The sequence below is a fragment of the Bradyrhizobium sp. Rc3b genome (genome assembly GCF_900114915.1).
GTDB lineage: Bacteria > Pseudomonadota > Alphaproteobacteria > Rhizobiales > Xanthobacteraceae > Bradyrhizobium.
In genome coordinates, this window is sequence record NZ_FOUS01000005.1 from 464,971 (window position 1) to 517,806 (window position 52,836).

The 52,836-nt window shown below is 64.8% G+C and carries 51 protein-coding genes (1 of these 51 only partly in view); 21 read left to right on the top strand and 30 right to left on the bottom strand.

Going from position 1 to position 52,836, the window contains the following annotated elements:
* Positions 1–750, top strand: the end of a protein-coding gene (locus BM190_RS14835; protein ID WP_018316335.1) for an MFS transporter. It extends 876 nt beyond the left edge of the window; the window shows 750 of its 1,626 coding nt (coding positions 877–1,626); its start codon lies off the left edge, out of view; the stop codon is at positions 748–750.
* 76 nt (positions 751–826) lie between these two features.
* On the opposite strand, the gene BM190_RS14840 is transcribed toward BM190_RS14835, so the two are convergent.
* Together BM190_RS14840 and BM190_RS14845 are read right to left on the bottom strand one after the other, a co-directional pair.
* Complete coding sequence (locus tag BM190_RS14840; RefSeq protein WP_092255810.1) at positions 827–1,300, bottom strand: secondary thiamine-phosphate synthase enzyme YjbQ; 474 nt, start codon at positions 1,298–1,300, stop codon at positions 827–829.
* 160 nt (positions 1,301–1,460) lie between these two features.
* Positions 1,461–1,982, bottom strand: a complete 522-nt coding sequence (locus tag BM190_RS14845; protein WP_092255995.1) for a hypothetical protein — start codon at positions 1,980–1,982, stop codon at positions 1,461–1,463.
* 359 nt (positions 1,983–2,341) lie between these two features.
* On the opposite strand from BM190_RS14845, the gene BM190_RS14855 reads away from it, so the two are divergent.
* From BM190_RS14855 to BM190_RS14875, 5 genes are all read left to right on the top strand, one after another.
* Positions 2,342–2,716, top strand: a complete 375-nt coding sequence (locus BM190_RS14855) for an AtpZ/AtpI family protein (RefSeq protein ID WP_018316338.1) — start codon at positions 2,342–2,344, stop codon at positions 2,714–2,716.
* 112 nt (positions 2,717–2,828) lie between these two features.
* Positions 2,829–3,578 carry a F0F1 ATP synthase subunit A gene (locus tag BM190_RS14860; RefSeq protein ID WP_018316339.1) on the top strand — a complete coding sequence of 250 codons (750 nt, stop codon included), beginning with the start codon at positions 2,829–2,831 and terminating at the stop codon, positions 3,576–3,578.
* Positions 3,579–3,631: 53 nt separating this feature from the next.
* Complete coding sequence (locus tag BM190_RS14865) at positions 3,632–3,862, top strand: F0F1 ATP synthase subunit C (protein ID WP_007599451.1); 231 nt, start codon at positions 3,632–3,634, stop codon at positions 3,860–3,862.
* Positions 3,863–3,927: 65 nt separating this feature from the next.
* Positions 3,928–4,494, top strand: coding sequence for a F0F1 ATP synthase subunit B family protein (locus BM190_RS14870; protein WP_018316340.1), 567 nt, complete (start codon positions 3,928–3,930; stop codon positions 4,492–4,494).
* Positions 4,495–4,499: 5 nt separating this feature from the next.
* Positions 4,500–4,985 (top strand): F0F1 ATP synthase subunit B family protein, encoded by a 486-nt coding sequence (locus tag BM190_RS14875; RefSeq protein ID WP_018316341.1) that lies wholly within the window; start codon positions 4,500–4,502, stop codon positions 4,983–4,985.
* Between the two features lie 208 nt (positions 4,986–5,193).
* On the opposite strand, the gene BM190_RS14880 is transcribed toward BM190_RS14875, so the two are convergent.
* The 5 genes from BM190_RS14880 to BM190_RS14900 form a co-directional block, all read right to left on the bottom strand.
* Positions 5,194–5,844, bottom strand: a complete 651-nt coding sequence (locus tag BM190_RS14880) for a hypothetical protein (protein ID WP_018316342.1) — start codon at positions 5,842–5,844, stop codon at positions 5,194–5,196.
* A 160-nt stretch (positions 5,845–6,004) separates the two neighbouring features.
* Positions 6,005–6,592 carry a GNAT family N-acetyltransferase gene (locus tag BM190_RS14885; protein ID WP_018316343.1) on the bottom strand — a complete coding sequence of 196 codons (588 nt, stop codon included), beginning with the start codon at positions 6,590–6,592 and terminating at the stop codon, positions 6,005–6,007.
* Between the two features lie 39 nt (positions 6,593–6,631).
* A complete protein-coding gene (locus tag BM190_RS14890) occupies positions 6,632–7,921 on the bottom strand; it encodes a M16 family metallopeptidase (RefSeq protein WP_092255813.1) in 1,290 nt (429 codons plus the stop codon).
* A complete protein-coding gene (gene thrC, locus BM190_RS14895; protein WP_177237080.1) occupies positions 7,918–9,336 on the bottom strand; it encodes a threonine synthase in 1,419 nt (472 codons plus the stop codon). The genes BM190_RS14890 and thrC overlap by 4 nt, the downstream gene beginning before the upstream one ends.
* A 552-nt stretch (positions 9,337–9,888) precedes the next feature.
* Positions 9,889–10,533, bottom strand: coding sequence for a response regulator transcription factor (locus BM190_RS14900; RefSeq protein ID WP_018316346.1), 645 nt, complete (start codon positions 10,531–10,533; stop codon positions 9,889–9,891).
* 86 nt (positions 10,534–10,619) lie between these two features.
* Here BM190_RS14900 and BM190_RS14905 point away from each other — a divergent pair, with 86 nt between their 5' ends.
* The gene (locus BM190_RS14905; protein WP_092255818.1) at positions 10,620–11,966 is read left to right on the top strand and encodes a histidine kinase; all 1,347 of its coding nucleotides are present in this window, start codon (positions 10,620–10,622) and stop codon (positions 11,964–11,966) included.
* A gap of 66 nt (positions 11,967–12,032) precedes the next feature.
* Here BM190_RS14905 and BM190_RS14910 read toward each other — a convergent pair whose 3' ends face one another.
* The 9 genes from BM190_RS14910 to coxB form a co-directional block, all read right to left on the bottom strand.
* Positions 12,033–12,398, bottom strand: a complete 366-nt coding sequence (locus BM190_RS14910) for a nuclear transport factor 2 family protein (RefSeq protein WP_092255821.1) — start codon at positions 12,396–12,398, stop codon at positions 12,033–12,035.
* 118 nt (positions 12,399–12,516) lie between these two features.
* Positions 12,517–13,269 carry an SURF1 family protein gene (locus BM190_RS14915; RefSeq protein WP_092255823.1) on the bottom strand — a complete coding sequence of 251 codons (753 nt, stop codon included), beginning with the start codon at positions 13,267–13,269 and terminating at the stop codon, positions 12,517–12,519.
* Positions 13,266–13,667 (bottom strand): DUF983 domain-containing protein, encoded by a 402-nt coding sequence (locus BM190_RS14920; RefSeq protein ID WP_018316350.1) that lies wholly within the window; start codon positions 13,665–13,667, stop codon positions 13,266–13,268. Before BM190_RS14920 ends, BM190_RS14915 begins: the two co-directional genes overlap by 4 nt.
* 99 nt (positions 13,668–13,766) lie before the next feature.
* The gene (locus tag BM190_RS14925) at positions 13,767–14,663 is read right to left on the bottom strand and encodes a cytochrome c oxidase subunit 3 (protein ID WP_092255826.1); all 897 of its coding nucleotides are present in this window, start codon (positions 14,661–14,663) and stop codon (positions 13,767–13,769) included.
* Between the two features lie 78 nt (positions 14,664–14,741).
* Complete coding sequence (locus tag BM190_RS14930) at positions 14,742–15,395, bottom strand: cytochrome c oxidase assembly protein (protein WP_018316352.1); 654 nt, start codon at positions 15,393–15,395, stop codon at positions 14,742–14,744.
* Positions 15,396–15,400: 5 nt separating this feature from the next.
* Complete coding sequence (locus BM190_RS14935; RefSeq protein WP_018316353.1) at positions 15,401–15,577, bottom strand: cytochrome c oxidase system small membrane protein; 177 nt, start codon at positions 15,575–15,577, stop codon at positions 15,401–15,403.
* Positions 15,574–16,518, bottom strand: coding sequence for a heme o synthase (locus BM190_RS14940; protein WP_092255829.1), 945 nt, complete (start codon positions 16,516–16,518; stop codon positions 15,574–15,576). The genes BM190_RS14935 and BM190_RS14940 overlap by 4 nt, the downstream gene beginning before the upstream one ends.
* Before the next feature lie 61 nt (positions 16,519–16,579).
* The gene (ctaD, locus tag BM190_RS14945; protein WP_018316355.1) at positions 16,580–18,199 is read right to left on the bottom strand and encodes a cytochrome c oxidase subunit I; all 1,620 of its coding nucleotides are present in this window, start codon (positions 18,197–18,199) and stop codon (positions 16,580–16,582) included.
* An 87-nt stretch (positions 18,200–18,286) separates the two neighbouring features.
* Positions 18,287–19,126: a cytochrome c oxidase subunit II gene (coxB, locus tag BM190_RS14950; protein ID WP_018316356.1), complete on the bottom strand. Its 840-nt coding sequence runs from the start codon at positions 19,124–19,126 to the stop codon at positions 18,287–18,289.
* A 480-nt stretch (positions 19,127–19,606) separates the two neighbouring features.
* On the opposite strand from coxB, the gene BM190_RS14955 reads away from it, so the two are divergent.
* On the top strand, positions 19,607–20,149 hold the full coding sequence (locus tag BM190_RS14955; protein ID WP_502686991.1) for an invasion associated locus B family protein: 543 nt from the start codon (positions 19,607–19,609) through the stop codon (positions 20,147–20,149).
* 2 nt (positions 20,150–20,151) lie between these two features.
* Here the strand turns inward: BM190_RS14955 and BM190_RS14960 are convergent, their stop codons facing one another.
* Entirely contained in the window at positions 20,152–20,439 is a 288-nt protein-coding gene (locus BM190_RS14960) for a hypothetical protein (RefSeq protein WP_244550647.1), read from the bottom strand.
* Between the two features lie 169 nt (positions 20,440–20,608).
* On the opposite strand from BM190_RS14960, the gene tldD reads away from it, so the two are divergent.
* From tldD to BM190_RS14975, 3 genes are read left to right on the top strand one after another with little or no spacing between them, the layout of a single operon-like run.
* Complete coding sequence (tldD, locus tag BM190_RS14965) at positions 20,609–22,036, top strand: metalloprotease TldD (RefSeq protein ID WP_026201654.1); 1,428 nt, start codon at positions 20,609–20,611, stop codon at positions 22,034–22,036.
* Entirely contained in the window at positions 22,033–22,812 is a 780-nt protein-coding gene (gene lepB, locus BM190_RS14970; protein WP_018316360.1) for a signal peptidase I, read from the top strand. The genes tldD and lepB overlap by 4 nt, the downstream gene beginning before the upstream one ends.
* Positions 22,813–22,828: 16 nt before the next feature.
* Positions 22,829–23,395, top strand: coding sequence for a nucleotidyltransferase family protein (locus tag BM190_RS14975; RefSeq protein ID WP_092255837.1), 567 nt, complete (start codon positions 22,829–22,831; stop codon positions 23,393–23,395).
* 114 nt (positions 23,396–23,509) lie between these two features.
* Here BM190_RS14975 and BM190_RS14980 read toward each other — a convergent pair whose 3' ends face one another.
* From BM190_RS14980 to BM190_RS14990, 3 genes are all read right to left on the bottom strand, one after another.
* Positions 23,510–24,100, bottom strand: coding sequence for a PAN domain-containing protein (locus BM190_RS14980; protein ID WP_018316361.1), 591 nt, complete (start codon positions 24,098–24,100; stop codon positions 23,510–23,512).
* A 102-nt stretch (positions 24,101–24,202) separates the two neighbouring features.
* Positions 24,203–25,573: a glutamate--cysteine ligase gene (locus tag BM190_RS14985; RefSeq protein WP_028139831.1), complete on the bottom strand. Its 1,371-nt coding sequence runs from the start codon at positions 25,571–25,573 to the stop codon at positions 24,203–24,205.
* A gap of 99 nt (positions 25,574–25,672) precedes the next feature.
* Positions 25,673–26,170 carry a MarR family winged helix-turn-helix transcriptional regulator gene (locus tag BM190_RS14990; RefSeq protein WP_018316363.1) on the bottom strand — a complete coding sequence of 166 codons (498 nt, stop codon included), beginning with the start codon at positions 26,168–26,170 and terminating at the stop codon, positions 25,673–25,675.
* 126 nt (positions 26,171–26,296) lie between these two features.
* Between BM190_RS14990 and gstA the strand changes: the two genes are divergently transcribed.
* Together gstA and BM190_RS15000 are read left to right on the top strand one after the other, a co-directional pair.
* Positions 26,297–26,911 (top strand): glutathione transferase GstA, encoded by a 615-nt coding sequence (gene gstA, locus BM190_RS14995; protein WP_092255839.1) that lies wholly within the window; start codon positions 26,297–26,299, stop codon positions 26,909–26,911.
* A 239-nt stretch (positions 26,912–27,150) separates the two neighbouring features.
* A complete protein-coding gene (locus BM190_RS15000) occupies positions 27,151–27,459 on the top strand; it encodes a hypothetical protein (RefSeq protein WP_143109044.1) in 309 nt (102 codons plus the stop codon).
* Positions 27,460–27,860: 401 nt separating this feature from the next.
* Here the strand turns inward: BM190_RS15000 and BM190_RS15005 are convergent, their stop codons facing one another.
* The 4 genes from BM190_RS15005 to BM190_RS15025 all read right to left on the bottom strand — a co-directional run bounded on the left by BM190_RS15005 (position 27,861) and on the right by BM190_RS15025 (position 33,771).
* Positions 27,861–30,074 carry an FAD-dependent oxidoreductase gene (locus BM190_RS15005; protein WP_092255845.1) on the bottom strand — a complete coding sequence of 738 codons (2,214 nt, stop codon included), beginning with the start codon at positions 30,072–30,074 and terminating at the stop codon, positions 27,861–27,863.
* Positions 30,075–30,227: 153 nt separating this feature from the next.
* On the bottom strand, positions 30,228–31,436 hold the full coding sequence (locus BM190_RS15015) for an acetyl-CoA C-acetyltransferase (protein WP_092255847.1): 1,209 nt from the start codon (positions 31,434–31,436) through the stop codon (positions 30,228–30,230).
* Between the two features lie 55 nt (positions 31,437–31,491).
* The gene (locus BM190_RS15020; RefSeq protein ID WP_092255850.1) at positions 31,492–33,282 is read right to left on the bottom strand and encodes an acyl-CoA dehydrogenase C-terminal domain-containing protein; all 1,791 of its coding nucleotides are present in this window, start codon (positions 33,280–33,282) and stop codon (positions 31,492–31,494) included.
* A 105-nt stretch (positions 33,283–33,387) separates the two neighbouring features.
* Positions 33,388–33,771: a nuclear transport factor 2 family protein gene (locus tag BM190_RS15025; RefSeq protein ID WP_091959955.1), complete on the bottom strand. Its 384-nt coding sequence runs from the start codon at positions 33,769–33,771 to the stop codon at positions 33,388–33,390.
* A gap of 200 nt (positions 33,772–33,971) precedes the next feature.
* On the opposite strand from BM190_RS15025, the gene BM190_RS15030 reads away from it, so the two are divergent.
* The 4 genes from BM190_RS15030 (at position 33,972) to BM190_RS15045 (ending at position 40,518) form a co-directional block, all read left to right on the top strand.
* Positions 33,972–34,562, top strand: a complete 591-nt coding sequence (locus BM190_RS15030; protein ID WP_092255855.1) for a PadR family transcriptional regulator — start codon at positions 33,972–33,974, stop codon at positions 34,560–34,562.
* Between the two features lie 389 nt (positions 34,563–34,951).
* Positions 34,952–38,482 (top strand): tetratricopeptide repeat protein, encoded by a 3,531-nt coding sequence (locus BM190_RS15035; RefSeq protein WP_092255859.1) that lies wholly within the window; start codon positions 34,952–34,954, stop codon positions 38,480–38,482.
* Between the two features lie 351 nt (positions 38,483–38,833).
* Positions 38,834–39,751, top strand: coding sequence for a sulfite exporter TauE/SafE family protein (locus tag BM190_RS15040; protein WP_026201657.1), 918 nt, complete (start codon positions 38,834–38,836; stop codon positions 39,749–39,751).
* Positions 39,748–40,518, top strand: coding sequence for a TIGR02186 family protein (locus tag BM190_RS15045; protein ID WP_092255861.1), 771 nt, complete (start codon positions 39,748–39,750; stop codon positions 40,516–40,518). Before BM190_RS15040 ends, BM190_RS15045 begins: the two co-directional genes overlap by 4 nt.
* Positions 40,519–40,686: 168 nt before the next feature.
* Here the strand turns inward: BM190_RS15045 and BM190_RS15050 are convergent, their stop codons facing one another.
* Together BM190_RS15050 and BM190_RS15055 are read right to left on the bottom strand one after the other, a co-directional pair.
* On the bottom strand, positions 40,687–41,460 hold the full coding sequence (locus tag BM190_RS15050; RefSeq protein WP_092255864.1) for an MBL fold metallo-hydrolase: 774 nt from the start codon (positions 41,458–41,460) through the stop codon (positions 40,687–40,689).
* A gap of 15 nt (positions 41,461–41,475) precedes the next feature.
* Positions 41,476–42,387 (bottom strand): DMT family transporter, encoded by a 912-nt coding sequence (locus tag BM190_RS15055; protein WP_092255866.1) that lies wholly within the window; start codon positions 42,385–42,387, stop codon positions 41,476–41,478.
* Positions 42,388–42,484: 97 nt separating this feature from the next.
* Between BM190_RS15055 and BM190_RS15060 the strand changes: the two genes are divergently transcribed.
* On the top strand, positions 42,485–43,348 hold the full coding sequence (locus tag BM190_RS15060; RefSeq protein WP_177237081.1) for a LysR family transcriptional regulator: 864 nt from the start codon (positions 42,485–42,487) through the stop codon (positions 43,346–43,348).
* A gap of 24 nt (positions 43,349–43,372) precedes the next feature.
* On the opposite strand, the gene BM190_RS15065 is transcribed toward BM190_RS15060, so the two are convergent.
* Positions 43,373–43,618 carry a hypothetical protein gene (locus BM190_RS15065; protein WP_177237082.1) on the bottom strand — a complete coding sequence of 82 codons (246 nt, stop codon included), beginning with the start codon at positions 43,616–43,618 and terminating at the stop codon, positions 43,373–43,375.
* A 204-nt stretch (positions 43,619–43,822) separates the two neighbouring features.
* Here BM190_RS15065 and BM190_RS15070 point away from each other — a divergent pair, with 204 nt between their 5' ends.
* Together BM190_RS15070 and BM190_RS15075 are read left to right on the top strand one after the other, a co-directional pair.
* Positions 43,823–46,339: a glycogen/starch/alpha-glucan phosphorylase gene (locus tag BM190_RS15070; RefSeq protein WP_177237083.1), complete on the top strand. Its 2,517-nt coding sequence runs from the start codon at positions 43,823–43,825 to the stop codon at positions 46,337–46,339.
* Between the two features lie 188 nt (positions 46,340–46,527).
* Positions 46,528–47,343: an acyl-CoA thioesterase gene (locus tag BM190_RS15075; protein ID WP_092255875.1), complete on the top strand. Its 816-nt coding sequence runs from the start codon at positions 46,528–46,530 to the stop codon at positions 47,341–47,343.
* A gap of 37 nt (positions 47,344–47,380) precedes the next feature.
* Here the strand turns inward: BM190_RS15075 and acmB are convergent, their stop codons facing one another.
* Positions 47,381–48,574 carry a methyl acetate hydrolase AcmB gene (gene acmB, locus BM190_RS15080; protein ID WP_092255878.1) on the bottom strand — a complete coding sequence of 398 codons (1,194 nt, stop codon included), beginning with the start codon at positions 48,572–48,574 and terminating at the stop codon, positions 47,381–47,383.
* A gap of 56 nt (positions 48,575–48,630) precedes the next feature.
* A complete protein-coding gene (locus BM190_RS15085) occupies positions 48,631–50,271 on the bottom strand; it encodes a flavin-containing monooxygenase (protein ID WP_092255883.1) in 1,641 nt (546 codons plus the stop codon).
* 337 nt (positions 50,272–50,608) lie between these two features.
* On the opposite strand from BM190_RS15085, the gene BM190_RS15090 reads away from it, so the two are divergent.
* A complete protein-coding gene (locus BM190_RS15090; RefSeq protein WP_018316381.1) occupies positions 50,609–51,496 on the top strand; it encodes a helix-turn-helix domain-containing protein in 888 nt (295 codons plus the stop codon).
* 82 nt (positions 51,497–51,578) lie between these two features.
* Here the strand turns inward: BM190_RS15090 and BM190_RS15095 are convergent.
* The coding region (locus tag BM190_RS15095; RefSeq protein WP_092255886.1) for a phosphoenolpyruvate carboxykinase at positions 51,579–52,836 on the bottom strand (1,258 nt) is incomplete at its 5' end.

Below are 52,836 nucleotides of genomic sequence, written 5' to 3' on the forward strand. Positions count from 1 at the left end.
ATGCTGTCCGACAAGATCGGCCGCAAGCCGATCATCCTCGGCGGCTGTCTGATCGCGGCGCTGACCTTCTTCCCGATTTTCAAGATGATCACCACCAATGCCAACCCGGCGCTGGAAAAGGCGATCGAATCGGTCAAGGTCGACGTGGTGGCGGATCCCGCGGGTTGCGGCGACCTGTTCAACCCGGTCGGCACCCGTGTCTTCACCGCACCTTGCGACACCGCACGTGCCTACCTGTCGCAGTCGTCGGTCAAGTACTCGACCACGTCTGGCGCAGCCGGCTCGGGTGTGAAGGTCGTCGTCAATGGTAAGGAAGTGCCCTACACGAGCGCCAAGGACAGCAACCCGGCAGTGCTCGCCGCGGTGCAGGCGGCCGGCTATCCGAAGGCCGGCGATGCGGGCATCGTGAAGATGTCCCATCCGTTCGACATCTTCCGTCCGCAGGTGGCGGCGATCATCGGCCTGCTGTTCATCCTGGTGCTGTTCGTCACCATGGTGTACGGCCCGATCGCGGCGATGCTGGTCGAACTGTTCCCGACCCGCATCCGCTACACCTCGATGTCGCTACCCTACCACATTGGTAACGGCTGGTTCGGCGGCCTGCTGCCGGCGACCGCCTTTGCCATCGTGGCCTCGACGGGCGACATCTATGCCGGCCTCTGGTACCCGATCATCTTCGCCTCGATTACCGTCGTGATCGGCTTCTTCTTCCTGCCCGAGACCAAGGACGTCGACATCAAGGCGACCTGATCGAAAGCAGCGATAAGTACAACGAACCGGCCGCGGAGCGATCCGCGGCCGGTTTTGTTTGAGCACTAAAATTGCTTTATTGATTGCTGCCGACGAATTGCAGCACCACCTCGCGCCGGTGCGGGCGCTTGCGGTGCTCGATCAAATAGATCGCCTGCCAGGTGCCGAGGGCAAGCCTGCCGCTCAGGACCGGGACCTGAAGCGAGGCCCCGGTCAGCATCGTCTTGATATGTGCCGGCATGTCGTCCGGTCCTTCGGCGTCGTGGGTCCAGCCGGCATTCTCCGGCGCCAGCCGGGACAGTGCCGTGGTGAGATCGACCAGCACGGAGGGATCGGCGTTCTCCTGGATCGTCAGCGAGGCCGAGGTATGGCGGATGAACAGCGTCAGCGCGCCGTCGCGCGCGTGAACCTCGGCGATGAATTTTGCAGCCTCGCTCGTCAGATCGGTGAAGCCGTGACCCGATGTCTGCACGGTCAGCAATGACGATGCGATGGTGTCGGCTTGCACCGACGATGGCGCCGAGCGGGTGACTGATCTGGTTGATGTCATGAAGGGTCTCGACTAATCGAATACTGCCGTAGGGTGGGCAAAGGCGCAACGCGCCGTGCCCACGTCTTTCCTCATTGCCTTAGAACCATGGTGGGCACGGCGTAAGAACGCCTTTGCCCACCCTACGGCACCTCAACGCATGGATGGCGCGAAGGGGTCCTCAAATCTTCCCCGACACGTCCTTCTGGACGCGGTTGGCCATGTCGATCAGCCGCCGCCAGGCCTTTTCCAGAAACGACATCACGCGGTCGACGTCCTGGTCGCTCGGCAGCGGGATCTCGATCTTGCGCTCGCCCTCGGCGGCCTTGGGCTCCGCTTTCTTCAGCGGGTCGGATTTCGGCAGCGCCTCGTCGATCTTGCCGGACACCGTCGGCCCGGCCGCGAGCTGTCCCTGCAGCCTTTCGACCTCGGCCTGGAGCCGGCCGATCTCGGCGTCGAGCGCGGTCCGTTCGTCGGGCACCGCGTAACAGGCCCAGCCGGCGCCGTTCTTGGTGCAGGTCGATACCGTGCCGGTGCGCGTGTCGAGCCGCAGCACGCCCTCGGGGATGGGCGTCATGCTGTAGCGGCCGTTCTCGCTGTCGGGCGCGGATTGCGCGGCCTCGAGGTCGCCGGCGATCGCCACCGCGGCGGCGAACGCCGCCAGCGCAAGCCATGATGTTGTGGATGACGTCACTGGTCTCATCGCGATCTCCGCCACGGCGTGCTGGTGGCCCTCTCGCAAATTCTACACCCCGGTGAGGCGATCCGCCGCCCAAAACACGCACCCTTATCAACGATCGCGGCGGCGTGTTCGATCCCGGCAGCGTGGCGAAAGGGCGGCCGCCTTCGCCGATCCTGAGGCTTGCTGCTGCGGTGCGGCGTCACGCTGTGTGCAGCGCTGCCGTGCGCGCCAATATCATCAAATAAATCAGCTACATAAACGAAAGCGACGCAATCGTGACTTGGCTTGACTTGATTATGGGCCATCAGTATGGTCCGCGCGGCTTTTGAGGGTGGCGGGCGCAATTTCCATTCAGCCGCGGCGTTTCGGGTCTTCGTTGCATGACACAGGGCACGGGACACGGCGAGAATGGGGATCGCGATAGATCGTCCGAGGAAGCTGCGCTTTCCGAACGGCTCGGAAATCTTGATCAGCGGTTGTCCGAATTCCGGGACCGACGAATCAAGACCGAGCAACCCGCAGGTGACGGTGAGGACAGAGCGGCCAGAGCTTCGGCGATGGCGCTTGGTTTCCGGTTATCCTCCGAGTTGATCGCCGGGGTCGTTGTCGGAGCGGGGATTGGCTGGGGTTTCGACCGCTTGCTGTCGACGTCGCCTTTCGGATTTATCGTGTTCCTGTTGCTGGGCTTCGTCGCCGGCGTGGTGAATGTGGTGAGAACGGCGGGTGCGGGTCAAAACAGGCGCGGTGGGTCTTAGCCGATCCGCACCAGGACAGGAATGATCGTGCCGGCCTTGCCGGTACGGGCCGGCCCGGCCGGCAGACCGAGACCCGCCGGCATTGCCCGGCAGACCAAGAGATGCCGCGCTGATGAAAATCGACCCGATCCACCAGTTCAACATCGAGCCTCTCTTCACCCTGGGCCATATCGGCAATCACACGATCGCCTTCACCAATTCGTCGCTCTACATGCTGGTGGCGGTGGCGGTGATCTCGATCCTGATGCTCGCCAGCGGCACGCAGCTGGTTCCCGGGCGCCTGCAATCGGTCGCCGAAATCTCCTACGAATTCGTCGCCTCGACCATCCGTTCGACGGCCGGCGCGGAAGGCATGAAGTTCTTCCCGCTGATCTTCTCGCTGTTCATGTTCATTTGCGTCTCGAACCTGGTCGGCATCATCCCCTATACCTTCACGGTGTCGAGCCATCTGATCGTCACCGCGGCGCTCGCGCTTCTGGTCTTCTTCACCGTCCTGATCTACGGCGTCGCCAAGAACGGCCTGAAGTTCTTCTCGATCTTCGTGCCCCACGGCGTCCCCGGCTACATCCTGCCGCTGGTGATGTTCATCGAGATCCTGTCGTTCTTCCTGCGGCCGGTCTCCCACAGCGTCCGTCTGTTCGCCAACATGCTGGCCGGCCACATCGCGCTGAAGGTGTTCGCGGGCTTCGTCGCCATGCTCGGCTTCTCGCTCGGGGCGCTGGGCTGGGTCGGCGGCGTGCTGCCGCTGGCTCTCACGGTCGCGCTGTACGCGCTCGAGATTCTGGTCGCGTTCCTGCAAGCCTATGTGTTTGCGATCCTGACCTGCATCTACCTCAACGACGCCATTCATCCGGGACACTGAGCGGTCCGGGGAATTTCCACCCACAACCCAATCTTTCTTCCAAGGAGTCTAAAATGGATCCGGCAGCAGCAAAACTTATCGGCGCGGGCATCGCATGCATCGGCATGGGCGGCGCGGGCGTCGGCGTCGGCGTGATCTTCGGCAACTACCTCGCCGCAGCCGTTCGCAACCCCTCGGCCGCTCAGGGCCAGTTCGGCAACCTGATCTTCGGCTTCGCCGTGACCGAAGCGCTCGGCATTTTCTCGCTGCTGATCGCGCTGCTGCTGCTGTTCGTTCCGCTCTGAGGACGACGTTTTTCGCGCCGTTCCATCCATTGGGACGGCGCGTGTGACTGCAACAGGAGAACTCCGTGGCTGAAAGTCATGGCGGCGCAAAAGGTCCGGCGGCGGGCGCTCACACCGAGGCTGACGGTGGTCACCACGGTGGCGGTTTTCCGCCGTTCGAGAGCAGCAACTACGCTTCACAGCTGGTGTCGCTCGCGATCTTCTTCGTCCTGCTTTACGTGATCGTGTCCAAGCTCGCTCTGCCGAAGGTCGGCGGTGCGATCGAGGCGCGTCAGAACAAGATCGAGGGTGACCTCGCCGAGGCGCAGAAGCTGAAGGACCAGTCCGAGGCGGCGCTGAAGGCCTATGAAACCGAGCTCGCTTCGGCGCGCACGCGGGCACAGGCCATCGGCAACGAATCCCGCGACAAGGCGAATGCGCAGGCGGAAGCCGAGCGCAAGACGCTGGAAGAACAATTGGCGGCCAAGCTCGCCGGGGCGGAGAAGACCATCGCCTCGACCCGCGCCACCGCCATGAGCAACGTCCGCGGCATCGCGGCCGATGCGGCAGGCCAGATCGTGCAGCAGCTTACCGGCGTCGTTCCCGACGCCGCGTCGGTCAATGCCGCGGTCGATGCGTCCCTGAAAGGTTAGTCGAGATGTTCTTCGATCCTGAAACCTGGGTCGCCATCGCCTTCGTGATCCTGATGGTCGTGTTCGCCTATCTCGGGGTCTTCAAGTCGGCGATGACGGCGCTGGATCATCGTGCCGCCCGCATCAAGGCCGAGCTCGACGACGCGACGCGCCTCAAGCAGGAAGCGGCCAAGGTGCTCGCCGACTACAAGGCACGCAGCGCCACGGCCGAGCGCGAAGCTGCCGACATCATCGCCAACGCCAAGGCCGAAGCCGAGCGCATCGCGGCCGACGCCAAGGCGAAGATGGAAGACTTCGTCGCCCGCCGGACCAAGACCGCGGAGAGCAAGATCGCGCTCGCCGAGGCCCAGGCACTCGCCGATGTCCGCGCCGCAGCCGCGGAAGCCGCCGTCCAGGCCGCCTCCACGATCCTGTCGCAGTCGGTCAAGGGCCAGGTCGCCGACGATCTGCTCGCCAAGGGCATCACCGAGGTTCGCCAGAAGCTGAACTGAGGGTTTTGCCTTCAGTAATCAAAAAGCCGGCGCGATGAGCGCCGGCTTTTTTGTTTGCGACACCGCAATCCACAAATACCGTGTCATCACCCGCGAAAGCGGGTGATCCAGTATTCCAGAGACAGCAATGAGATACGGAGAAGCCGCGGCGTACTGGATGCCCCGCCTGCGCGGAGCATGACAGCGTTCTTCGTGACGACTTGCTTACCTACTTCTTCTTCCGTCCCTTCGGCTCGGGCGACAGCGCCTGCGGGTCGAAGCCGACATAGAAGACATAGGAATCGGCGACCGCGGCGGAGGGCGTCGGATAAGCCAGATCCTCGACGATGAAGGTGAAGGGCACGCTGCCGCCCTCCGACATCTCGACCGTCGTCCGGTAAGCCTTCGAGGCGATCACTTTCTCGCCGACGCCGCCCTGCACCACCGCGACACGCAAAGGCACCTCGACGGTGGCGGGCGCGCCGGCGGGACCGGCGATCACGCGGCCCTGGATTCCGATCCGGGCCGTGATGCCGACACTGCTGCGGGAACATTCGCGCGCCATCTTGGTGATCGAGGCCTGGAAGCGGATCTCGTTGCCGACGGCCGGCTTGCCGGCCGCCCCGACCGCGTAGGTTGATGCGCCCGCGCGCACCGTCACCTGCGGGCAATCGACCTCGTCTTCCGCCGGCTGGCCAGGCGCGGGCGCGGGCTTGGGCGGGGCCGGCTCATCCGACTTGCCGCCGAACAGGCTCTTGAAGCGGTCAGTCAAGGACTGGGCGGCCACCGGCGAAACCGCCGCGAACGACATCGACAAGACAAGCGCGATCGCCGTCCCCCGCCGCAGCACATTCCGCGATGACCGAAGCTGCTTCACCATCAAAGCCCGTACTCCAATGACAATTGTCCGGCCGATCGTGGGCCGGGGCATGCGGGTTATATCGTCAAAATCGGCGAACCCAAGGCAGCAAAAAGGGGGACTTGGCAGGGGACTTGGCCAAAGGACTTGGGCAAGGGATTTGGCCACATGATCGAGCGGCTCAGCCGCGGAAATCCTCATGCAGCAGGCCGAACAGCAAATGGTCCTGCCAGACCCCATTGATGCAGAGATAGCGGCGCGCCAAGCCCTCACGGGAGAAACCGCACTTCTCCAGCACCCGGATCGACGGCGCATTGGTGGGGATGCAGGCGGCCTCGACCCGGTGCAGATTGAGCTCGCCGAACAGCGTCGGCAGCAGCACCCGCAGTGCAGCCGTCATGTAGCCGCGATGGGCATGGGGTTGGCCGACCCAATAGCCGATGGTGCCGGCCTGCACGATGCCGCGCCGGACATTGGCCAGCGTGATGCCGCCGACCATGGCGCCATCAAGCTCGCGGAAGATCAGAAAGGGATAGGAACGGTCCGCGGCAATGTCCTCGGAATAGCGGCGCAGGCGGCGGCGGAAGCCGGATCGGGTGAGATCGTCAGACGGCCAGATCGGCTCCCAGGGCGTCAGATAATCGCGGCTGGTTTCGCGCAAATGCGCCCATTGCAGGAAGTCCGACATCTGCGGCGCGCGCAGCAACAGCCCGTTACCGCGCGGCGCGAGGGCGGCGGGTCCACTGGACGGCAGGCGAAAGAGGGCCATGGTGATGCTTCCCGGGGCAGCTCAGCCCGCGCGCGGCTCCTAATGCAGCCGCGCCTTGGCACGTGCCCGCGTCAATCCTTCCGCAAAAGACACCGCCGTGTCCAGACCCCTGCCACTGCCTAATGCGACAACGGCAGGCCGGCTCCGCGACAGCAGCGCACGCGCCGCGTCCCGGGTCGATTCGACGCTGACGGCGTCGATCCGGCCCACCAGCTCCTCGACCGTCTGCGGCCGGCCATAGGCCAGCACGTGGCGCGCCAGCTGCTCGGCACGCGACGAGCAGCTCTCCAGCGCCATCAGGAGCCCTGCCTTCATCTGCGCCTTGGCCCGCGCGATCTCGGCCTCGGTCAGCGTCTCCACCGACTCATTCATGATGTCGACCACGACCTCCATCATCTCCGGCGCGTCGGCCGGATCGGTGCCGGTGTAGAGGCCGAAGAAGCCGGTGTCGGTATAGGGCGCGTGGAACGAATAGATCGAGTAGCAGAGGCCGCGCTTCTCGCGCACCTCCTGGAACAGGCGCGACGACATTCCGCCGCCGAGGATGTTGGTGAAGACCTGGAGCGAGAACAGCGACAGATCGTTCTGCGGCACGCCTTCCAGCGCCAGCGTCAGATGCGCCTGCTCCAACTCGCGATGCACCACCTTGGCGCCGCCCTTGCCGAACTGAGCGGTTTGCGGCTTCGGGCCCGGCGTCCCCTCGAAACTCGCAAAGCGCTTCTCGACCTCGGCAACGACTTGGCTGTGATCGACCGCGCCTGCGGCCGCCACCACCATGTCGGGCCCGCGATAATGCGTCGAGAGGTAGCCGCGCAGCATGTCACGGTTGAAGGCGCGCAGCGTCTTGGCCGTGCCGAGCAGCGAGCGGCCCATCGGCTGATCGGGATAGCAGAGCTCGTTGAGATGCTCGAACACGACGTCATCGGGCGTATCCTGCGCGGCACCGATCTCCTGCACGATGACGTTCTTCTCGCGCTCCAGCTCGTCGGGCTCGAAGGCCGGATTGGCGAGGATGTCGGCGAGCACGTCGAGCGCGAGCGGCACGTCGGCCTTGAGCACCCGCGCGTAATAGGACGTAGTCTCGGTCGAGGTGCCGGCATTGAGGTCGCCGCCGACCGCCTCGATCTCCTCGACGATCTCGCGCGAGGAGCGCTTCGTCGTGCCCTTGAACGCCATGTGCTCGAGCAGATGCGAGATGCCGTGCTCGTTCGGCTTCTCGTCGCGTCCGCCGACGCCGGCCCAGACGCCGAGCGCCGCGGTCTCGAGATGGGGCATCTTGTCGGTGACGACGGTCAGGCCGGAGGCAAGCTTGGAAATCTCGACGCTCATCCGGCAACTCCCTGCTTTGCGGCGCGGCTGACCGACAGCACGAACCGCTCGACCTCGGCCTGATCGTTCTTCATCACCTTCATGTGTTCGGATTTGGTCATCAATCCGTCGAGCCAGGCCGGCAGTTGCGGCCGCTGGCCGCAGGCCGCTTCGACGGCGTCGGGGAATTTGGCCGGATGCGCGGTGGAGAGCACGATGCTTGGCACCCTCGTGTCGGTGGTGTCGCGATCGGCGACAGCGAGCGCCACCGCCGTATGGGGATCGACCAGCTCGCCTGCCTCACGCCAGCCGGCGCGGATCGCAGCCGCGGTCTCGGTCTCGTCAGCGCGGCCGGCGTCGAACTCCTCGCGGATCGCGGCCAGCGTTGCGTCCGGCAGCACGAAACGTCCTGACTGCTTCAGCGAATCCATCAGGCGGCGCACGCCGGCTGCATCGCGCTTGCCGGCCTCGAACAGCAGCCGTTCGAAATTCGAGGAGATCTGGATGTCCATCGACGGCGACGCCGTCGCGTGCACCTCGCGCACCTCATAGATCCCCGTCTTCAGCGTGCGCGCCAGGATGTCGTTGACGTTGGCGGCGATGCGCAGGGTCCGCACCGGCAGCCCCATGCGCTTGGCGACGTAGCCGGCGAAGATGTCGCCGAAATTGCCGGTCGGCACGACGAAATCCACCGCGCGCGCCGGCGCACCGACGGCGACGGCGGAGGTGAAATAGTAGACCACCTGGGCGACGATGCGCGCCCAGTTGATGGAGTTGACGCCGGAGAGCGAGGTCGCATCGCGGAAGCGATGGTTGTTGAACATCCCCTTCACGAGCGCCTGGCAGTCGTCGAAATTGCCCTCGATGGCGAGCGCATGGACATTGGCCGCGCCCGTCGACGTCATCATTCGCCGCTGCACCTCGGAGATGCGGCCGTGCGGGAACAGCACGATGAGATCCACGTTCTCGAGGCCGGCGAAGGCTTCGACCGCAGCGCCGCCGGTATCGCCTGAGGTGGCGACCACGATGGTGGTGCGCTGGCCGCGCTTGGCGAGCACATGGTCCATCAGCCGCGAGATCAGCTGCATCGCCACGTCCTTGAAGGCGAGCGTCGGGCCGTGAAACAGCTCCAGCACGAACTGGTGCGGCGACATCTGGCGCAGCGGCACCACCGCCGGATGGCGGAAGGTGGCATAGGCCTCGTTCGCCATGCGGCCAAGCTCGGCGTCCGAAATCTCGTCGCCGGCGAACGGACGGATCACGTCGACCGCGACCTCCCAATAGGGGCGGCCGAAGAAGCCGGCGATGGTTTCATTGGAGAGCTGGGGCCAGATGGTCGGCACATACAGGCCGCCGTCGCGCGCAAGCCCGGTCAGCATCACGTCGCAGAAGCCGAGTTCGGGGGCCTCGCCCCGGGTCGAGATATAACGAGTCAAACTGCCCTCCAAAGGCCGACCGGGCTTACGACCGCTCGTTAAGCCTTTGATTTTACGAAATTACTTGTTAACAGCCAGAAGCTTTGCGCCACCATAAAGTGTTTTGCGGCATCAGGAAACCGCTTCCCGCCGGCACCCCTGCCCAGCAAAAAAGGCTGCGGCGATGCCGCAGCCCTCTCTTGGAAGGTCTGTCGTTGATATGTGCAGACCGGTTTGCCTCTGGGGTCGCCGCTCCCGCTGAAACTTGTCCGGCAACCTTTCGCCGTCAGTCACGAAATCGTCAAGGGCGAAAACGACGAGCGCGGGAAGATGTTCCTATTTTTCCCGACATGCCCAAGCTTTTGCGAGCGCGCTCCAGCCAACCGTCGTGAAGAATTGCCATTTTATCCCGACAATTGCGGGGATCCGGAACGAATGCCACCTCGACCCATTGTGTCCGCGGATGGGTGTCGGCGGTGTCCATGCATTGCCCGGCTGCACGCCGGCACCAATCCGTCTCGCCGAACCGGCTGCATCCTGGAGCAGCCGGTTCGGTGCCGGGCCCCCGGGCCCTCAATTCATGCCGATTTCAACCGCGATCCTGATCAGGTCGGAATGGTTCTTGGCTCCCAGCTTCTGCTTGAGCAGGGACGTGGTGTTGGCGACGGTCTTGTAGGAGATGCCGAGCGCCTCGGCGACTTCCACGATCTTGTCGCCGCGTCCGAGCAGGCGGAGAATTTCGAGCTCCCGCGGCGTCATCTGCGAAGCCGGGTTGGCCTTGATCGCCGCGCCGGAAAACGTCACGGCTTCCGCGAGTTGCGGTGAGATGTAATTGTCGCCCGCGATCACCTTGCGCACCGCTTTCAGCAGGATCCTGGGATCATCGCCCTTGGAGACATAGCCCTGCGCCCCAAGCTCGACCGCCCGCACCACGAAGGCCGGATCGTCGTTCATGCTGAACATGATGATCTTGGCGTCGGGATCGTCCTTGCGGATGCGTCGCATCAGCTCGAAGCCGGAGACATCGGGCAGGCTGATGTCGATCACGGTGACGTCGGGCCGCTTGCTGACATAGGCGCGATGGCCGGATTTGGCGTCGGTCGCCTCGTCGATACGGATCGAATGGTCCGAAGCGAACAGGGTGCGGCAACCGGACAGCACCACGGGGTGGTCATCGACAATCAGGACCCTGGTCGCCGGCTTGGCGGTATCTTGCATCGCGCACTCTCTTGTTTTTCGACTCATAGACCGGCGGGAACAAATGGAAAGAGTAAATCCCGCCGATGCGCGTTAGAATTGACCTAATGTGGCAACGACTCTCGTTCAGAACGCAACTGTTTCTTCCACTTGGGGCGAGCTTTCTCGCAGCGCTGATCCTTGGCGGCGTGCTGCTCCAGATCTTCGCGGCCGGTCAGCTCGCCGACGAGAACGAGCCCGCACGACGTTCGACCCGGACGATCGCGGCCGCACTCAACAACACTCTGCGCGCGTCGGACGACCCGCGGAAGACGCTTGACGCCTTTGTTCAATCCTTGACCACCTCCTCGGACATCCAATTCCGTTCCGCGGAAGCCCCTCCTGCGGAGCCACCAAAGGACGGCCTTCACAACCTGCAAGGGATTCCGCAGTGGTTTGTCAACCTGCTCATGGTACCGGACATGGACGCCGCAACCCCGGTGCTGATCGATGGCAGACGTGTCGGCGATATCGTGTTCCTGCCGGACCTGTCGGCCGACCTGTTCGAGAAGTGGATCGGCTTCCTGGCGCTGACCGGCCTCGTCGCCGTGCTGACCGTGCTCACCGGAATCATCGCTTACGTCTTCGCGGGATCGGCACTGCGTCCCCTGCAGCATCTCGGCCAAGGCCTCACACGGATGCGGCGCGGCGACTACGCAAAGCCGATCCCGGTCGGAGGCCCGCCGGAGATCCGGCAGAGCTGTGCGGAAGCAAATGCGCTGGCTGCGACGCTGGCGCAATTGAGCCAGGACAATCGCGATCTGATGCACCGCCTGGTGTCGCTCCAGGACGACGAGCGGCGCGATCTCGCCCGCGAGTTGCACGACGAGCTCGGACCGCTGCTGTTCAGCATCCGCGCCGGCACGATCGCGCTGGTCGACGCCTCGCCGCAGGTGGGAAATCTCGGCAAATCAGCCCAGGATGTGCTGCAATCGGTCGAGGCGCTCCAGCAGACCAACCGCCGCATCCTCGATCGGTTGCGGCCGCTCTACATTCAGGAGCTTGGCCTTTCGACCAGCGTGCAGACGCTGCTCCAGAACTTTCGCAAGCAGGCACCGCATATCGTCCTGACGGAGACGATCGATCCGGGTCTCAACGTGATCGCCGGGCCGCTGGCCCAGACCGTCTATCGCGTGATCCAGGAGGCGCTGACCAACGTGCTGCGCCACGCCAAGGCCGGCAACGCCCATGCCCAGGCGACCGTCACCGGCGAGGCGCTCATCATCGAGATCTCCGACGACGGCGACGGCTTTCCCGAGGGCAACGTTTTCGGCCGCGGTCTGACCGGCATGCATGAACGCGTGCGCGCGCTCAGCGGATCGCTGTCACTGTTGCGCGTGGATGGGCGAACTTATGTACGCTGCCGGCTTCCGACCGAGCCGGCACGCCAGGCGCCGGTCCAGCCCATTGGATGAGCTGACCTTGTCGGAGACCCACTGCGCACTTTGCGCCAACGCGGCCCTTCGGGTCCGCATCATGCCCTAACAGGCGCAGCCATGATGCGCGTCCTGTTGCGCCGGCTCGCACAACGTGCTGCGGATCTTGCCTTCCGGGCTGAAGCGAAACGAGGCGTGAATGCGTAGCGCGCCGGCGACGGAATATTCGACATCGACGCCATGGGGCGCGGGATGGATCTCCTCCAGCCCGAAACCTGCCAACGAGAAGGCACTGAGGCGCGGCTGCCAATAGGCCTCGAGCTCGCTGCGGCCGCGATAGCGCTGCGCGCCGTTGCACGTGCATTCGACCTGGGCGTCGTCCGCATAGAGGTCGAGCAACGTCGAGAGGTCGCCCTTCCGGCAGGCGTCCACCCAATCGACGACAATTCCCATCTGGTCGAAATCGCTCACGCCGCAATCCCTGTCTGCCGCGGAAACTCACCGGCGGCTTAGGACCACACTCGTGAATGCGCGCTGAATAATAAACCCCGGACGATACCGGGTTCCCTCAGAGTATCTACGGTCGAGCTCAGCTCTGCCGCCGGCCTCTTGCCCACACCGCGAAGGCGATCAGCACGGCGCCTGCGAGCAGGAACCAGGTGATGGCGTATTGCAGGTGATCGTCCTTCAGATGCACGTCGAGCGGCCCCGGGCGCGGGATGCCGTTCTCGGGCACCGGTTGCTCGAGGTCGACATAGAACGGCGCAACCGCGCCCCAGCCGAGCGCGCCTGCGATGGCCGGATGATCGCGCACGAACCAGAGCCGCTTGTCGCGGTTCTCCGCCGGCGTCAGCCAGCCTGGCGGCTCGGGAAAGCGCAGGTAACCGGTGAGCGCGACCGGCTGCCCGGTGACGAGCTTCTTCACCGCGCGATCCTCGACGCTGCGGTCCTGCATCGTGTTCTCGACGAAGCCCGCATCGATCACGACCGTCTCGCCGCTGGGCAGCCGCGCCGGCAGGAACGCCCAGGTGCCGGGGCCGGAGGCGTCCTTGCGCACTGCCGAGCCCGACGAATAGATCATCGCATCCGGCAGGGCTGCGTAGGTCGCGGTGAAGCTGACGCGGCGGAATTCGTCGCGCGCGGGATCGAGTGCAGCCCATTGCGAAGATGGCGGCAGCACGATGGGCACCTCTGCAAGGCGCTCGGTGAGCGCCGCGACCAGCGCGTGCTTGGCGGTCCGGCGCTGCAATTGCCAGAGGCCGAGCGCGATGAAGACGGCCGTGAGGAACAGCGTGAACAGCGCGAAGCCGGCCACGCGAGGCTTGCGCGCAGGCTGATTCATTTCGCGCGGTCGACCAACCGGCCCGGCGCCGCCTTGTGGTGGAATTGCAGCGCGATCAGCAGCGACTTCATCGCACGCAGCGGCAACAATGTGGTGGCCAGGATCAGCGGCAACCACAGCGCCGCATGCAGCCAGTATGGCGGCTGGTATTTGACCTCGACGATGAGCGCAGCCGCCACCACGATCCCGCCGGCCAGCATGATGATGAAGATCGCCGGCCCGTCGCCGGTATCGATGAAGGCATAGTCGAGACCGCAGCGGTCGCAGGCAGGCGCGAGCGTCAGGAAGCCCGCATAAAGCTTGCCCTGGCCGCAGCGCGGGCATCGGCAGGCAAGCCCGCGCAGCGCGCTTTGCAGGACGGTGGTTTCAGGCACGGACGGGCCGGTGCTGTCATTCATGATCGCGGACTCTATCACAGTTCCGCCGGAGCTTCCGGCGGCCTGAAAGCGAAAGGGCGGCCTTGCGGGCCGCCCTTGTTGATGATCTGCCGCGCGGGCTCAGTGCGCGCCGTGGGCCATGGTTTCGGCGCCGTGTCCCCAGACGTAGATGCAGAGGAACAGGAACAGCCAGACCACGTCGACGAAGTGCCAGTACCAGGCGGCGAACTCGAACCCGAGGTGCTGCGTCGGCGTGAAGTGGCCGGCATAGGCGCGGAACAGGCACACCAGCAGGAAGATGGTGCCGACCAGCACGTGGAAGCCGTGGAAGCCGGTCGCCATGAAGAAGGTCGCGCCATAGACGTTGCCGCCGAACGAGAACGCCGCATGGCTGTACTCATAGGCCTGCACGCAGGTGAAGAGCGCGCCGAGCACGACGGTGAGGATCAGGCCGTATTTCAGGCCCTGGCGGTCGTTCTCGAGCAGCGCATGGTGCGCCCAGGTCACGGTGGTGCCCGACGTCAGCAGGATCAGCGTGTTGAGGAGCGGCAGGTGCCAGGGATCGAAGGTCTCGATGCCCTTCGGCGGCCAAGTGCCGGGGACGGCGCAGGCGCCGGCCTGGGTGCCGAGGCCGCAGCCGAACACGGCATCGCGGGTGGCGTGGACGGCGTCGGCCGGAAACAGCGCGGCGTTGAAATAGGCCCAGAACCAGGCCACGAAGAACATCACCTCGGAGGCGATGAACAGGATCATGCCGTAGCGGTGATGCAGCTGCACGACGCGGGTGTGGTCGCCCTTGTACTGGGCTTCCTTGATCACGTCGCCCCACCAGCTCGCCATGGTGTAGAGCACGCCCACGGTGCCGACGCCGAACACGATCGGCGCGGCCGAGAACATGTGATGCATCCAGGCGATCGCGCCGACCGCCATGATGAAGGCCGAGAGCGAACCGACGGCCGGCCAGGGCGAGGGATCGACCAGGTGATAGTCGTGATGCTTGGTGTGCGCCGTAGCCATTTCGGTCTCTCTCCTCAATCCCGTGCCTGTCAGGCACTTATCCCCTTGTTTCCAACCGCCTGAGCGCGAGCCCGGCGATCAAAGATTTCCCTTGCGCTTGTCGCCTTCGCCCGATGCCAGCGGCTTCACCACGGGATCCTTCACCGGATAGAAGGTGTAGGACAGCGTGATCGTGTTCAGCCCGTCGTTCTCGTGATCGTCAGCGATCGAGGGATCGACGTAGAAGACAACAGGCATCTCGCGCTTCTCGCCGGGCGCCATGGTCTGCTCGGTGAAGCAGAAGCAGTTGATCTTCTGGAAATAGGAGCCGACAGTCAGCGGCGCGACATTGTAGGCGGCCTGCGCGGCGGTGGTGCGCGCGGCCTGGTTGGTCACGGTGTAGAAGACGGTCACGACCTGGCCGATATTGACCTCGATCTCGCTCTGCTCCGGCTCGAACTTCCAGGGCAGGCCCGGCGCGACGTTGGAATCGAAGCGCACCGAGATTTTCCGCGCGATCGGGCCGGTGGCCGGCGCGGAGGTCGCGACCTGGGTCGTGCCGTTGAAGCCGGTGGCGCGGCAGAACCAGTTGTAGAACGGCACCGCCGCGTAGGAGGCACCGACCATCAACGCGACCACGCCGCCGCAGATAGAAGCAACCACCACATCGCGGCCCAGCCCGCGGCCCTTGGTCGGCTCACGCTTGGCCGGCTTGGCGCTGACATCCTGCGATATGGTGGGATCGTGATCCATGTTTCCTACATCGGCCGCACGAGGACTGCCGGCCCCTTGACCATGGTGACGGCGAAGAACAGCACCACGAGCACGCCGAGCGCGAGCGCGATCGCAATCGAACGCTGACGACGGCTCTTCTTCTGCGCCTCGGTGAGGACGATTCCATCTGGCTCGGGTTTGTCGACCATCCCTGCGATCATGCGCCCCCTACCAGCGGAGCAACTGCCCGGAACACGACCTCGGCCAGCAGGGTCGCGAACAGCACGAACAGATAGAGGATCGAGAAGGCGAACAGCTTGCGGGTCGCGCGCAGCGACGCAGCTCGCTCGCGGCGCAGATAGACGTTGATCGCGAGCACCAGCATGCCGGCGCCAAGGATCAGCGAGACGATGCCGTAGATCGCGTCGAAATAGCCGAGCGCCCAGGGCGCGGCGGCGACCGCGATCAGCACGATGGTGTAGAGCAGGATCTGGAGCCGCGTCGCGTCGGGACCGGCGACATTGGGCAGCATCGGAATGCCGGCGCGCGCGTAATCGTCGGAGCGGAACAGCGCCAGCGCCCAGAAGTGCGGCGGGGTCCAGAAAAAGATGATGGCGAACAGCAGCAGCGGCTCGACGTCAACCGTGCCGGTCACCGCAGCCCAGGCCACCACCGGCGGCAGCGCACCGGCGGCGCCGCCGATCACGATGTTCTGCGCGGTCCAGCGCTTCAGCCACATCGTGTAGATCACGACGTAGAAGAAGATGGTGAAGGCGAGCAGCGCGCCGGCGATCCAGTTGACGAGGATGCCGAGCGTCATCACCGAGAAGAAGGACAGTGTCAGGCCGAACGCCATGGCTTCAGGGCGGGTGATGCGGCCGCGCGGAATCGGCCGGTTCGCCGTGCGCGACATCTTGGAGTCGATATCGCCTTCCAGCGCCATGTTGAGCGCGCCGGAGGCACCGGCACCGACGGCGATGCAGAGCAGCGAGGTGATGGCCAGCACCCAGTGGAAATGCCCGGGCGCCATCGCCATCCCGACCAGCGCGGTGAAGATCACCAGCGACATCACCCGCGGCTTCAAGAGCGCGATGTAGTCGCCCACCTCCGCCTCGGAGATGCGGGGATTGATGTCGATGGCGTTGTGGTCGAGGACGGACACTTAATTCAACTCGCTTGGTTATAGAGCCGCGGCGCCCGTCACGGGCGCCGCGGGAGATCGATCACTGCACGCGGGGCAGCACTTCGAACTGATGGAAGGGCGGCGGCGAGGGCAAGGTCCACTCCAGCGTGGTCGCACCTGCACCCCACGGATTGTCGCCAGCCGGCACCTTCTTCATGAAGGCGTCGAGCACGCAGTAGAGGAAGATCAGCACGCCGAAGCCGGAGATGTAGGAGCCGACCGACGAGACCAGGTTCCAGCCCGCGAACGCGTCGGGATAGTCGACATAGCGGCGCGGCATGCCCGACAGGCCGAGGAAGTGCTGCGGGAAGAACACCAGGTTGACGCCGATGAAGGTGACCCAGAAGTGCGCCTTCGCGAGCGTCTCGCTGTACATGTAGCCCGACATCTTCGGGAACCAGTAGTACCAGCCGGCGAAGATTCCGAACACCGCGCCAAGCGACAGCACGTAGTGGAAGTGGGCGACGACGTAATAGGTCTCCTGCAGCACGCGGTCGACGCCGGCATTCGCCAGCACGACGCCGGTGACGCCGCCGACCGTGAACAGGAAGATGAAGCCCACCGCCCAGATCATCGGGGCCCGGAATTCGATCGAGCCGCCCCACATCGTGGCGATCCACGAGAAGATCTTCACGCCCGTCGGAACCGCGATCACCATCGTCGCGGCGACGAAATAGGCCTGCGTCGCGCTGGACATGCCGACCGTGTACATGTGGTGCGCCCACACCACGAAGCCGATGCCGCCGATCGCGACCATGGCGTAGGCCATGCCGAGATAGCCGAACACGGGCTTGCGCGAGAAGGTGGAGATGATCTGGCTGACCATGCCGAAAGCCGGCAGGATCAGGATGTACACTTCGGGGTGGCCGAAGAACCAGAACAGATGCTGGAACAGCACGGGGTCGCCGCCGCCTTCGGGGTTGAAGAACGTCGTGTGGAAGTTGCGGTCGGTGAGCAGCATGGTGATCGCACCGGCAAGCACCGGCAGCGACAACAGCAGCAGGAACACCGTCACCAGGATCGACCACACGAACAGCGGCATCTTGTGCAGGGTCATGCCCGGCGCGCGCATGTTGAAGATCGTGGTGATGAAGTTGATGGCGCCGAGGATCGAGGAGGCGCCCGCCAGATGCAGCGACAGGATCGCGAAGTCGACGGCCGGGCCCGGATGGCCCGAGCTCGACAGCGGCACGTACATGGTCCAGCCGGCGCCGACACCGTTGGCACCCGGCTCGCCCTCGACGAAGGTCGACATCAGGAGCAGGGCGAAGGAGGCCGGCAGCAGCCAGAACGAGATGTTGTTCATGCGCGGGAACGCCATGTCGGGCGCGCCGATCATCAGCGGCACGAACCAGTTGCCGAAGCCGCCGATCATCGCGGGCATGACCATGAAGAAGATCATGATCAGGCCGTGAGAGGTCACGAACACGTTATAGGTGTGCGTCTCATGGAAGATCTGCACGCCCGGATACATCAGCTCGGCACGGATCGCGATCGACATCGCGGCGCCGATGACGCCGGCGATGACCGCGAAGATCAGGTACATCGTGCCGATGTCCTTGTGGTTGGTCGAATAGACGTAGCGGCGCCATCCGGTCGGATGGGCATGCTCGTCATGTCCGTGGGCGTGATCGCCGTGTGCCGCTGCGCTCGTTGCCATTTTCAAATCCTGCCTTGCGTCCCAATCGGACCTCTGGAGGTCCCGCCCTTATGTCGCTTTCAGTCCCTTAGAGCCGTCACCCGACGCTTACTGCGTCGGGCCGGCCGCGGAGGCGTAGGTGCTGGTGCCGCCGCTCGCAAACTTCTTCTTTGCCGTCTCGACCCAGGAGGCGAACTCCTGGTCATTCACGACGCGAATCGCGATCGGCATGAAGGCGTGGTCCTTGCCGCAGAGCTCCGAGCACTGGCCGTAGAACATGCCGGTCTTGGTCGCCTTGAACCAGGTTTCGTTCAGCCGGCCCGGAATGGCATCGATCTTGACGCCGAAAGCCGGCAGCGCGAAGGCGTGGATGACGTCGGCGCCGGTGACCTGGACACGAATCACCTTGTTGACGGGCACCACCATCTCGTTGTCGACGCCGAGCAGGCGGGGCTGCTTGTCCTGCGCCATCAGCGAGTCGAACTCGAACTTGCCGTTGTCCGGGTAGGCATAGGACCAGTACCACTGCTTGCCGGTCGCCTTGATGGTGATATCCGCCTTCGGCACGTCGAGCTCGAGGAACAGAAGCCGGAACGACGGCACCGAGATGCCGACCAGGATCAGCACCGGAACCAGCGTCCATGCCACCTCGATCAGCGTGTTGTGGGTGGTCCGCGACGGCACCGGATTGGCCCGCGCGTTGAACTTGACGACCACGACCACGAGCAGCGCCAGGACGAACAGCGTGATCAGCGTGATCAGCACGAACAGGAAGTTGTGGAACCAGACGATGTTGTCCATCACCGGGGAGCCGGACTCCTGAAGCGTCCATTCCCAGGGCTTCGGCTGCCCGAGCTCGGCAAATGCCGCACCGCCCGTCGCCAGCGTCAGACCCGCCACGGCCAATCCCAGCAAGTGCCGGCCCACCGGGCCCATCGACATCCTCATGCCGTTCGCGCTCCCCTTACGAAATCACCCCAAGTGCGCTCCCCCTGTTTGCGGGAAACGCTTATTCGATCCGCCCGCCTGACAAACCGCCGCGCAAGAATACCTCTAAGAGGAATTGGGGCCAGATCGCTAGAACGCCGAAATCAAGCCTCTCAAACCATAATTTTTGATCTATCGCAATGCAGTCTTGAGCCCCGTCTGCCAGCGATCACCCGCAAGATATTTCCTAGTAAGATCAGACAAAAATACCGTTTGCCGGGATGCTGCCGCTTGACAGCGGAATTGCCCGCGGTAGGCACTGACAGATGGCCGCGCAGGAACCTGATTCGTGCGGGCGGCGGCGGCGCGAGGCGGCGTGGAATTTGCTTGGGAATCGCCTTCAAGGCGCCGTCATTCCCGTATCAGTCCGCCAGATTAGTCCGCCAAGCGCGAGCGAGAAAGGCGAGCAGAGGGACCGACCCGATGGGGCTTTCGAAATCGATGGCAGGGCTGGCTATGGCAAGGCTGGCTAGAAGGCAGATGACCCGCCTCCCGGCGCTGGCCAGCCTGCTGGCCGCGCTCGTCCTTCTGGCACTCCCCGGCCTCGCCCATGCGCAGGGCGCAGTCCGCTCCGTCCATGGCGACTGGCAGATCCGCTGCGACACCCCACCGGGCGCCCAGACCGAGCAATGCGCCCTGATCCAGAGCGTGGTAGCCGAAGACCGCTCCAATGCCGGCCTGACCGTCATCGTCCTGAAGACCGCCGACCAGAAGAGCCGCCTGATGCGCGTGGTCGCGCCGCTCGGTGTCCTGCTGCCCTCCGGTCTCGGCCTCAAGCTCGACAACCAAGACGTCGGCCGCGCCGGCTTCGTCCGCTGCCTGCCCAATGGCTGCGTCGCCGAGGTCGTCATGGACGACAAGCTGCTCGGCCAGCTCCGCAGCGCCAAGACCGCGACCTTCATCATCTTCGAGACCCCGGAAGAGGGCATCGGCTTCCCGCTCAGCCTGAACGGGCTCGGCGAGGGCTATGACAAGCTGCCTTAGGGCTACGCCCTGTCCACGCGATAAAGCTCCGTGTCGCACCAGCCGCAGCGATAGATGCGGCCTCTGCCGGCCACTGGCCCGACCAGCGCCTTTCGCCGACATGTCGCACAGAGGATGCCGTCAACGGTGTCACAGGCCGGGTGAGCCGCGACATAGGCCTCGCGCGTGGGATAGGATGTCCAGCGGCGTCGGTAGACGAACTGATTGAAGATCAGGACCAAAGCCAGCGCGGCGAAGCCGATGACCAGGCCGTGATACTGATCCCAGAACACTGTCAGGGAATTCCACATGCTCTGGCTGCGGCTCCGACTCCGGGTTCGCCGTTGATAGCCCGAAAAGCCTGAAAGCCGGCTTAAGCCCGAGCCGCACCTATCGTTTTCGTAATGTCACGGTCCGGCCCTCGCGGAACTGGCGGGAAACCATTATCTTGCCCTACATCTTCCGATAATGGACGGACGCATGACAAATCCTGCCACGACCTCCCTGCTCGACCGTGCCAATCTCGACCGCGACCAGGTTCGCCACGAGGTCGCGCGCGGGCTTTCCGGTGCCGACGATGGTGAGCTGTTCCTGGAGTACAGCCAGACCGAAGCGCTGATGTTCGACAATGGGCGGCTGAAGCAGGCGACCTACGACACCTCGCAAGGGTTTGGCTTACGCGCGGTCAAGGATGATGCGGTCGGCTATGCGCATTCCTCCGACGTCTCGCTGCCGGCGCTGATCCGCGCCGCAGACGCGGTCGCGGCCGTGCGCGGCGGCTATTCCGGCAGCTTCGCCGCGCCGCCGGCGCACACCAATGTGCGCCTTTACGGCGATGACAACCCGCTCGATGCCCCGGGCTTCGAGACCAAGGTAAAACTGCTCGCCGAGATCGACGCTTATCTGCGCGACAAGGATCCGCGGGTGCGGCAGGTCAGCGTCAGCCTGGGTGCGACCTGGCAGGTCGTCGAGATCCTGCGGCCCGACGGCGAGAGCTATCGCGACATCCGCCCGCTCGTGCGCGTAAACATTTCCGTCGTTGCCGGCCAGGGCGACCGCCAGGAGAGCGGCAGCAAGGGTTATGGCGGCCGCGCCGGCTATGCCGAATTCATCGAGAGCAAGAACTGGCGCGATGCCGCCGACGGCGCGTTGCGCGAGGCTTTGGTCAATCTGGAATCGATCCCCGCCCCCGCCGGCGAGATGGACGTCGTGTTAGGGGCCGGCTGGCCCGGCGTAATGCTGCATGAAGCGGTCGGCCACGGCCTCGAAGGCGACTTCAACCGCAAGAAGACGTCGGCATTTGCTGGCCTGATGGGCCAGCAGGTCGCAGCCAAGGGCGTCACCGTGGTCGATGACGGCACCATGGCCTCGCGCCGCGGCTCGCTGTCGATCGACGACGAGGGCACGCCGACCAATCGCACCGTGCTGATCGAGGACGGCGTCCTGGTCGGCTACATGCAGGACCGCCAGAACGCGCGGCTGATGAACATGAAGCCGACCGGCAACGGCCGTCGCCAGGGCTATGCTCACGTGCCGATGCCGCGCATGACCAACACCTACATGCTCGCGGGCGACCGCGATCCGGCCGAGATTCTCGCTTCGGTGAAGAACGGCGTCTTTGCTGCGAATTTTGGCGGCGGCCAGGTGGACATCACCTCGGGCAAGTACGTGTTCCAGTGCACCGAGGCCTACAAGATCGAGAACGGCAAGCTGGGCGCGCCGCTGAAGGGCGCAATGCTGATCGGCAACGGGCCGACCGACCTGCATCGCATCCGCATGATCGGCAACGACCTTGCGCTCGATACGGGCATCGGCACCTGCGGCAAGAATGGACAGGGCGTGCCTGTCGGCGTCGGCCAGCCGTCGCTGCTGATGGAGCGCATCACGGTGGGTGGAACGGGCGCATGAGCGTGGAAGAAAAGGTCACCGTCACCCCCAAGCGGAAGAGCAGCGGCTGGGGCGGGCAGATCGTTCAGCTCGCCGGCATCGTCGCAGCCGTCTTCATCGCCAAGGGCGCGCTTGCCGAGCCGTTCTACGTGCCGTCGGGCTCGATGGAGCCGACGCTGCTGATCGGCGATGCACTGCTCGCCTCGAAATTCCCCTACGGCTACGGCACCTCGTCGCTACCGATCCAGATCAGCCTGCCCGAGAGCGGCCGCGTCTTCGCGGAAACGCCGAAGCAGGGCGACGTCGTCGTGTTCCGCTGGCCTGGCGATCGCTCGCAGGCCTGGGTCAAGCGCGTCGTCGGTCTGCCCGGCGATCGCATCCAGATGCGGCAGGGCCAGCTCTTCATCAACGACCGCCCTGCCGAGCTCAAGCCGGACGGCGTTGGCGCGGCCGAGGACGACAATGGCGGCAGCGAGCCCGCCTATCGCTATGTCGAGACGCTGCCGAACGGCGTCTCTCACCTGATCTTCAAGATGCGCGACAACGGTCCGCTCGACAACTCGCCGGAAGTGACGGTGCCGGCGGGTCACCTCTTCGTGCTCGGCGACAACCGCGACAATTCCGCCGACAGCCGCGTGCCGCTGCGGTCCGGCGGCGTCGGACTGTTGCCGATCGACAATCTGATCGGCCGTGCCGATGCAGTGCTCGGCTCCTGGGATCTCGGCATACGCGGCCAGCCGGTGTACACTTGGCTCTCCGGCTTCCGGCTCGGCCGGTTCTTCACCGCCGTGCATTGAGCCGCCTCATCGCGCGATGAACCGTGACGAATTCCTCGCGCTCGCGCTGAGAAATCCCGTCAACGTCACGATCATCGACGAGCTGGCGCGGCTCGATCTGCCGGATGCATGGCTGGTCTCGGGATGCCTGATGCAGACTGTATGGAACGTGCTCACCGGCCGCGCCATCGATCACGGAATCGCCGACTACGACGCGTTCTATTTTGATCCTGATACATCGTGGGAAGCGGAGGATTCGGTCATCCGCAAGCTGCATGCGCGGCTCGGCCATCTCGGCGCCAAGGTCGAGATCCGCAACCAGGCGCGTGTTCATCTGTGGTTTCCCGACAAGCACGGCCTGCCCTATCCGCCCCTGAGAAGCTCGAGGGAAGGCATCGACCGCTTCCTCACGCAGAACACGCAAGTCGGGGTCAGGCGCACAGACGATGGCTACGAGGTCTACGCGCCGCACGGGTTCGACGATGTCGCAGGGCTGATCGCGCGGCCCAATCCGGGTCCGAATTTTTCCGCTGCGAACTACGTAGTGAAAGCCGCGCGATGGAAAGCGCTGTGGCCGGAGCTCACGGTGATCGTGGCAGAGTGAGATGCCGTAGGGTGGGCAAAGCGGAGCGTGCCCACCCGCCTGCGCCGTATCTCAGAGATCGTGGGCACGGCGCAAGGGCGCCTTTGCCCACCCTACGGCACTACGGCACCTTGCCTACCGCACCACGCCCGACGTGAATCCCGCCTTCCTTCGCGGCGGTTTGATTTCCTTTTTCAGGAAGCAGCGCGCCTCGCGTCCGGTGTAGCCGGGGCGGGCATAGGTGAAGGCGCGGCATTTGTTATCGGCGGTGCAGGCGGCCTTGCAGGCCTCTTCGCCCTCGCCGTCCTTGAGCTCGAAATTGCGCAGATCACCACCGGGGCGGTCGATCGACGTCTCCACGCCCTCGACCCGCGGCTCGATCACGCCGGCGCCGCGCACACCCGAGATGCAGCAACTTCCCGGCACCCGCGCCGGCACGGTGTTCTTCAGCCAGCACACCGCCGCGCCGCCTTCGACGTCGGGATAGCTGAAGCTCCACGAGCGGCAGCGGCGGTCGCGCTCGCACAGCAGCGCGCAATCCTCGGGATCGCCCGAGGCGACCGGCGTGCTGAAATAGTCGCCGCCGGGCCGGTCGAACGCAGTCTGGGCGCGCGCCGGCACGCTCACGCATGCGAGCGAAAGCAGCGCGGCGCATGCCACGGCGCTTGCCAGGACTTTTGCCAAGACCTTTGCCATGACGGCGCCGGACAGGCGGCCCTTCCCCATCAGAACAGCTTTCGAGTTATTGACGACGTTCAGGTTTTTTCAGCCGGTCATTTGATCGCCGCAAACCTGTATGGGCGATGAACGGCTGAATCCCTGACCGTCCTAGAACGCGTATTCCGCGTAGGCCGGTTCCACCGAGCCCTTCCAGGGACCGTTGAACTTGTCCAACATTTCCTCGGCCGGCGTCCGGCCGGAATCGATGATGCGGTCGAGCGGCTCAAGGTGCCGCGTTTCGTCGCGGCCGAGCTGGTCGATCCGGCCGCGCCGGCGCAGGCCGGCATGCGCCAGAACCAGGCATTCCTTGGCGATCTCGAACAGATAACGGTTCTTGATCCGCGCCTTGAAGCCGAAGCGCGTCACGTCGTCGCGCAGGGCCTGACGCTCGGGCGCGCTCCAGTGCTTGACGATCTCCCAGGCCGCATCGAGCGCGACGTCGTCATAGAGCAGCCCGACCCAGAACGCCGGCAGCGCCGGCAACCGGCCCCACGGGCCGCCGTCGGAGCCGCGCATCTCGAGATAGCGCTTGAGCCGCACTTCCGGGAAGATCGTCGAGAGATGGTTGGCCCAGTCCGACAGGGTCGGACGCTCGCCGGGAAGGTTGTTGTTGCGACCGTCGAAGAACGCGCGGAACGAGGAGCCCGACACGTCGATGTACTCCTCGCCGCGCTTGACGAAATACATGGGCACGTCGAGCGCGTAGTCGACATAGCGCTCGAACCCCATGCCGTCCTCGAATGCCCACGGCATCATGCCAGAACGCGCATTGTCGGTGTCGCGCCAGATCTCGGAGCGGAAGGAGAGGAAGCCGTTCGGCTTGCCTTCGGTGAACGGCGAATTGGCGAACAAAGCGGTCGCGACCGGCTGCAGCGCGAGCGAGACGCGCAGCTTCTTGACCATGTCGGCTTCGGAGGAGAAGTCGAGATTGGTCTGCACGGTGCAGGTCCGGTACATCATGTCGAGGCCGTATTGGCCGACCTTCGGCATGTAGTTGGTCATGATCTTGTAGCGGCCCTTGGGCATCACCGGGATATCGGCGCGCGACCAGGACGGCGTCATGCCGAGACCGAGGAAGCCGATGCCGAGCGGCGTTGCGATCTCGCGCACCTGTGCAAGATGCGCCATCAGCTCGCTCTGGGTCTGGTGCACGTTCTCGACCGGCGCGCCGGAGAGCTCGAACTGTCCGCCGGGCTCGAGCGAGATCGCACCGCCGCCGGTGACGTCGTAGAGGCCGATGATGTTGCCCTTCTCCATGATCGGCTCCCAGCCGAGCAGGAGCTTCATGCCTTCGAGCAACGCACCAATGCCGCGCGCGCCCTCGTAAGGCACCGGACGGTGGCCCTCGAGCGTGAACGGCGTCTTCTCGTGCTCGGTGCCCATGCGGAATTCGGACGGGTCCTTGCAGCCTTCCTCGAACCACGAAACGAGCTCGTCGCGCGATTGCAGCGGCGTCATATCGATCTGGTCTCGCGCCATATCAAACTCTAATCAAAAGGCGCTTCGATCGAACGCGCGCGGGTGACGGGATGGTCCGCGAACCCACCGGGTGCACGGACGAGCTGGTGTGCCGCGCGATCATCGCGACGGCGAGGTTTCGTTGACGTTGGCGACGGGCGGCAGTTTCATCTCGCCGCACGAGCAGCCCAGGCGGTCGAGCAGACCGCTGAGCTTGACGGCATCGGCATCGGACAATTTCGAGCCGACATATTTCTCGATCGCAGCCGAATAGGCGCTCCACATCCGCTTCTGCAGCTCGCGGCCGGCTTCCGTGATCTCGACGAACTGGCCGCGCTTGTCGATCTTGCATTCGCGCCGCGAGGCGAGGCCCTCGTCGACCAGGCGGTCGATCAGACGCGAGGTGGAATATTGCGGGATCAGCATCTGCCGTTCGAGTTCCACTGGCCTTAGTTCGCCCGAGGGAGCTCGCGACAATTCGAGCAGCGCGTCATACCATGCCAGCGGCGGGAAGCCGGCCTTCTTCAGATCCTGCTCGACGCAATCGAGCACGCGGCTCTGCACCCGCATCAGGCGGATCCAGGCGGAAGTCGCCTCGGTCGATGGTTTGCGTTTCATGGTCCCGCTCAAGCTCGTCGCCCGTCTCTTACCCCATTTGATGCAGCTGCATCAATATTGACTGTTACAAGCAGCTGCATGTAGTCGTTCTTTCCGCCGAACCAAGCGTCAAGAGGAGGAAATTCCATGAAACTGTACTATTCGCCCGGTGCCTGCTCGCTGTCCCCCCACATCGCGCTCCTGGAAGCCGGCCTGCCCTACGAGCTGGTCAAGGTCGATATCCGGGCCAAGAAGCTCGAAAATGGTGAGGATTATCTGAAGCTGAACCCCAAGGGCCAGGTCCCTGCGCTGGGCCTCGACAGCGGCGAGATCGTGACCGAAGGCCCGGTGATTGTCCAGATGATCGCCGATCAGGCATCAAGCAAGGCGCTGGCGCCCGCCCATGGCAGTTCCGAGCGCTACAAGCTGCTGGAGTGGCTGAATTTCCTCACCTCGGAGGTGCACAAGAGCTTTGGTCCGCTGTTCGCGCCGGCCCTGAACGACGAAGCCAAGGCTTTCTTCAAAGATCGCGTCATGGGCAAGCTGAAATACATCGACAGCCAGCTCGCCGGCCGCGACTACCTCATGGGCAAGCAGTTCACGGTCGCCGACGGATATCTGTTCACGATGCTGACCTGGGGCGAGCGGATGAAGTTCGACCTCTCGGCGATGCCGAACCTTGCCGCCTACAAGGCCCGCGTCGAGGCGCGGCCGCAGGTGCAGGAAGCGCTGAAGAAGGAAGGCCTCGCGCAGGCGAAGTAAGACCCGCGCACGACAGTCGGGACGACGAAGAGCCGGATCGATGATCCGGCTCTTTTGCTTGAAGCGGTCGCGGAAGCCCGGACGTTCGCGATGTCCCGAGCATCAATTTTACGAGCATTGTCGGAGTTAACAATAACTCCGCCTTGCGTGTGCGGCAGAGATCACCATCGTTGTGAGAGCAATCCAGTTGGCTCAATTTCAGCCATGTACCGCGATGCGGCCTGAACTGGGAAGCTCTCGTGACAACCGTACTCCTCCTCTTGCTTGCGAGCACGATCACCGGCTTGGCGGCGGGACTCTTCTTCCGAGTCGGGAGTCTGTTGCTGGTCTCGCCGGCGACCGCGATCCTCGTCGCAACGGTCCTTCAGACCTCGGGCTTTGGATTTTGGACGGGCATTCCCATCGTCGCCGGTTGCCTGGTTGCCGGCCAGGTCGCCTATTTGGCGGCGACGCTCTACGTGCACAGAGGCGAGCTCTCAGTGCAGGACGACGTCGACGGCGACCCAGGCCAGCGCGGCCATCGCCATGTCGATGAAGAGAACGAGTAGCGCCAGGCCGACCCAGGAGGGGAGCTTTCTGCGCCGCCGGAAGAGCCTGCGCCGTGGCCACGGCTGCCCCAGCCGCAAGAGTGGGGCGTATCTTACGGCAACGCCGGCTGCGCTGACTTGAGACACCGTGGGGATCATTGCGGGACACCTTCAATGCTGACGAGCCATCCGACGGATCGTCAGCAAGAGCGGTGCCAGAGCGGAGCGAGCGCAGCTGGACGGGTTTGCAGCGGCGTTTTCTAACCGTTCGACGACTGCAAATAGAAAGGCCGGATCGACGATCCGGCCTTTCCTGTTTCTGCGTAGCCCGGATGGAGCGCAAGCGTAATCCGGGGTGCTCTCGCAAGTTGAAAAACTGGTCCCGGATTTCGCTACGCTCCATCCGGGCTACAGGCTGCTCGTCAGGCCGCCGCCTTCTTCGGCGCGAAGCGGCCATAGAAGGTCTCGCCCTTCGCCGCCATTTCCTCGAGCAGTTTCGGCGGGGTGAAGCGCGAGCCGTACTTCGCTTCCAGCTTGTGGCAAAGCTCGACGAACTTCTTCGTGCCCATGAAGTCGATATAGGACAGCGTGCCGCCGGTGAACGGCGCGAAGCCGAAGCCGAGGATCGAGCCGACATCCGCTTCGCGCGGATCGGTGATGACGTGGTCCTCGACCGTGCGCGCGGCTTCCACCGCCTGCACCACCAGGAAGCGCTGCTTCAGCTCCTCGATATCGAGCGTGTCAGGGTCGAGCTGCTTCGGCTGCAGCGCCGACAGACCCGGCCACAGACTCTTCTGGCCCTTGCCCTTTTCAGGATAGTCGTAGAAGCCCTTGCTGTTCTTGCGGCCGAGCCGGCCCTGCTTCTCGACCATTTCCACCATCAGCTTCTTCTGGTCGGGATTGATGGCGTTGGGACCGAGATCGGCCTCCGTCGCCTTCATGATCTTGAGGCCGAGGTCGAGCGCGACTTCGTCGGAGAGCGAGAGCGGGCCGACCGGCATGCCGGCCATCTTGGCGCAGTTCTCGATCATTGCCGGCGGCACGCCCTCGAGGAACATCTCGTTGCCCTCGGCGACGTAGCGGCCGACGCAGCGGTTGGCGAAGAAGCCTCTGGAGTCGTTGACGACGATCGGCGTCTTGCCGATCTGGCGGACGTAGTCGAGCGCGGTCGCGAGCGCGAGATCGCCGGTGCTCTTGCCCTTGATGATCTCGACCAGCATCATCTTCTCGACCGGCGAGAAGAAGTGGATGCCGACGAACTTGCCCTGATCCTTGAACGATTCAGCCAGCGAGGTGATCGGCAGCGTCGAGGTGTTCGACGCGAAGATCACGTCCGGCTTCATGTGCTCCTGCGCCTTGGCGAAGGTGTCGGCCTTGACCTTGCGGTCCTCGAACACGGCCTCGATGACGAGGTCGACGTCCTTCAGCGCCGCATAGTCCGCGGTCGGCGTGATGCGCGCGAGCAGCGCTTCGGCATCGCCGGGCTTGGCGCGGCCCTTTTTGATCTGCTCCTCGATCACCTTCTGCGCATGCGCCTTGCCCTTGTCGGCGCTCTCCTGGTCGCGGTCGATCAGGACGACGTCGAGGCCGGCACGGGCCGAGACGTAACCGACGCTCGCGCCCATGAAGCCTGCGCCGATCACGGCGATCTTCTTCATCTTGGTTGCGGGCATGTCCTTCGGACGGCGCGCACCCTTGTTGAGCTCCTGCATCGACAGGAACAGGCTGCGGATCATCGCCGCCGCTTCCTTCGAGCGCAGCACCGAGGTGAAGTAACGCGATTCGACCCGAAGCGCGGCGTCGATCGGCAGCTGCAGGCCTTCATAGACGCAGCTCATGATGGCGCGCGCGGCCGGATAATTGTCGTAGGTCTCGCGGCGATAGATCGCATTGCCGGCCGGGAACATCATCATGCCGGCCTTGGAGAACACCGGGCCGCCGGGCAGCTTGAAACCCTTCTCGTCCCAGGGCGCGATCGCCTTGCCGCCCCCCTTGATCCAGTCCTTTGCCGCCTTGACGAGATCGGCAGCCGGTACGATGGCGTGGATCAGGTTCAGCGCCTTGGCCTTGTCGATCGTGACGGGATCGCCGTTGAGCAGGATCGTCATCGCGTCCTGCGGCGGCACCAGGCGCGGCACGCGCTGCGTACCGCCGGCGCCCGGGAACAGGCCGACCTTGACCTCGGGCAGGCCGAGCCGGGTCTTGGGATTCTCCGCGGCGACGCGATAGTGGCAGCACAGCGTGATTTCGAAACCGCCGCCGAGCGCGAGCCCGTTGATCGCGGCCGCCCACGGCTTGCCTGATGTTTCGATCGAGCGCAGCACCAGCGAGAAGCGTCGGCTCTGGTCGAACAGCATCTGGTTCGCGGCGGTCTCGCCCTGCTCCTTGAACACCTCCGCGTAGGCCTGGTTCATGCCCTCGAGCATCGACAGGTCGGCGCCGGCGCAGAACGCTTCCTTGGCCGAGGTGATGACGACGCCCTTCACCGCGGCATCCGCAGTGGTCGCCTTGACGATGGCGTCGAGCTCGTTGGTCGAGGTCTCGTCGAGCACGTTCATCGAACGGCCCGGGATGTCCCAGGTGACGAGCGCGATGCCGTCTGCGTCGGTCTCAACCTTGAAATTCTTGTACGACATGTTGGTTGCTCCTCGGTGCCGCAGCCAATCTCAGGCGCGGCGGTTGATGGGGTCTCGTAGGGTGGGCAAAGGCGCTCTTGCGCCGTGCCCACCATCATTCGCGACGAGAGCAGTGGTGGGCACGCTTCGCTTTGCCCACCCTACGGCAGTTCGTTACACCCGCTCGATGATGGTCGCGGTGCCCATGCCGCCGCCGATGCACAGCGTCACCAGGGCGGTCGCCTTGTTGGTGCGCTCGAGCTCGTCGAGCACGGTGCCGAGGATCATCGCACCGGTTGCACCAAGCGGATGGCCGAGCGCGATGGCGCCGCCATTGACGTTGATGTTGGCGTTGTCGATGTCGAAGGCCTGGATGTAGCGCAGCACGACCGAGGCGAAGGCTTCGTTGAGCTCGAACAAATCAATGTCCGACTTCTTCATGCCGGAGCGCGCGAACAGCTTTTCGGTGACGTCGACCGGACCGGTCAGCATCATCGCCGGCTCCGAGCCGATATTGGCGAACGCGCGGATTTTTGCACGCGGCTTCAGGCCGTATTTGCTACCAGCCTCCTTGCTGCCGAGCAGCACGGCGCCGGCGCCGTCGACGATGCCCGACGAATTGCCGGCGTGGTGCACGTAATTGACCCGCTCGATCTCGGGATGCGACTGCACCGCGACGCCGTCGAAGCCGCCCATCTGCGCCATCATCGTGAACGAGGGTTGCAGCTGCGCCAGCGACTGCATCGTCGTCGAGGGACGCATGTGCTCGTCCTTGGCCAGGATGGTGAGGCCGTTGATGTCCTTCACCGGGACGATCGACTTGTCGAAGCGGCCTTCCTCCCAGGACTTCGCCGCACGCTGCTGGCTCTGCACGGCGTAGGCATCGACGTCGTCGCGCGAGAAGCCGTATTTGGTGGCGATCAGATCAGCCGAGACGCCCTGCGGCATGAAGTAAGCGGGGACTGCCATCGACGGATCCATCGGCCAGGCACCGCCGGAGGCGCCGATGCCGACGCGGCTCATCGATTCAGCGCCGCCGCCGATCACCAGCTCATGCTGGCCGCTCATCACCTGCGCGGCGGCAAAGTTCACGGCATCGAGGCCGGAGGCGCAGAAGCGGCTGATCTGCACGCCCGGCACGGCTTCGCCGAGACCGGCTTTCAGCGCCGCAAAGCGCGCGATGTCGGAGCCGGCTTCACCGACCGGATCGACCACGCCGAGGATGACGTCGTCGACGGAATCCTCAGGCAGATTGTTGCGGTCCTTCAGCGCCTTCAACGGCACGGTCGCGAGCGCCAGCGCCGTGACTTCGTGCAGCGAACCGTCCGCCTTGCCGCGGCCGCGGGGGGTGCGAACGTGGTCGTAGATGAATGCCTCAGGCATGACGCCCTCCTGATGTGATGTTCAATACGATTGGGAGCAGGCAGCGGAAGCAGGCTCAGAACGCTTCCGCCGGCAATTCCATGATGGTGGCGCAGCCGGCCTGGATGCGCGCGAGATTGGCGGCGGTCTCCGGCAGCATCCGCTCCATGAAGAAACGGCCGGTGACGAGCTTGGTGGAGAGATAGGGCGTCGCCCCGCTCTCGGCAATCTTGGCATTGGTCACCTTGGCCATCTTCGCCCACATGTAGCCGAGCGCGACGAAGCCGAAGAGATGCAGGTAATCGGTTGCGGCGGCGCCGGCGTTATCGGGCTTCGCCATCGCGTTCTGCATCAGCCAGGTCGTGGCCTGCTGGAGATGGCCGAGCGAGGCCGAGAGCGGCGCGATGAAGGGTTTTAGCGCCTCGTCGCCGCCGTTCTCCTTGGCGAAGGCCATGACCTCGCCGAAGAAGGCCATGATGGCGCGGCCGCCGTCGCGCGGCAGCTTGCGGCCGACGAGGTCGAGCGCCTGGATGCCGTTGGCGCCTTCATAGATCATGGCGATGCGGGCATCGCGCACGAACTGCTCCATGCCCTGCTCGGCGATGTAGCCGTGGCCGCCATACATCTGCTGCGCCTGCACCGCGTTGGCAAAGCCGTAATCGGTGAGGAAGCCCTTCAGCACCGGCGTCATCAGGCCCATGTGGTCGTCGGCCGCCTGGCGGTCCTTCGGGTCTTCCGAGCGATGGGCGACGTCGCTCTTCAGCGCAGTCCACATCACAAAGGCGCGCGCGGCTTCGTTGAAGGCGCGGATCGAGAGCAGCGTGCGGCGCACGTCGGGATGCACGATGATCGGATCGGCTTGCTTGTCCGGCGCCTTGGCGCCGGTGAGCGCGCGGCCCTGGATGCGCTCGCGGGCGTAGGCGACCGCGTTCTGATAGGCGACCTCGGACTGCGCGAGGCCCTGCACGGCGACGCCGAGCCTCGCCTCGTTCATCATCACGAACATGCCCTGCATGCCCTTGTTCTCTTCGCCGATCAGCCAGCCGGTGGCGCTGTCGTAGTTCATCACGCAGGTGGAATTGCCGTGGATGCCCATCTTGTGCTCGATCGAGCCGCAGACGACGCCGTTGCGGGCACCGACTGAGCCATCCGGATTCACAAGGAACTTGGGTACCACGAACAGCGACACGCCCTTGATGCCGGCGGGCGCGCCTTCGATGCGCGCGAGCACGAGGTGGATGATGTTGTCGGCAAGGTCGTGCTCGCCGGCCGAGATGAAGATCTTGGTGCCCGTGATCTTGAAGCTGCCGTCGGCCTGGCGCACCGCCTTGGTGCGGAGCATGCCGAGATCGGTGCCGCAATGCGGCTCGGTCAGGTTCATGGTGCCGGTCCATTCGCCGGCAACCATCTTCGGCACGTAGGTCTTCTTCTGCTCGGGCGAACCATGAACGATCAGCGCCGCGGTCGCGCCCATGGTGAGGCCGCCATACATCGAGAACGCCATGTTGGCGGAGATCTGGAATTCGTTGACCGCCTGACTCAGCGTCACCGGCAGGCCCTGCCCGCCGAACTCGGTCGGCGCCGACAGACCAAGCCAGCCGCCTTCGGCAACCTGCTTGAACGCGTCCTTGAAGCCCTTCGGCGTGGTGACGCTGCCGTCATCGGCACGCTTGCAGCCTTCAAGATCGCCGACACGATTGAGCGGTTGCAGCACCTCTTCGGCAAGCTTGGCGGCTTCGCCCAGAATGGCTTCGCGCACATCGCTCGACGCATCGGAGAAGCCGGCGAGATTGTCGTAGCGGTCGATCTGGAAGACGTCGTTGAGCAGGAAGTTCACGTCTTCGACGGGGGCTTTGTAGATCGGCATGGGGTTCTCCCGGCAATGGGCCTTGAAGTGGTGGAATTCTCTGAACGGTTCTTGCTGCGCAGCCTTGCCCGCGAGCTTAGCGGGTTCTGCAACCTCAGGGCAGGGTCACGATTGGGCGGCCAACTGCTCCGCCATCAGGCGATGCAGCATGTTGATCGCCTTGAGCGGACGCACCATCACCTTGAAATGCGTGATGCGTCCCTCGGCATCGAAGCTGATGATGTCGACGCCGTTGATCTCGATACCGTCGATCATGGTCTTGAATTCGAGCACGGCGCCGCGCTCGCTGGTCCACTCACCGACATAGGTAAAGCCGGGACCGCCGAGCACCTTCTCGGCGCTGGAGAGGTATTTGAAGGTGATGTCGCGCCCGCGCTGCGGCGAATGCACGACGGGACTTTCGAAGACGGCGTCGGGATGAAGCAAGTCCCAAAGCGCGGTGCGGTCGTGGGACTTCATGTAGCCGTACCAGGAGTCGAGGCCGGTCATTCCAGGATGCCTCCCTAAAGGCCTTGGCAAAAAACGCGAAAACAACCCCATGCACAGTAGCGTGCTGATTGATTCCGCTGGATTTTTCGGGTCGGATCTTCAGCCCGTCCCTGAACGCCTCATATGCACATTGACGCATATGCGCCAATGCGCATAAAGTCAAGCGGGTTGGTCGAGGTCGAAGAAGAAGGAGGCCGGTCATGGCACTGGGCGACGCAATCCTCGCATGCCTGACGGAACGCCCCATGACGGGCTACGAGCTTGCCAAGACGTTCGACTCCTCGATCGGCTTCTTCTGGAAGGCCGACCACCAGCAAATCTACCGCGAGCTCTCCAAGCTGCGCGACCGCGGCCACATCCAGGGCCGCGAGGTCGTGCAATCGGGCAAGCCCAACAAGCTGGTTTATACGCTCACTCCGGAGGGGCGAACAGCGCTGCGGCACTGGGCCGCGCGACCAAGCACGCCAGCCTCCACCAAGGACGATCTGCTGGTCCGCCTCCATGCGCTCGACAGCATCGACATCGAGCCGCTGCGCACCGACCTGATGGCCCGCCTGGAGCACCATCGCGACCGCCACGCCAATTACGAGCGCATCCTGAAGAAGCGCTTTCCGGAGGGCACGGCGGAAGGCCGGCTCGATCTCGGCAATCTGCTCCTGCTCCGCTTAGGGGCCCGCCACGAACAGATGGTCGCCGACTTCTGCGAGGAGGCGCTCGATGCGCTGTCGGCGATGACCGGCAAGGCCACGGTGGTGCCGCTGGAGGATGGCAAGCGCGAGGGGAAGGGCTGAGGGGTGGCCCGACCCGACAGGAGACTGTCACCACATTTACCGGTGTCATGCTCCGCGAAAGCGGGGCATCCAGTACTCCGAGGCAGCGCGGCTGGAATCGAGCCGCCGCGGCGTACTGGATCGCCCGCCTTCGGGGGCGATGACAGCGGAGTATATGGCGGCGGCAGGTCGCGAAGGATGCAATGACGCCGCTTCCGGCGTGCCCCAGTTCCCGCCGCCCAACTTTAAGACACCGGGCTCGCGTTCCTTAACCCGTTATTTACCGTAACAGGAAAAAGTCGGTTTTCGAGGCAGACGACCCGCGCCAAATCCGATTGTCTTTGCAACCGGCACGCGAGGGGAGGCTGGAGGCGCCGGGTGGGGCGCCGGAGTCGGAACCGGACAGAGTCATGAATTCGCGCGTATCGTGGAGTGTTGACGGCATCGATCCATCCGTCAGGGAGCGGGCCGAAGCTGCTGCGCGTCGCGCCGGCATGTCACTCAACGATTGGCTGAACTCCACCCTCGGCGAAACTGCTCCCCCGAACTTTCGCGAACCTTACGACCAGCGTCCGCAAGCCCCGCACGTTCAAACCCGGGGACCGAGTCAGGAAAGCCGCGAAGTCGCCGACATCCACCAGCGGCTCGACGCGATCACCCAGCAGATCGAGCGGATCTCCAAGCCCGCGCAGCGCCAAGATACTTCACGACAGGATTCGTCACGACAGGATTCGTCGCGGCAGGACCCTTCGCGGCCAGACGCCTCGCGCGAGCAGGGCGTCGCGCGCCAGCTCAACGATGCGATCTCGCGTCTCGATGCGCGGCTGTCGCAAATCTCCCGGCCGCAGCCTCAACCGCAGCAGCCCCCGGCTCCGCGCCCGGCGCCGGCCGACACGCGCCAGCGCCAGGCCGATGCGGTCGAGCGCGCGGCGGCGCAGGTCTATCGCAACGCCCCGCCCCTGAGCCCCGCCTCGTTCGACGTCGCCGTCGCCGAGATCACCGCGCGGCAGAGCGAGCTCGACGGCTTCACGCCGCGGCAGATGCCGCCGCGCGCCGCGCCCTCGATCGCGCCCAATGCTGCTCCCTGGGCCGCTCCTTACGCACCTCCGATGGCGCCACCCGCGCCTGCCTATGCTCCGCCGCCACCGCAGCCGGGGCCGGATTTTTCCGCGCTCGAGCGCCATCTGCTCAAGATCACGAGCCAGATCGAGTCGCTGCAGCGCCCCGACAATACCGAGCAGGCGATCAACGCCTTCCGCAGCGAGCTTGCCGAGATCCGCGCCGCCATCACCGAGGCGATGCCGCGGCGCGCGATCGAATCGATCGAGAACGAAATCCGCTCGCTGCATCGCCGGATCGACGAGACGCGTTCCAACGGCACCGACGGCCAGGTCCTGTCGGGCATCGAGCACGCGCTGTCCGACATCAAGCAGGTGCTGCGCACGCTGACACCGGCCGAGCAGCTCACCGGCTATGACGAGGCGATCCGCAATCTAGGCGCCAAGCTCGACCTGATCCTGCGCGCCAATGACGATCCCTCGACGGTGCGCCAGCTCGAAGGCGCGATCACCGCCCTGCGCGGCATCGTCTCCAACGTCGCGTCCAACGAAGCGCTGGCACGCCTGTCCGAAGACGTGCAGCTGCTGTCGTCCAAGGTCGACCAGGTCACCCGCGCCTCCGGCCAGGGCGACAGCTTTGCGGTGCTGGAGCAGCGCATTGCGGCGCTCACCGCGGCGCTGGAAACGCGCGAGCGGCCTCAGCCGGCCGAGAGCACCGAGCACCTGGAATCGGCGATCCGCGCGCTGTCGGACCGCTTCGACCGCATGCAGGTCGGCAACGATTCGGCCTCGACCTTTGCGCATCTCGAACAGCGCGTCTCGTATTTGCTGGAGCGGATCGAAGCCGCCGCCGATCCGCGCAACGGCAATTTGAGCCGCGTCGAGGACGGGCTGCACGACATCCTGCGTCACCTCGAGCGGCAGCAGGCGACCTATTCCGCGCTGGCCGAGAGCCGCAGCTCCGCAGCACCGGCCGATTCCGGCGTGGTCGATCTGGTCAAGCGCGAGCTGTCCGACATCCGCTTCAGCCAGGCCGAGACCAACCGCAGCACCCAGGACTCGCTCGACGCCGTCCATAGCGCGCTCGGCCATGTCGTCGATCGCCTCTCCATGATCGAGGGCGATCTGCGCGCGGTGCGCACCGCGCCGCCGGCCCCCGCGCCAATGCCCATGCCGATGGCCGCTCCCATGGAGCCCGCGCCGCCGATGGCGCGTGAGCCGCGGCCGCAAGCCCAGCAGCAACCGAAATACGATCCGAAGCCGGAGCTGCCGAACCCCGCCGCGCAGCAACAGGCCCACGCGCAGCAACAGGCCCACGGCGCCTTCGCCCAAGCCGCCTTCTCCGCCGCGCCGCGTGAATTCCATGCTGCTAGCCCCGCCGCGCCGCCGCCGGTTCCGTCGGCACCACCGGTGCCGCCGCGCGCGATCAGCGAGATCCTGGAGCCGCACACGGCGCCCGCGCGCACCGCGCTCGCGCCGGAATTGCCGCCGGATCATCCGCTCGAGCCGGGCACACGGCCGGGTGGACGCCTCGCCACGCCGTCGGAGCGCATCGCCGCCTCCGAGAGCGCGATCAGCGACATTCCCGCCGCGCCGAAAGAGCCGGTGTCGTCGTCGAGCTTCATCGCGGCCGCCCGCCGCGCCGCCCAGGCCGCCGCCGCGCAGCCGGAAAAGCCGGCGCGCGGCGCCAAGGGTGGTGCGAAGGCCGGCGCCGATCGCGGCAAGGACAAGGGCAAGGACGGCAGCTCGACCATCACCTCGAAGATCCGCTCGCTGCTGGTCGGCGCGAGCGTGGTCGTGATCGTGCTCGGCACCTTCAAGATGGCGATGAACCTGCTCGAGGGCAGCGCGCCGCCCGCGCCGCAGGCCATGGACAATACGTTGAGCCAGCCCGCGCCGCAGGCCCCACCGCCACCGCCGGTGATCGAGAACAAGCCCGCCACGCCCGAGCAGGTCACGCCATCGATGACCTCGCCGACGCCGATTGGACGGCAGTCCCAGAACAACGCCGCGCCGGCTCCCGCCGCCAATTCAGGCAACTCGGCCTCGGTCGAAATTCCGCCGCCGCCCGCCGCATCCGTGCCGCCGCCTGCCACGAGCAGCGACGTCACCGGCGCGCTGTCGGGCACGAGCCGCGCCAAGCTCGGCATGATCCAGGTGCCGCCGAGCGAAAAGCTGCCTGACGGCATCGGCGGCCCGGTACTGCGCACCGCCGCGATGAAGGGCGATGCGACCGCGGCCTACGAGATCGGCTTGCGCTTTGCCGAAGGCAAGGGCGTTGCCACGAATTACGACGAAGCGGCCAAATGGTACGACCGCGCGGCGCAGGCCGGCGTGGTGCCGGCGACCTTCCGCCTCGGCACGCTCTACGAGAAGGGCCTCGGCGTGAAGAAGGACGCCGACATCGCCCGCCGCTACTACACCCAGGCCGCCGAGCGCGGCAACGCCAAGGCAATGCACAATCTCGCGGTGCTCGATGCCGACGGCGGCGGACGCGGCGCCAACTACAAGAGCGCGGCGCAATGGTTCCGCAAGGCCGCCGATCGCGGCGTTGCCGACAGCCAGTTCAACCTCGGCATCCTCTATGCCCGCGGCATCGGCGTCGAACAGAACCTCGCCGAATCCTACAAATGGTTCAGCCTCGCAGCTGCCCAGGGTGATGCGGACGCCTCCGGCAAGCGCGACGACGTCGCCAAGCGTCTCGACCCGCAATCGCTCGCGGCCGCCAAGCTCGCGATCCAGACCTTCAGCGCCGAGCCGCAGCCCGACGACGCCGTCAACGTCACGGCGCCCGCCGGCGGCTGGGACAGCGCGCCGCAGGCGAATGCAAAGCCGGCGCCGAAGCAAGTCGCGACCAAGCGCTCGGCCTCGGCTGCGCATTAAAGGCGAATTGCTTTAGACAGACAGAACGAGCCGCGCGCGCGGTGCACCTCTCCCGCTTGCGGGAGAGGTCGCGGAGCGAAGCGACGCGGGTGAGGGCTCTCGCCTCTTGGGGGTTCTCGCGAGAGGAGGCACCCTCCCCCCAACCCTCCCCCGCAAGCGGGGGAGGGAGCGCATCTCGCGTTATCGCAACGATCGGGGCCTCGTTCACGACCCTCGTCAACATTCACCACGCCCGAAATTCCGGGTCCCTCCCGGCTCCGAATTCCGCTATTGAAGGGCGCGGCAATCGTTCCGACCTTCCCGCGAGCATTCCGCGACAATCGATCCGTCTCGCCGGCGTATGGTCCTTCGATGCAGCTCTATCTTCCGATCGCCGATCTTCCCGTCAACGTCTTCCTGGTGCTCGCCATGGGCGCCGCGGTCGGCTTCGTCTCGGGGATGTTCGGGATCGGCGGCGGCTTCCTGATGACGCCGCTGCTGATCTTCATCGGCATCACGCCGGCGGTCGCGGTCGCCTCGGTCACGAGCCATATCGCGGCCTCCTCCTTTTCCGGCGCGCTGTCTTATTGGCGGCGGCGTGCGATCGATCCGGCGCTGGCGAGCGTCCTGCTCTGCGGCGGCGTCACTGGCACGGCGCTCGGCGTGTGGACCTTCACGCAGCTTCGTGCGCTCGGCCAGCTCGATCTGATGATCGCGCTCTCCTACGTGGTGCTGCTCGGCACCGTCGGCAGCCTGATGTTCTCGGAAGGGCTGCGCGCACTGATGCGGACCCGGCGCGGCGCGCTGCCGCCACGCCGCACGCACAACTGGATCCACGGGCTGCCGCTGAAGATGCGCTTCAAGCGCTCGAAGATCTATCTCTCGGTCATCCCCGTGGTGATCGTCGGCATCATGATCGGCTTCATCGGCGCCATCATGGGCATCGGCGGCGGCTTCATCCTGGTGCCGATCATGATCTATCTGTTGAGGGTGCCGACCTCGACGGTGATCGGGACCTCGATGGTGCTGACGCTCGTCACGATGCTGTTCGCGACCATGCTGCACGCGGTGACCAATCACCTCGTCGACGCCGTGCTGGCGCTGATCCTGATGGTCGGCGGCGTCACCGGCGCGCAGTTCGGCGTCCGCGCCGGGCAGAAGATCCGCGGCGAGCAGCTACGGCTGCTGCTCGGCCTCCTGATCCTCTCGGTCGGCGTCCGCTTCGCGATCGAGCTGGTGATCCGCCCCGAGGATCTCTTCACCATCCGCGAGCTGGGAGTGAGCGGATGATGCGCGCAGCTCTCGCACTCCTGCTCGTCCTGCTGCTCGGCTCCGCCGCGCGCGCCGAGCGTCTGATCGTATCGGTCTCAAACCACCGCGTCACGGTGACCCCGAACTATTCCGGCGAGGAACTGGTGCTGTTCGGCTCGGTGGAGAAAGATGCGACAACGTCCGCCGATCGCACGGCCTATGACCTCGTCGTCACCGTGATGGGCCCGCGCGCCGACATGGTGACACGGCGCAAGGAGCGCACCTTCGGCATCTGGATCAACACCGACTACCGGCAGTTCCTGCAGGTGCCGAGCTATCTGGCGCTGTTCGCCAACCGCTCCTTCGACGCGATCACCTCGCCCGAGATCGCACGGCGGCAGCAGATCGGGCTGAACAACGTGCTGCTGACGCAGCGGGTCGGCGGCGATTATGCCGACGTGGTGCCGAACGACGCGTTCCGCTCGGCCTTCATCCGCCTGCGTACCCAGCGCGGGCTCTATCGCGAGGATCCGAGCGCCGTCACGTTCCTGACGCCGACCCTGTTCCGCACCGGCATTCCGCTGCCGGCGGAGGTGCCGATCGGCACCTACGAGGTCGAGATCAAGCTGTTCGCGAACGGCGCGTTCATCAGCAAGACCGAGACCGCGTTCGAGATCGTCAAGGTCGGCTTCGAGCAATTCGTCGCCACCACCGCCCGGCACAACGGGCTGATCTATGGCCTCGTCACCGCCGCGATGGCGCTGATGACGGGATGGATGGCGTCGATCGTGTTCCGGAAGGATTAGTTGCCGTCATTGCGGCGCGCGCCACTCTCTCCGCTCGTCGTCGCCCGGCTTGACCGGGCGATCCAGTATTCCAGAGGCCGGCGTTAGGGAGCTCGCTCTCGCAACGGCCGCCGCGGTGTACTGGATGCCTCGGTCAAGCCTGGTCAAGCCGGGGCATGACAGTGGGGCTCACGGCGCCTGGATCACCGTCGGCACGCCCGGCTCCAGCAGCCGCAGCCGCGTTCCGAAACCGAGCACGTCGAACGTCTTGCGCAGATCTTCGCTGTTCTGGCGGAAATGCGCCCAGCCTTCGGTATGCACGGGCACGATCGTCGCATCGGGGAAGGCGCGCGCCGTTTCGATGGTGTCGTTGGTGTCCATGGTGAGATGGAACGGCCCACGCGTCTGCGCGGCGCCGGCGAAGGGCAGCACCACGCCGCATTTGAAGCGGCGCGCGACTTCGGCGACGCCGTCGAACCAGGTGGTGTCCCCGCTGACATAGACCGTGCTGGTGTCCTTCCGGCTGGACGCCACCACGAAGCCGATGACGTCGCCCGACAGCGGCTCGATGCCAGCCGGGCCATGGCGCGCCGGCGTCGCGGTGATGGTCAGAGTGTTGCCGTCGCTATCCTTCAGATGCGTCGTGCTCCAGGGCGCAAGGCCCTCGACATGGCCGCCGAGGCGCTTCGCGCCCGCCTCCGTCGTCAGCACGCGCTTGACCTTATGGAGATAGTCGCGGCCCGAATGATCGAGATTGTCCGAATGCTGGTCGTGGCTGAGCAGCACGGCATCGACCGGGCCGATCGCATCGGCTTTCAACGCGGGACCGATGGTTTTCTCCAGCGTCACATGCGGCAGCTGGTAGGCGCCGGGCGCATCGAAGGTCGGGTCGGTGAGCAGGCGGAAGCCGTCGATCTCGATCAGCGCGGTCGGGCCGCCTATCAGGGTGATGGAAATGGGCACGAGAGAACTCTCCTCTTACGAGACAGGCTTTGCAGGGCGCGTCACCAGGTAGATGCCGAGCGCAACCGGGATGATGCCCAACAAATCACGGGCCTCGACGTGCTCACCAAGGACGAGATACGCGAACAGCATGCCGAGCGGCGGCATCAGGAAATGATAGGCGCTGGCGGCGGTCGCGCCGCACACTTTCAGGAGATGGAACCAGAGCCAGTAGGCGAGGATCGAGCCGCCCAGCACGAGGAACGCAAAGGCGCCGATTAGGCCCGGCGTATAGTCGATCGCGTGCACGTCGGCGAAACTGAACGCGATCGGCGAAAGTGCGAGGCCGGCCGCGAGGTTCTGCACGCCATTGCCGATCCACAAGGAGCCCTTCGGCGCGAGCAGCTTGAACAGGATGGTGCCAGCGACCAGCGAAGCGAGCGAAGCCAGCGTGAAGACGATGCCGTGCAGGGAATCCGTGCCGACCGACAGGCGATGCCAGACGATCAAGGTCACGCCGGCGATGCCGAGAAGGAGGCCACCGGCCTTGCGCAAGGTCATGCTCTCGCCGAGCAGCAGGGTCGCGAGCGCCGCGGTGAAGACCGGATTGGCCGATACGATCAGGCCGCCGAGGCCGGCGGAGACCGATTGCAGGCCGGTGTAGCCGAGGCCGAGATAGAGCGCGTTGTTGGCAATCCCTAGCACGGCGAAGATCGCCGCATCGCGCCAGGTTAACGACCAGCTGTCGCCGCGGATCAGCGTGGCGCCCAGGATCAAAATGCCGGCGAGCGAGAAGCGCGCGGCGAGCAGGATCAACGGCGGGCAATGGGTGACCCCGATCTTGCCGGCGACGAAGGCGTAGCTCCAGAGCAGGCAGAACAGGCCGATGGCGAGCGGCAGGGTGTTGAAGCGGGTGCGGGGGGCCGAAATCGAGGGGGCGAGCGACATGGGGGCATTCTCCTGAGCCTCGATCTAGGGAGTCCGCTTGTCATTTGGAAATTAAATGATTAACTCCACGCCAGTGGATTTTCGAATGGAGGCGGCCATGCTCGATCTCGAGCTGCTGCGCAGCTTCGTCTCGGTGGTCGAGGCCGGCGGCTTCACCCGCGCCGGCGCGCGCGTCCATCGCACGCAGTCGACCGTCAGCCAGCAGATCAAGCGGCTGGAGGACGATATCGGCCAGGTGCTGCTGCACCGCGACGGCAAGACCGTGCGCCCGACCGAGGCCGGCGAGCGGCTGCTCTCCTATGCGCGGCGCTTGCTCTCGCTCGCCGAGGAGGCGCGCGACGTGCTGCGCCAGCCGGATGGCGAAGGCGCGATCCGGCTCGGCATCCCCGAGGATTTCGCGGCGTACCGGCTGACCAAATTACTGGGCGCGTTCGCGCGCTCGCATCCGGGCCTGCGGCTCGACGTGCGCGCGGACCAGAGCAAGCATCTGGCGCGCGATCTCGAACGCGGCGAGCTCGACCTTGCGCTGTTCAAGCGTGCGGCCGGCGAGAAGGGCGCCATCGCGGTGTGGCCGGAGCGGGTGCACTGGGTCACCAGCAAGAGCCATCCGGTCGATGTTCACGCCGCGTCCGTGCCGCTGATCGGCTTTCCGACCGGCTGCCTCTACCGGGCCGGCGCCATCCACGCACTGGAAAGCATCGGCCGTGCCTGGCACATGGCCTATTCTTCGTCGAGCCTCTCCGGGATCCAGGCCGCGGTCGCCGCCGGCATGGGCCTCAGCATCTTGTCGGAGATGTCGATCCAGTCCGACCACCGCGTGCTGACGGCGAAAGATGGTTTTGCGCCGATCAACAAGACCGAGGTCGCACTGATGGCCTCGCCCGATGCGAGCCCGGCAACGCTGCGACTTGCAGATCGTCTCGCCGAGTTTTGCGATGCAGTGCAGGCGAAGGCGGCTTGAATTCGCAGAATATCGGACGGTCTCTTAGTTCGCCGCGGACATCAGCCTGTCGCCGCACGCATTCGCATAGAACTTGCCGCCACATTGGCGCTTGATGGCGGCGCAGCGGGCCGCGGGCGAGGCATTCTGCGGGACCGTGAAGCCGCAGCTGAGGCCATCGGCGCTGCGACCGGGCTTGCCGGCGGCAAACGCGGCACTGAGGGTCCCGATGCAGACGACGAGCAGGGCCGCCGCGGCGATCTCGATCAGCAGTCGCGTCAGCAGTCTCATGGGAATGTTCCTCCACACTGATGGCTGATTTGATCCGCAATCTAGCACCGAATCCCGGTTTCTCCGTGCTCGCCCGGGTTCCCAAACGGCCCGTTCCTTGCATAAATTTGCGCCAGCGCAGTGCACGGCCGCTCCAGTGGCAGTTCCGGTGCAGGGGCAAGACGCGTAAGGGTTAGTGGTGTGTTCGACCAGGAAGTGACGGCTTTGCAAGATCAATCGTTCCAGCCCAGTTTTCCCGCCCCCGGCCAGCCGATCGACGAGCTCGCGCTGGCTGAGATCAAGGGCGCGATCCTGGCGAAGCTGCGCCTTGCCATCGGCAAGGATGCCGGCATGGCGACCAGGCACGACTGGTACCAGGCCGCGGCGCTGGCGCTGCGCGACCGTGTCGTGCATCGCTGGCTCACGGCCGAGAAGCACAGCTACGACGCGGGCCGCAAGCGCGTCTATTATCTCTCGCTCGAATTCCTGATCGGCCGTCTCTTTACCGACGCGCTCAACAACATGGGCTTGCTCAAGATCTTCGAGGTCGCGCTCGGCGATCTCGGCGTCTCGCTGCCGGAGCTGCGCAAATGCGAGCCGGACGCTGCGCTCGGCAATGGCGGCCTCGGGCGCCTTGCCGCCTGCTTCATGGAGAGCATGGCGACGCTGTCGATCCCCGCGATCGGCTACGGCATCCGCTATGATTACGGCCTGTTCCGCCAGATCATCAACCAGGGCTGGCAGCAGGAATATCCCGACGAGTGGCTGAGCTTCGGCAATCCCTGGGAATTGCAGCGCCCCGAGGTGATCTACGACATCTTTTTCGGCGGCGGCGTCGAGCATGTCGACGACAAGGGCCGCGACCGCGCGATCTGGCATCCGGGCGAGACCGTGCAGGCGATCGCCTATGACACGCCGATCGTCGGCTGGCGGGGCCAGCACGTCAACGCGCTGCGCCTGTGGTCGGCGCGTTCGCCCGATCCGCTCAAGCTCGACGCCTTCAACAAGGGCGACTATGTCAGCGCCACCGCCGAGCAGTCGCGCGCGGAAGCGATCTGCAAATTCCTCTATCCGAACGACGAGAGCCCGGCAGGCCGCGAGCTGCGCCTGCGCCAGGAATATTTCTTCGTCTCGGCCTCGCTGCAGGATCTCGTCAAGCGGCACCTTGCGTCCGACGGACAGCTGCGCAGCCTGTCGAGCAAGGTCGCGGTGCAGCTCAACGACACCCATCCGAGCCTTGCCGTCACCGAGCTGATGCGGATCCTCGTCGATCTGCACAATTTCCGCTGGGACGAGGCCTGGAAGATCACGGTCGCCACCCTCTCCTACACCAACCACACGCTGCTGCCCGAGGCGCTGGAGACCTGGCCGGTCGAGCTGTTCGAGCGGCTGCTGCCGCGGCATCTGGAGATCATCTATCGCATCAACGTGCAGCATCTGGCGCTGGCCGAAGCGCGCTGCCCCGGCGACATCGACTTCCGCGCCTCGGTCTCGCTGATCGACGAGAAGAGCGGGCGCCGCGTGCGCATGGGCCAGCTCGCCTTTGTCGGCTCGCACCGCATCAACGGCGTCTCGGGGATGCATTCGGACCTGATGCGCGAGACCGTGTTCCACGACCTCAACCATCTCTATCCCGGCCGCATCACCAACAAGACCAACGGCATCACCTTCCGGCGCTGGCTGATGCTGGCGAATCCGAAGCTGACCGACCTGTTGCGCGAGACCTGCGGCGAGGCGGTGCTCGACGATCCGACCCAGCTCTCGCTGATCGAGGCCCGCGCCAGCGACGTCGAATTCCAGAAGAAGTTCCGCAGCGTCAAGCTTCACAACAAGACCGCGCTGGCGCGCCTGATCGGCGAACGGCTCGGCATCAAGGTCGACCCGACCGCGCTGTTCGACGTGCAGATCAAGCGCATCCACGAATACAAGCGCCAGCTGCTCAACGTCATCGAGACCGTCGCGCTGTACCAGGCGATCAAGGACAACCCCAATGGCAATTGGGTGCCGCGGGTGAAGATCTTCGCCGGCAAGGCTGCCGCGAGCTATCGCTACGCCAAGCTGATCATCAAGCTGATCAATGACGTCGCCGAGGTCGTCAACAACGATCCCGCGATCGGCGGCAAGCTCAAGGTGGTCTTCCTGCCCGATTACAATGTCAGCCTCGCCGAAGTGATCATTCCCGCGGCCGACCTGTCGGAGCAGATCTCGACCGCCGGCATGGAGGCCTCCGGCACCGGCAACATGAAGCTGGCGCTGAACGGCGCGATCACCATCGGCACGCTCGACGGCGCCAATATCGAGATCCGCGACCATGTCGGCGCGGAGAACATCGCGATCTTCGGCATGGAGGCCGGCGACGTGATGATCCGGCGCAAGCAGGGGCTGGACGCCTCCGACTTGATCCGCAACTCGCCGAAGCTGCAGCGCGCCATCAATGCGATCGGCACCGGCGAATTCTCGCCCGGCGATCCCGGCCGCTTTGAATCGATCGCGCACGCGCTGCGCTATCTCGACCATTACATGGTCAGCGCCGATTTCGATTCCTATTACGAGGCGCAGCGCAGCGTCGATGCGCGCTGGCTGGTGGCGCCGGCCTGGACGCGCGCCTCCATCCTCAACGTCGCGCGCATGGCGTGGTTCTCCTCCGACCGCACCATCCGCGAATATGCCGAGGAGATCTGGAACGTGCCGGTCAATCCGACCACGCCGTTGCTGCCCAACCTGCGCGACGCCGCGGGCTGATTTTTCCGCGGCGTGGAAGCGTTACCCGACAGGTAATTGCACAGCCACGCGATGGCTGTGATATGACGACCGTCATTCCGGGGCGGCTCGCAGAGCCGAACCCGGAATCTCGAGCTTCCGGATTCGATGCTCGGTCCCGCGCTACGCGGTCCCATCGCATCGCCCCGGAATGACAGACGGAAACGAAAATGCACGCAAAACTTCCCCATCCCTTCGACGATGCCACCCGCGTCACTGCCGGCGACTCCAGCTGGCAGGGGCACACCAGCGACGATTACTGGGCCTTCGTCGGTCCGTTCGGCGGCGCCACCGCCGCGACCATTTTGCGCGCGCTGATCGACCACCCGGAACGCGCCGGCGATCCGCTCGCGCTCACGGTCAATTATTGCGCGCCGATCGCCAAGGGGCCGTTCGATCTCGACGTGCGGCTGGTGAAGGCCAACCGCTCCAGCCAGCACTGGAGCGTCGAGCTCAGCCAAGGCGGCGGCGAGGTCGCAACGCTCGCCACCGCGGTGTTCGCCGAGCGGCGGCCGTCCTGGGAGCACCGGGTGGCGCAATATCCCGATGCAAAGCCGTTCGAGGAGACGCTGCCGTTTCCGAAGATCGCGGCGTCCTGGGCCAACCAGTATGAATTCCGCTTCGTCGAGGGCGAGATGCGGATCGGCCCAGCGCAGGCCGAACCCGCCAGCACCTATTCAAAAATCTGGATCAGCGACCGCACGCCGCGCAAGCTCGACATGCTGTCGCTGATGTCGATGTCTGACGCCTTCTTCGGCCGCATCTTCCACGCGCGGCGCGAGCTGGTGCCGTTCGGCACGGTGTCGCTGACGACCTATTTCCACACCGAAAGCGAAGAGCTCGCGGCTGAGGAAATCACGCGCGTGCTGGCGACGGCCGATTCGAAGATCATGCACAAGAGCTACGCCGACCAGAACGCCGAGCTGTGGTCGCCGAACGGAAGGCTGCTGGCGACCACGACGCAGATTGCGTATTTCAAGGCGTGAGCTCTCTCCACCCCTCGTCCCGCTCTTGCCGGGGTTCCTAACCCGCCATTCGCTGCCTCAGGCTCTGATAAAACGCCGTCTCGAAATTCATATAGCCGATGAACGACGTTGGATCGCCGAACGGAAGAATCTGCGTGGCCCAGAACCCGCCGAACCCGTTCTGCCGGTCGATCCAATAGAACAGATTGGCAAGGCCTGCCCAGCCGAGGGCGCCGGCGGGACGCCCGGTGGGTGCTTCCTGGTCGTTGATCATGAAGGACAGCGCCCAGGACTTTGACTGGCCCGGGAAGAACTCGGCATCATTGCACAGCGCTGGGATGACGCCGGTGATCGGTGTCACCTTCTTGTCTCCGAGATGATTCTTCTCCGCCATGCGCACGGTCTCCGCCTTCAGCACGCGGCCATGCTCGCCGGCACCGTCATTCAACCACATCCGGATGAAACGCATGTAGTCGCCGACCGTGCCGTAAAGGCCGTGGCCACCCATATGCACTTCAGGGTTGGCGGGGAGCTCGAAATCCATCGGCGTCAACGAGCCGTCGGCGCCGCGCGCGTGGATCCCGGCCAGTTTGCCGCGCATGGCCTCCGTCAGCTCGAAGGTCATATTCTTGATTCCGAGCGGCTCGAAGATGCGCGTATTGAAAACCTCGCCAAGCCGGCGCCCGGCGATGGCCTCGACGATTTGGCCGCACCAGTCGAGATTGGTGCCGTAGTCCCAACGCTCGCCGGGATCGAACAGCAGCGGCGTCATCAGGCAGGCTTTGGAAGCGGTGATGACGCTGGGCTGCCCTTTCTCTTCGGCGAGGCGGTTATAGGTGCGGTTGATGAAATCGTAGCTGAGACCGGCGGTATGCGTCATCAGCATCCGTGTGGTGATGTCCCGCTTGGGCGCCCGCAGCATCGGCTCACCCGCGGCATCAAAGCCCTCGATGACCTGGAGCTTGCCGATGTCCGGCGCGTAGCGCTTGGCCGGTGCGTCGAGATCGAGCTTGCCCTCTTCGACGAGTTGCAGCACGGCCGTGCCGGTGATCGCCTTGGTCGTGGAGAAGATGGCAAAGATGCTGTCGGCCGTCATGTCGGCGGGCTGGTCAAGGCGCCTTTTTCCCGCAGCACCTTCGTAGATGTTGCGATAACGGTCCGTCACCATCGCGACGACGCCGGGCACGCGCGGCGTGGATGTAACGACACCGTCGAGAACGGCGTCTGCAGCAGCACCGAAATTCGTGCTCATGGTTGTCCTCCCGTTGGGATTGGATGAATTCCGTCGACGCAGCGCTTCGCGAGCACTCAGTTCATGGTGAAGCCCAGGTAGCCGCTGGCGGCGACCTCGTTGCATTTCTGCCGGTAGGCGCCGACGCCGCCGCAGTAGGACAGAACGCGGCGCGGTTTGCCTTCGACGTTCGAGCCCAGGTACCAGGAATTGGTCTTCGCGATCAGCGTCGCATTGGCGATCTCATCGTGATGCGCCACCCATCCGTCTTCGGCATCCCTGGTCGGCTCAACCACCTTCAGGTTCTTCGTGCGCACGAACCTGATGCAATCGTCGATCCATTCGACTTGCTGCTGGAGACAGGTGGTCATGTTGCAGAGCGCAGCCGACGGAGCCAGCGGCACCGCGGTCGTGAACAGGTTCGGATAGCCGTGAACCTGCAGGCCCATCGTGGTGCGGATATCCTTGCTCCAATCCTCCTTCAGCGACCGCCCACCGCGGCCCCTGATATCGATGCGCGTCAACGCGCCGGTTCCGGCGTCGAATCCAGTCGCCAGAACGATGACGTCGAGCTCGTGGATCGTCCCGTCCGCGGTCTGGATACCCATGGGTGTCACGCGTTCGATCGGATTGGCCTTGACGCTGACGATCTCGACATTCGGGCGATGGAAGGCCTCGAGGAAATTCTGCTCCAGCGGCACCCGGTGCGTCCCGAAACCGTAGTCGGCCGGAATCAAGGCTTCGCACAGCTTTGGATCCTTCAGTCGCTCGCGCATCTTCTCGCGCACGAAGTCGGAGATCTCGGCGTTGACCTCGGCATCGAAGAACAGCTCGGCAAAGGACGAGATCCACAGCTTCAGGGAGCCGTCGTTCCAGCAATCCTCGATCACCTCCCTGCGCCGTTCTGGCGAAAGTCCGGCCCAGGCGTGCTCGAAATCGTATTCGAACCCGGTGAAGGTATGCGGCAGGCGCTCCGTGAGGTGTTGGAATTTCGACTTGTAGGCCTCCGCATCTGCCGCGCTGTACTTGGGATTCTTCATCGGAATCATGTATTGCGGCGTGCGAATAAAGACCTTCAGATGACCGACCTCGCCAGCGATGGTCTGGATGACCTGGATGCCGGTTGCGCCGTTGCCGATGACGCCGACGCGCTTGCCGGCAAAATCGATCGGCTCCCTGGGCCAGCGCGCCGTGTGGAACAACTGCCCCTTGAACGTCTCCTGTCCCGGAAACGATACGTGGGGGGCGGAGAGCATGCCGCAACAGGTGATCAGAAACTGGGTGTCGATCACGTCACCCCTGTCGGTCGTGACCAGCCAGCGCTGTGTGGCTTCGTTGAAATGGGCGCTTTTGACGATCGTCCCGAACTGGATGTCCTTGCGCAGATCGAGGCGGTCGGCGATGTAGTTGAGCCAGCGTTCGATTTCCGGCTGGCCGGGGAATTTCTCGCTCCAGCTCCATCCCTTGTAGAGCTCCTCGGAGAACAGATACTGGTAGATGTGGCTTTCTGAATCGAAGCGGGCGCCGGGATAGCGATTCCAATACCAGGTGCCGCCCACGCCTGCGCCCGCGTCAATTGCCCTGACCTTTAATCCCTGTTCGCGCAAACGGTAGAGCTGATAGAGCCCGGCGACGCCGGCTCCAACAACCACCGCGTCGAATTTCGCCGTGACATGCGCGCCATTGCTTCCATTGGGTTTGGTCGCCGTTTCCGCCATTTTTCCCTCCTAGGTGTTTCCAGAGCGCGCGCGACCCTCCCCACCCGTCGTGCGCTCGGATGGTGGTGCATCGCGTCATTTGTCGGTCCCGCGAGTGCCTGCGGCTTTTCACCCTTCTTCCGCACTTGCCCGGGACGCGAGGGAGGCTATGAGGCGGGCTGCGTTCCCGGCTTGAACAAAACCGACAATCCTTTGAATGAAGCCGGAGGCCGGCACCGACCTCGCCCGAGCTCGCTTGGCAAATGGCAAATCCGGCCTATGCTGCTGCCTTGCCGATCGGCCAATGAGAACAACAAGCAGTCGACCATGCCAAAACTCCAGGGAGGAGGCTCGCGCGATGGGGCAGTTCATCACGGTCGAGGAGCTGCCACGCTATGCTCCCGGCGAAATGATGCTGGACAGTTCGGCGGTGGGAAAAGCCGATTTTCGGCTGCGCGTGTTCCGCTATGCGCCCTCCGATATCTGGGTGCCGCCGTCCGATAACTTTCTGATCGTGATCTATCGCGAAGGCACCACGGCGATGAAGCGCCGCGTGACCGGATCCTGGAAGCAGGATCGGGTCGGCCGCGGCGTCACGACACTGCTGACGCGGGCCGAAGCGTCGAACTGGCGATGGTCCCATGACATCGAAGTCAGTCATCTCTACATCTCGCCCAGGCTCATGGCGAAGACCGCGAGCGAGGCTTTTGACCGGGATACCGAAAGCGTCGAGCTTCATGATCTGCTCAGGATCGAGGATCCAGTCCTGACCTGGATTGCTGACCAGATGGTGCAGGAGGTTTCCGCAGGAGGTCCGGGCGGCCGGCTCTGCTACGATGCCATGGCACTTCAGGCGAGCATTCACATCCTGCGAAAATACGCCTCAGTGCAGTTCAAGATGCCCTGTGCGCAAGGGCCCTTCAGGCCGGCGCATGCGCGAATGATCGAGGACTATATCGAGCAGAACATTTCCCGGAACATCACGCTCGACGAACTGGCTAACATCTGCAACTGCACGCCGGTGCAGTTCGCCCGCAAATTCCAGGCACACTATGGCATGCGGCCGCACAGCTATGTCCTCACCCGCAAGGTGGAGCGCGCCTGCGAACATCTGCGCAAGGACCGCCTGGCGTTGAAGGAGATCGCCCTGTTGAGCGGATTCTCCGACCAGAGCCATCTCAACCGGATCTTTCGCCGGCACATGAGTACGACTCCCGCAGAATATCGCAAGCAATGCACGGGCTAGACAGCCTGACGATGCTCAGGCCGTAAAAAGAAAGGGCGGCTGATGAAGCCGCCCTTTCTCGTCAATCACATCTTGCGAGAACTTACTCCGCCGCGAGCTTCACGTCCGGCGCGGCGGCGCGCACTTCGGCGTCCACCTGGGCTTCGAACTTGGCAAAGTTCTTCTGGAACATGCCGACCAGCGCGCGGGCGGTCTTGTCGAACTCGTCCTTGTCCTTCCAGGTGTTGACCGGGTTGAGGATCTCGGCCGGCACGCCGGGCAGCGCGGTCGGGACCGCGAAGCCGAAATATTTGTCGGTGCGGAATTCGACGTTGCGAAGCGAGCCGTCGAGCGCGGCGGTGAGCAGCGCGCGCGTCACCTTGATCGGCATGCGCGAGCCGACACCATACTTGCCGCCGGTCCAACCGGTGTTGACCAGCCAGCAATCGACGTGGTGCTGGGCGATGAGGTCACGCAGCATGTTGCCGTAGACGCTGGGGTCGAGCGGCAGGAAGGGCGAGCCGAAGCAGGTCGAGAATTCCGGCTGCGGCTCGTTGCCGAGACCCCGCTCGGTGCCGGCGACCTTGGCGGTGTAGCCGGACAGGAAGTGATACATCGCCTGCGCCGGCGAGAGCTTGGCGATCGGCGGCAGCACGCCGAAGGCGTCGGCGGCGAGCATCACCACGTTCTTCGGCTGCGGCGCGCGGCCGGTGCGCGAGGCGTTCGGGATGAAGTCGAGCGGATAGGCCGAGCGCGTGTTCTCGGTCTTGGAGCCGTCGTCGAAATCCACCACGCGGGTATCTTCGTCGAGCACGCAGTTCTCGAGCACCGCGCCGAAGCGGGTCGAGGCCGCGAAGATCTCGGGCTCGGCTTCCTGCGACAGCTTGATGCACTTGGCGTAGCAGCCGCCTTCGAAGTTGAAGACGCCGTTCGGGCCCCAGCCGTGCTCGTCATCGCCGATCAGCGTGCGGTTCGGATCGGCCGATAGCGTGGTCTTGCCGGTGCCGGACAGGCCGAAGAAGATCGCCGCGTCGCCCTTGGCGCCGACATTGGCCGAGCAATGCATCGGCATCACGCCGCGCTCGGGCAGATAATAGTTCAGCGTGGTGAAAACCGACTTCTTCATCTCGCCGGCATAATAAGACCCGCCGATCAGGACGATCTTGCGGGCGAAATCGATCGCGACGACGTTCTCCGACTTGCAGCCGTGCCGTTTGGGATCGGCGCGGAAGCTCGGCATGTCGATGATGGTGAGCTCCGGCACGAAGGTCGGCAGCTCGACCGCCTCGGGGCGGATCAGCAGGGTGCGGATGAACAGCGAGTGCCAGGCGAGCTCGGTGAAGACGCGCGTCTTGATCCGG

Coding starts and splice junctions, on each gene's coding strand:
- BM190_RS14900 (WP_018316346.1), bottom strand. CDS start 10,533: ATGCAAGATACCGCCAAGCCGGCGACCAGGGTCCTGATTGTCGATGAC.
- BM190_RS14985 (WP_028139831.1), bottom strand. CDS start 25,573: ATGGCGCGAGACCAGATCGATATGACGCCGCTGCAATCGCGCGACGAG.
- BM190_RS14980 (WP_018316361.1), bottom strand. CDS start 24,100: ATGGGGAAGGGCCGCCTGTCCGGCGCCGTCATGGCAAAGGTCTTGGCA.
- BM190_RS14845 (WP_092255995.1), bottom strand. CDS start 1,982: ATGAGACCAGTGACGTCATCCACAACATCATGGCTTGCGCTGGCGGCG.
- BM190_RS15040 (WP_026201657.1), top strand. CDS start 38,834: ATGCAGCTCTATCTTCCGATCGCCGATCTTCCCGTCAACGTCTTCCTG.
- BM190_RS14925 (WP_092255826.1), bottom strand. CDS start 14,663: ATGGCTACGGCGCACACCAAGCATCACGACTATCACCTGGTCGATCCC.
- BM190_RS15085 (WP_092255883.1), bottom strand. CDS start 50,271: ATGGCGGAAACGGCGACCAAACCCAATGGAAGCAATGGCGCGCATGTC.
- BM190_RS14865 (WP_007599451.1), top strand. CDS start 3,632: ATGGATCCGGCAGCAGCAAAACTTATCGGCGCGGGCATCGCATGCATC.
- acmB (WP_092255878.1), bottom strand. CDS start 48,574: ATGAGCACGAATTTCGGTGCTGCTGCAGACGCCGTTCTCGACGGTGTC.
- BM190_RS14905 (WP_092255818.1), top strand. CDS start 10,620: ATGTGGCAACGACTCTCGTTCAGAACGCAACTGTTTCTTCCACTTGGG.
- BM190_RS14875 (WP_018316341.1), top strand. CDS start 4,500: ATGTTCTTCGATCCTGAAACCTGGGTCGCCATCGCCTTCGTGATCCTG.
- BM190_RS14885 (WP_018316343.1), bottom strand. CDS start 6,592: ATGGCCCTCTTTCGCCTGCCGTCCAGTGGACCCGCCGCCCTCGCGCCG.
- BM190_RS15045 (WP_092255861.1), top strand. CDS start 39,748: ATGATGCGCGCAGCTCTCGCACTCCTGCTCGTCCTGCTGCTCGGCTCC.
- BM190_RS14930 (WP_018316352.1), bottom strand. CDS start 15,395: ATGGATCACGATCCCACCATATCGCAGGATGTCAGCGCCAAGCCGGCC.
- BM190_RS15020 (WP_092255850.1), bottom strand. CDS start 33,282: ATGCCGATCTACAAAGCCCCCGTCGAAGACGTGAACTTCCTGCTCAAC.
- BM190_RS15030 (WP_092255855.1), top strand. CDS start 33,972: ATGGCACTGGGCGACGCAATCCTCGCATGCCTGACGGAACGCCCCATG.
- lepB (WP_018316360.1), top strand. CDS start 22,033: ATGAGCGTGGAAGAAAAGGTCACCGTCACCCCCAAGCGGAAGAGCAGC.
- BM190_RS15060 (WP_177237081.1), top strand. CDS start 42,485: ATGCTCGATCTCGAGCTGCTGCGCAGCTTCGTCTCGGTGGTCGAGGCC.
- BM190_RS14860 (WP_018316339.1), top strand. CDS start 2,829: ATGAAAATCGACCCGATCCACCAGTTCAACATCGAGCCTCTCTTCACC.
- BM190_RS14855 (WP_018316338.1), top strand. CDS start 2,342: ATGACACAGGGCACGGGACACGGCGAGAATGGGGATCGCGATAGATCG.
- coxB (WP_018316356.1), bottom strand. CDS start 19,126: ATGAGGATGTCGATGGGCCCGGTGGGCCGGCACTTGCTGGGATTGGCC.
- BM190_RS14915 (WP_092255823.1), bottom strand. CDS start 13,269: ATGAATCAGCCTGCGCGCAAGCCTCGCGTGGCCGGCTTCGCGCTGTTC.
- BM190_RS15090 (WP_018316381.1), top strand. CDS start 50,609: ATGGGGCAGTTCATCACGGTCGAGGAGCTGCCACGCTATGCTCCCGGC.
- BM190_RS14935 (WP_018316353.1), bottom strand. CDS start 15,577: ATGATCGCAGGGATGGTCGACAAACCCGAGCCAGATGGAATCGTCCTC.
- BM190_RS15005 (WP_092255845.1), bottom strand. CDS start 30,074: ATGTCGTACAAGAATTTCAAGGTTGAGACCGACGCAGACGGCATCGCG.
- BM190_RS14960 (WP_244550647.1), bottom strand. CDS start 20,439: ATGTGGAATTCCCTGACAGTGTTCTGGGATCAGTATCACGGCCTGGTC.
- ctaD (WP_018316355.1), bottom strand. CDS start 18,199: ATGGCAACGAGCGCAGCGGCACACGGCGATCACGCCCACGGACATGAC.
- BM190_RS14975 (WP_092255837.1), top strand. CDS start 22,829: ATGAACCGTGACGAATTCCTCGCGCTCGCGCTGAGAAATCCCGTCAAC.
- BM190_RS14890 (WP_092255813.1), bottom strand. CDS start 7,921: ATGAGCGTCGAGATTTCCAAGCTTGCCTCCGGCCTGACCGTCGTCACC.
- BM190_RS15035 (WP_092255859.1), top strand. CDS start 34,952: ATGAATTCGCGCGTATCGTGGAGTGTTGACGGCATCGATCCATCCGTC.
- BM190_RS14840 (WP_092255810.1), bottom strand. CDS start 1,300: ATGACATCAACCAGATCAGTCACCCGCTCGGCGCCATCGTCGGTGCAA.
- BM190_RS15015 (WP_092255847.1), bottom strand. CDS start 31,436: ATGCCTGAGGCATTCATCTACGACCACGTTCGCACCCCCCGCGGCCGC.
- BM190_RS15055 (WP_092255866.1), bottom strand. CDS start 42,387: ATGTCGCTCGCCCCCTCGATTTCGGCCCCCCGCACCCGCTTCAACACC.
- BM190_RS14880 (WP_018316342.1), bottom strand. CDS start 5,844: ATGGTGAAGCAGCTTCGGTCATCGCGGAATGTGCTGCGGCGGGGGACG.
- BM190_RS15025 (WP_091959955.1), bottom strand. CDS start 33,771: ATGACCGGCCTCGACTCCTGGTACGGCTACATGAAGTCCCACGACCGC.
- gstA (WP_092255839.1), top strand. CDS start 26,297: ATGAAACTGTACTATTCGCCCGGTGCCTGCTCGCTGTCCCCCCACATC.
- BM190_RS14990 (WP_018316363.1), bottom strand. CDS start 26,170: ATGAAACGCAAACCATCGACCGAGGCGACTTCCGCCTGGATCCGCCTG.
- BM190_RS14955 (WP_502686991.1), top strand. CDS start 19,607: ATGGCAGGGCTGGCTATGGCAAGGCTGGCTAGAAGGCAGATGACCCGC.
- BM190_RS15065 (WP_177237082.1), bottom strand. CDS start 43,618: ATGAGACTGCTGACGCGACTGCTGATCGAGATCGCCGCGGCGGCCCTG.
- tldD (WP_026201654.1), top strand. CDS start 20,609: ATGACAAATCCTGCCACGACCTCCCTGCTCGACCGTGCCAATCTCGAC.
- BM190_RS15075 (WP_092255875.1), top strand. CDS start 46,528: ATGCACGCAAAACTTCCCCATCCCTTCGACGATGCCACCCGCGTCACT.
- BM190_RS14920 (WP_018316350.1), bottom strand. CDS start 13,667: ATGAATGACAGCACCGGCCCGTCCGTGCCTGAAACCACCGTCCTGCAA.